The organism is Puniceicoccus vermicola, from assembly GCF_014230055.1.
Classification (GTDB): domain Bacteria; phylum Verrucomicrobiota; class Verrucomicrobiia; order Opitutales; family Puniceicoccaceae; genus Puniceicoccus; species Puniceicoccus vermicola.
The window spans coordinates 1-57,347 of record NZ_JACHVA010000083.1 but is presented as its reverse complement, the minus strand read 5'-3'; the positions used below and the strand labels follow the sequence as shown (position 1 = coordinate 57,347).

Annotated in this window: 49 protein-coding genes and 1 tRNA gene (1 of these 50 running past the window's edge); 18 read left to right on the top strand and 32 right to left on the bottom strand. The window is 56.4% G+C overall.

Features of this window, described 5'->3' with window-relative positions; translation table 11 throughout:
* Positions 1-415, bottom strand: the beginning of a protein-coding gene (locus H5P30_RS10905; protein WP_185692983.1) for a sugar ABC transporter ATP-binding protein. It extends 1,076 nt beyond the left edge of the window; only the first 415 of its 1,491 coding nucleotides appear in the window; the start codon lies at positions 413-415; its stop codon lies off the left edge, out of view.
* Positions 416-667: 252 nt separating this feature from the next.
* Positions 668-1,660 (bottom strand): LacI family DNA-binding transcriptional regulator, encoded by a 993-nt coding sequence (locus tag H5P30_RS10900; RefSeq protein WP_185692982.1) that lies wholly within the window; start codon positions 1,658-1,660, stop codon positions 668-670.
* A gap of 342 nt (positions 1,661-2,002) precedes the next feature.
* On the opposite strand from H5P30_RS10900, the gene H5P30_RS10895 reads away from it, so the two are divergent.
* The 3 genes from H5P30_RS10895 (at position 2,003) to H5P30_RS10885 (ending at position 6,661) form a co-directional block, all read left to right on the top strand.
* The gene (locus H5P30_RS10895) at positions 2,003-3,049 is read left to right on the top strand and encodes an NAD(P)-dependent alcohol dehydrogenase (RefSeq protein WP_185692981.1); all 1,047 of its coding nucleotides are present in this window, start codon (positions 2,003-2,005) and stop codon (positions 3,047-3,049) included.
* 173 nt (positions 3,050-3,222) lie between these two features.
* Complete coding sequence (locus H5P30_RS10890) at positions 3,223-4,473, top strand: carbohydrate porin (RefSeq protein WP_185692980.1); 1,251 nt, start codon at positions 3,223-3,225, stop codon at positions 4,471-4,473.
* 559 nt (positions 4,474-5,032) lie between these two features.
* Complete coding sequence (locus H5P30_RS10885) at positions 5,033-6,661, top strand: phospholipase D family protein (protein ID WP_185692979.1); 1,629 nt, start codon at positions 5,033-5,035, stop codon at positions 6,659-6,661.
* Positions 6,662-6,775: 114 nt separating this feature from the next.
* Here the strand turns inward: H5P30_RS10885 and H5P30_RS10880 are convergent, their stop codons facing one another.
* On the bottom strand, positions 6,776-7,564 hold the full coding sequence (locus tag H5P30_RS10880; RefSeq protein ID WP_185692978.1) for an EAL domain-containing protein: 789 nt from the start codon (positions 7,562-7,564) through the stop codon (positions 6,776-6,778).
* A 167-nt stretch (positions 7,565-7,731) separates the two neighbouring features.
* Entirely contained in the window at positions 7,732-9,570 is a 1,839-nt protein-coding gene (gene mutL / locus H5P30_RS10875) for a DNA mismatch repair endonuclease MutL (RefSeq protein ID WP_185692977.1), read from the bottom strand.
* Between the two features lie 188 nt (positions 9,571-9,758).
* On the opposite strand from mutL, the gene H5P30_RS10870 reads away from it, so the two are divergent.
* Together H5P30_RS10870 and H5P30_RS10865 are read left to right on the top strand one after the other, a co-directional pair.
* Positions 9,759-9,953, top strand: coding sequence for a DUF4177 domain-containing protein (locus tag H5P30_RS10870; RefSeq protein ID WP_185692976.1), 195 nt, complete (start codon positions 9,759-9,761; stop codon positions 9,951-9,953).
* Positions 9,950-10,234, top strand: a complete 285-nt coding sequence (locus H5P30_RS10865; RefSeq protein ID WP_185692975.1) for a hypothetical protein — start codon at positions 9,950-9,952, stop codon at positions 10,232-10,234. The genes H5P30_RS10870 and H5P30_RS10865 overlap by 4 nt, the downstream gene beginning before the upstream one ends.
* A 187-nt stretch (positions 10,235-10,421) precedes the next feature.
* Here the strand turns inward: H5P30_RS10865 and H5P30_RS10860 are convergent, their stop codons facing one another.
* On the bottom strand, positions 10,422-11,408 hold the full coding sequence (locus H5P30_RS10860; protein WP_185692974.1) for a magnesium transporter CorA family protein: 987 nt from the start codon (positions 11,406-11,408) through the stop codon (positions 10,422-10,424).
* A gap of 62 nt (positions 11,409-11,470) precedes the next feature.
* On the opposite strand from H5P30_RS10860, the gene menB reads away from it, so the two are divergent.
* Positions 11,471-12,298 carry a 1,4-dihydroxy-2-naphthoyl-CoA synthase gene (gene menB, locus H5P30_RS10855; protein WP_185692973.1) on the top strand — a complete coding sequence of 276 codons (828 nt, stop codon included), beginning with the start codon at positions 11,471-11,473 and terminating at the stop codon, positions 12,296-12,298.
* Between the two features lie 445 nt (positions 12,299-12,743).
* On the opposite strand, the gene H5P30_RS10850 is transcribed toward menB, so the two are convergent.
* The 6 genes from H5P30_RS10850 to H5P30_RS10825 all read right to left on the bottom strand — a co-directional run bounded on the left by H5P30_RS10850 (position 12,744) and on the right by H5P30_RS10825 (position 19,083).
* Entirely contained in the window at positions 12,744-14,618 is a 1,875-nt protein-coding gene (locus H5P30_RS10850; RefSeq protein WP_185692972.1) for a GldG family protein, read from the bottom strand.
* Positions 14,615-15,331 carry an ABC transporter permease subunit gene (locus H5P30_RS10845; protein WP_185692971.1) on the bottom strand — a complete coding sequence of 239 codons (717 nt, stop codon included), beginning with the start codon at positions 15,329-15,331 and terminating at the stop codon, positions 14,615-14,617. The genes H5P30_RS10850 and H5P30_RS10845 overlap by 4 nt, the downstream gene beginning before the upstream one ends.
* A complete protein-coding gene (locus H5P30_RS10840) occupies positions 15,328-16,299 on the bottom strand; it encodes an ABC transporter ATP-binding protein (protein WP_185692970.1) in 972 nt (323 codons plus the stop codon). The genes H5P30_RS10845 and H5P30_RS10840 overlap by 4 nt, the downstream gene beginning before the upstream one ends.
* Positions 16,300-16,577: 278 nt before the next feature.
* Positions 16,578-18,083 (bottom strand): DUF7305 domain-containing protein, encoded by a 1,506-nt coding sequence (locus H5P30_RS10835; protein WP_185692969.1) that lies wholly within the window; start codon positions 18,081-18,083, stop codon positions 16,578-16,580.
* A gap of 3 nt (positions 18,084-18,086) precedes the next feature.
* Positions 18,087-18,668 (bottom strand): PulJ/GspJ family protein, encoded by a 582-nt coding sequence (locus tag H5P30_RS10830; RefSeq protein WP_185692968.1) that lies wholly within the window; start codon positions 18,666-18,668, stop codon positions 18,087-18,089.
* Positions 18,652-19,083 carry a type IV pilus modification PilV family protein gene (locus H5P30_RS10825; protein ID WP_185692967.1) on the bottom strand — a complete coding sequence of 144 codons (432 nt, stop codon included), beginning with the start codon at positions 19,081-19,083 and terminating at the stop codon, positions 18,652-18,654. Before H5P30_RS10825 ends, H5P30_RS10830 begins: the two co-directional genes overlap by 17 nt.
* A 111-nt stretch (positions 19,084-19,194) precedes the next feature.
* Here H5P30_RS10825 and H5P30_RS10820 point away from each other — a divergent pair, with 111 nt between their 5' ends.
* Positions 19,195-19,449: a hypothetical protein gene (locus H5P30_RS10820; RefSeq protein WP_185692966.1), complete on the top strand. Its 255-nt coding sequence runs from the start codon at positions 19,195-19,197 to the stop codon at positions 19,447-19,449.
* 117 nt (positions 19,450-19,566) lie between these two features.
* On the opposite strand, the gene H5P30_RS10815 is transcribed toward H5P30_RS10820, so the two are convergent.
* The 6 genes from H5P30_RS10815 to H5P30_RS10790 form a co-directional block, all read right to left on the bottom strand.
* Entirely contained in the window at positions 19,567-20,283 is a 717-nt protein-coding gene (locus H5P30_RS10815; RefSeq protein WP_185692965.1) for a hypothetical protein, read from the bottom strand.
* 4 nt (positions 20,284-20,287) lie between these two features.
* On the bottom strand, positions 20,288-20,977 hold the full coding sequence (locus H5P30_RS10810; RefSeq protein WP_185692964.1) for a YndJ family transporter: 690 nt from the start codon (positions 20,975-20,977) through the stop codon (positions 20,288-20,290).
* A 478-nt stretch (positions 20,978-21,455) separates the two neighbouring features.
* The gene (gene hemA, locus H5P30_RS10805) at positions 21,456-22,538 is read right to left on the bottom strand and encodes a glutamyl-tRNA reductase (RefSeq protein ID WP_185692963.1); all 1,083 of its coding nucleotides are present in this window, start codon (positions 22,536-22,538) and stop codon (positions 21,456-21,458) included.
* Positions 22,535-23,449 (bottom strand): cytochrome C assembly family protein, encoded by a 915-nt coding sequence (locus tag H5P30_RS10800; protein ID WP_185692962.1) that lies wholly within the window; start codon positions 23,447-23,449, stop codon positions 22,535-22,537. Before H5P30_RS10800 ends, hemA begins: the two co-directional genes overlap by 4 nt.
* Positions 23,407-24,453 carry a ferrochelatase gene (gene hemH / locus H5P30_RS10795; protein WP_185692961.1) on the bottom strand — a complete coding sequence of 349 codons (1,047 nt, stop codon included), beginning with the start codon at positions 24,451-24,453 and terminating at the stop codon, positions 23,407-23,409. The genes H5P30_RS10800 and hemH overlap by 43 nt, the downstream gene beginning before the upstream one ends.
* 29 nt (positions 24,454-24,482) lie before the next feature.
* On the bottom strand, positions 24,483-25,040 hold the full coding sequence (locus H5P30_RS10790; RefSeq protein WP_185692960.1) for a hypothetical protein: 558 nt from the start codon (positions 25,038-25,040) through the stop codon (positions 24,483-24,485).
* Between the two features lie 690 nt (positions 25,041-25,730).
* Between H5P30_RS10790 and H5P30_RS10785 the strand changes: the two genes are divergently transcribed.
* From H5P30_RS10785 to H5P30_RS10765, 5 genes are all read left to right on the top strand, one after another.
* Positions 25,731-27,125 carry a PEP-CTERM sorting domain-containing protein gene (locus H5P30_RS10785; protein WP_185692959.1) on the top strand — a complete coding sequence of 465 codons (1,395 nt, stop codon included), beginning with the start codon at positions 25,731-25,733 and terminating at the stop codon, positions 27,123-27,125.
* 649 nt (positions 27,126-27,774) lie between these two features.
* The gene (locus H5P30_RS10780) at positions 27,775-28,227 is read left to right on the top strand and encodes a hypothetical protein (RefSeq protein WP_185692958.1); all 453 of its coding nucleotides are present in this window, start codon (positions 27,775-27,777) and stop codon (positions 28,225-28,227) included.
* Between the two features lie 102 nt (positions 28,228-28,329).
* A complete protein-coding gene (locus H5P30_RS10775) occupies positions 28,330-29,610 on the top strand; it encodes a TolC family protein (RefSeq protein WP_185692957.1) in 1,281 nt (426 codons plus the stop codon).
* A 20-nt stretch (positions 29,611-29,630) separates the two neighbouring features.
* Positions 29,631-30,740, top strand: a complete 1,110-nt coding sequence (locus H5P30_RS10770; RefSeq protein ID WP_185692956.1) for an efflux RND transporter periplasmic adaptor subunit — start codon at positions 29,631-29,633, stop codon at positions 30,738-30,740.
* Between the two features lie 16 nt (positions 30,741-30,756).
* The gene (locus tag H5P30_RS10765) at positions 30,757-33,906 is read left to right on the top strand and encodes an efflux RND transporter permease subunit (RefSeq protein ID WP_185692955.1); all 3,150 of its coding nucleotides are present in this window, start codon (positions 30,757-30,759) and stop codon (positions 33,904-33,906) included.
* Positions 33,907-34,896: 990 nt separating this feature from the next.
* Here the strand turns inward: H5P30_RS10765 and H5P30_RS10760 are convergent.
* The 11 genes from H5P30_RS10760 to dapB form a co-directional block, all read right to left on the bottom strand.
* Positions 34,897-36,315, bottom strand: a complete 1,419-nt coding sequence (locus H5P30_RS10760; protein WP_185692954.1) for a di-heme oxidoreductase family protein — start codon at positions 36,313-36,315, stop codon at positions 34,897-34,899.
* Positions 36,316-36,434: 119 nt separating this feature from the next.
* Positions 36,435-37,586, bottom strand: coding sequence for an imelysin family protein (locus tag H5P30_RS10755; protein WP_185692953.1), 1,152 nt, complete (start codon positions 37,584-37,586; stop codon positions 36,435-36,437).
* A gap of 104 nt (positions 37,587-37,690) precedes the next feature.
* Positions 37,691-38,470 (bottom strand): porin family protein, encoded by a 780-nt coding sequence (locus tag H5P30_RS10750; RefSeq protein WP_185692952.1) that lies wholly within the window; start codon positions 38,468-38,470, stop codon positions 37,691-37,693.
* A gap of 370 nt (positions 38,471-38,840) precedes the next feature.
* A complete protein-coding gene (locus H5P30_RS10745) occupies positions 38,841-39,659 on the bottom strand; it encodes a TatD family hydrolase (RefSeq protein WP_185692951.1) in 819 nt (272 codons plus the stop codon).
* The gene (locus H5P30_RS10740) at positions 39,656-40,414 is read right to left on the bottom strand and encodes a hypothetical protein (RefSeq protein ID WP_185692950.1); all 759 of its coding nucleotides are present in this window, start codon (positions 40,412-40,414) and stop codon (positions 39,656-39,658) included. Before H5P30_RS10740 ends, H5P30_RS10745 begins: the two co-directional genes overlap by 4 nt.
* Positions 40,415-40,422: 8 nt before the next feature.
* On the bottom strand, positions 40,423-40,908 hold the full coding sequence (locus H5P30_RS10735) for an ExbD/TolR family protein (protein ID WP_185692949.1): 486 nt from the start codon (positions 40,906-40,908) through the stop codon (positions 40,423-40,425).
* Positions 40,905-41,567 carry a MotA/TolQ/ExbB proton channel family protein gene (locus tag H5P30_RS10730; RefSeq protein ID WP_185692948.1) on the bottom strand — a complete coding sequence of 221 codons (663 nt, stop codon included), beginning with the start codon at positions 41,565-41,567 and terminating at the stop codon, positions 40,905-40,907. The genes H5P30_RS10735 and H5P30_RS10730 overlap by 4 nt, the downstream gene beginning before the upstream one ends.
* Positions 41,568-41,585: 18 nt before the next feature.
* Positions 41,586-44,189: a tetratricopeptide repeat protein gene (locus H5P30_RS10725; protein ID WP_185692947.1), complete on the bottom strand. Its 2,604-nt coding sequence runs from the start codon at positions 44,187-44,189 to the stop codon at positions 41,586-41,588.
* A 6-nt stretch (positions 44,190-44,195) separates the two neighbouring features.
* Entirely contained in the window at positions 44,196-45,077 is an 882-nt protein-coding gene (locus H5P30_RS10720) for a fructosamine kinase family protein (protein WP_185692946.1), read from the bottom strand.
* A complete protein-coding gene (locus H5P30_RS10715; protein WP_185692945.1) occupies positions 45,061-45,543 on the bottom strand; it encodes a low molecular weight protein-tyrosine-phosphatase in 483 nt (160 codons plus the stop codon). The genes H5P30_RS10720 and H5P30_RS10715 overlap by 17 nt, the downstream gene beginning before the upstream one ends.
* Before the next feature lie 81 nt (positions 45,544-45,624).
* Complete coding sequence (gene dapB / locus H5P30_RS10710; protein ID WP_185692944.1) at positions 45,625-46,371, bottom strand: 4-hydroxy-tetrahydrodipicolinate reductase; 747 nt, start codon at positions 46,369-46,371, stop codon at positions 45,625-45,627.
* Between the two features lie 950 nt (positions 46,372-47,321).
* Between dapB and H5P30_RS10705 the strand changes: the two genes are divergently transcribed.
* The 3 genes from H5P30_RS10705 (at position 47,322) to H5P30_RS10695 (ending at position 50,836) form a co-directional block, all read left to right on the top strand.
* Positions 47,322-48,236 (top strand): tyrosine-type recombinase/integrase, encoded by a 915-nt coding sequence (locus tag H5P30_RS10705; protein WP_185692943.1) that lies wholly within the window; start codon positions 47,322-47,324, stop codon positions 48,234-48,236.
* Between the two features lie 210 nt (positions 48,237-48,446).
* Positions 48,447-50,168: a TrkH family potassium uptake protein gene (locus H5P30_RS10700; RefSeq protein WP_185692942.1), complete on the top strand. Its 1,722-nt coding sequence runs from the start codon at positions 48,447-48,449 to the stop codon at positions 50,166-50,168.
* A complete protein-coding gene (locus tag H5P30_RS10695) occupies positions 50,165-50,836 on the top strand; it encodes a potassium channel family protein (RefSeq protein WP_185692941.1) in 672 nt (223 codons plus the stop codon). The genes H5P30_RS10700 and H5P30_RS10695 overlap by 4 nt, the downstream gene beginning before the upstream one ends.
* A gap of 175 nt (positions 50,837-51,011) precedes the next feature.
* Here the strand turns inward: H5P30_RS10695 and dgt are convergent, their stop codons facing one another.
* The 3 genes from dgt to H5P30_RS10680 all read right to left on the bottom strand — a co-directional run bounded on the left by dgt (position 51,012) and on the right by H5P30_RS10680 (position 54,813).
* Complete coding sequence (gene dgt / locus H5P30_RS10690; protein ID WP_185692940.1) at positions 51,012-52,316, bottom strand: dGTP triphosphohydrolase; 1,305 nt, start codon at positions 52,314-52,316, stop codon at positions 51,012-51,014.
* A 33-nt stretch (positions 52,317-52,349) separates the two neighbouring features.
* Positions 52,350-53,333: a malate dehydrogenase gene (locus tag H5P30_RS10685; protein ID WP_185692939.1), complete on the bottom strand. Its 984-nt coding sequence runs from the start codon at positions 53,331-53,333 to the stop codon at positions 52,350-52,352.
* Between the two features lie 256 nt (positions 53,334-53,589).
* Positions 53,590-54,813 (bottom strand): MFS transporter, encoded by a 1,224-nt coding sequence (locus H5P30_RS10680; protein ID WP_185692938.1) that lies wholly within the window; start codon positions 54,811-54,813, stop codon positions 53,590-53,592.
* Positions 54,814-54,929: 116 nt separating this feature from the next.
* On the opposite strand from H5P30_RS10680, the gene tal reads away from it, so the two are divergent.
* The 3 genes from tal (at position 54,930) to H5P30_RS10665 (ending at position 56,595) form a co-directional block, all read left to right on the top strand.
* On the top strand, positions 54,930-55,886 hold the full coding sequence (gene tal, locus H5P30_RS10675; protein ID WP_185692937.1) for a transaldolase: 957 nt from the start codon (positions 54,930-54,932) through the stop codon (positions 55,884-55,886).
* Positions 55,887-55,891: 5 nt separating this feature from the next.
* Positions 55,892-56,422 carry a gamma carbonic anhydrase family protein gene (locus H5P30_RS10670; RefSeq protein WP_185692936.1) on the top strand — a complete coding sequence of 177 codons (531 nt, stop codon included), beginning with the start codon at positions 55,892-55,894 and terminating at the stop codon, positions 56,420-56,422.
* Positions 56,423-56,505: 83 nt separating this feature from the next.
* A tRNA-Ser gene (locus tag H5P30_RS10665) sits at positions 56,506-56,595 on the top strand.
* 280 nt (positions 56,596-56,875) lie between these two features.
* On the opposite strand, the gene H5P30_RS10660 is transcribed toward H5P30_RS10665, so the two are convergent.
* The coding region (locus H5P30_RS10660) for a transposase (RefSeq protein ID WP_185691582.1) at positions 56,876-57,347 on the bottom strand (472 nt) is incomplete at its 5' end.

Sequence of the window (57,347 nt, the reverse complement as noted above, 5' to 3'; positions counted from 1 at the left end):
TGGCCTTGATGTCGAAGTCGAGTTCGTCGAGAAGAGCCTGGGCTTTCTCATTGAGCTGTTTGAAATCGACGAATCCCAGCTTCTTGCGCGGTTCCTGCCCGAGGAAAATATTCTCCGCGACGCTGATGTCCGGGATCATGCTCAACTCCTGTTGTACGATCGTGATTCCGGCATTGAGAGCCTGCTTGGCATTGGAGAACTGGCAAATTCTGCCTTTGATGCGAATCTCTCCGCAATCGGGCTGGAGGAAGCCCATGACGATGCGGAGGAATGTGCTTTTGCCGGCGCCGTTTCCGCCGCAAAGTGCATGCACTTCTCCGGGCATCAGGGTGAAATCGACATGATCGATTGCGCAAACTTTTCCGAAGGTCTTTCGAATGCCTTTTACGCTCAGAAGTGGGGTGGGTGCTGACATGCTTTCAAGGAGTGGGGTGGGGAAATCGGTTCGAAGAGAGCTTTGAAGGTCGATCTAGTTTGGGGGAGGACGAAAATTCTCGGGGAGTGAGATCGTGAAGAAGCTTTGCGACTTTCCAGGGATGGGGTTCTGGGAAGTGATGAGGGCAATTAATTCCCAGTAGAAGCGCGAGTCAAATGGAATTTGAAATTTTGCGCAAATTTTTTCCTCCGGGCTGGGAGGTCCCCTTTGCGGGAGAGGCAGGTGGTAGGCTCAGCGTTCCTGGATGGAGAAATCCAGAAATATCTTCCTCTTAATCGTGGAGGGGCGTTCGATCCGGTCGACGGCGATGTCGACGGCTTCGCTGGCAATTTCGCTGGTCGGCTGGATGATGCTGGTAATTGGGGTTCGGAGGTAGTCGAACCACTTGTTGTCGTCGTAGGTGACGATGCGGACGTCCTTGGGGACCTTGCGGTTTAGGGCTTCCAGAACGCTAATGGCTTCGAAGCAAATGGAGGAAGTCCCGCAAATGACGCCGTCGAGATCGGTATTCTTCTTGAAGAAGTTTTTGAGTTCGCTCGTGCCGATGTTCTTGTTCGGCGCGCCTTGAAAATATTCGATTTGGAGGGTCTTGCCGCTGCTTTTGCTGGCGGCTTGGAGGGCGCTTTGGTAGCCCTGCTGGCGTTGGGCAATGGTGTAGATGTTTTCGTGGTGGCCGAGGAAGCAGATGTTCTGGCAGCCTTTTTCGAGTAGGTGGCGGGTGGCGTGAGCTCCGCTTTGGGCGTTGTCGATTCCCACGAAATCGGCTGGTAGATGTTCGTTGAAGCGATCGACCATGACCACCGGAATGGAAGAGTCGGAGAGGGTTTCGAAGGTGGCGCTCGTGTCGACCGGGGCGAGGATGATGGCGCTGACTTCTTTGCTCGTCATCGTATTCAGGTGGAACTGTTCTTTTTCGGCGCTTTCCTGAGAGTCGCAGAGGAGGAGGTTGTAGCCGTGCTCCATGGCTCGGGCTTGCAGGGCGGTCACGATCTCGGTGTAGAAGTCTTCCCGGATGTCGGCAATAATCGCCCCGATGGTCCGCACGGCGGTTTTATTGATGCTTCGGATGAGAGTATTGGGAACGTAGTTCAGATCCTTCATGGCTTTCAGGATCTTGCGCCGCGTATTGGTTTCGACGTTCCGGGTCTTGTTGATGACGTGGGATACGGTTGAGATGGAGAAGCCGGTGTGCTTCGCCACGTCCTTCATAGTTGTGCTCTTCATGGGGTCTGTTCTTTGCCGTGTTGCTAGGCTTTGGATGAAAGGGGGAAGGGTTTTTGCGGAAAGAAAATGTGCTGGCTTCGTCGTTTCTATAAACGTAGCCGGGCTTTTTGCACAAGTCTTTTGCGGATTGTTTTGCCTGATTTGTTGGAGGAGAGAAGGGATAAATTGAAAGTTTGTAAAATAATTTGCGCAAAAGTTTGATTTTAGATTTGACTTTCTGCCTGTGCAGGAGAATTTTTCGATCATTCAGTAATTCGCCGAGCGCGGCGAAAGCAGTCGGAAGAGTATTTCCCCTAGAATGATCTCCGGCAAACCCCCACCCCCTGAAAAGAAAGCAAAGCTATGAAGGCACTCGTCCTCGAAGAACCTCGTGATCTATCCCTTCGCGAAATCATTATTAACCAGGATCTCGGTCCCAACGATGTTCGAATCGCCCCGCGGCGAGTTGGCATCTGTGGCAGCGACGTCCATTACTACGAGCATGGCGCGATTGGCCAATTCGTGGTCAAAGAGCCCATGATCCTGGGTCATGAGGCATCGGGAGAGATCACGGAAATCGGTTCGGCGGTAAAATCCCTGAAAGTCGGCGACCGGGTTTGCATGGAGCCGGGAATTCCGCGGCAGTGGAGTCCCGCTGTGCTCGCGGGAAATTATAACCTCGATCCGGACGTTCGCTTCTGGGCGACTCCGCCAGTGCACGGTTGCACTTGCGAAAGCGTCGTTCATCCCGAATCGCTCACCTTTCGTTTGCCCGACAATGTGAGCTACGAGGAGGGGGCATTGGTTGAACCTTTGGCCGTTGGAGTATTTTCGGCAAAGAGGGCGCAAGTGGTTCCTGGAGACATTGCTCTTGTGTTTGGTGCCGGAACGATCGGAATCGTGACTGCGCTTGCGGCTCTGGCTGCCGGATGCTCTCAAGTCATCGTGGCCGACATTAAGCGGGCGAAACTGGACTTTATTCGGAATCAGCTGGACGTCCCGATTGTTCCCGTAAACTCAGCCGAGGAGGATTTGGCTGCAGAGGTGGATCGGGTAACCTCTGGAAAAGGAGTTAACCTCGTTTTCGAAGCCAGCGGGAGCGAGAAGGTGATCGCCGGAATGATTTCCTACCTAGCCCCGGCGGGAAGAGTCGTTCTGGTCGGGATGCCGCAAAAGCCGGCTCCGATCGATATTGTTTCGGCCCAGGTCAAGGGTATCGATTTCGTCACGGTGTTTCGCTATGCGAATATCTATGACCGGGTGATTAAGTACATTGCGTCGGGTCAGCTAACGGTCGCACCCCTGGTGACTCACCGCTTCGACGGTTTTCGCGCTGTCTCCGCCTACGAGTTTGCCGCGACCTATCCAGATGATGCGGTGAAAATCATGTTGGACATGGAAACCTTTTAGGAGCCGGCTCTGTCTGGCTCAGGTGACGGCATCTTTTCGGTCGTTCCGTTTTCTTTATCAATCTCCCTGATTTTTCGGGAGATACTCTTTCCGGAAATTCGCAGATCGGGCGAAGTGTGAAGACACTCCGCTCGCTCCGGATATCTCTGCAAAAACACTAACCCCAATAGAACATGAAAAGAATAATACTCCCAGTTACCTGCATGATTGCTTTCTGCAGTCAGTCGTTCAGTGAAGACGACCTGATGAATCGCCCTTATCTACTGGGCGATTGGAATGGAGCTCGCACCAGTCTCGAAGAGAAGGGCGTTACCTTCGACCTCAATAACACCTTTGACGTCTATGACGACATTTCGGGTGCATTGGATAGCGGCACGGAATATTTCGGCCGGGCTCGCGCTACGATGAATCTCGACTTGGAGAAATTGATCGGGATGGAGAATGCGACCTTTTCGGTCGGTGCGATTTCTCAGTATGGCCGAAACTACAATCGCAGTGTCTTCGGCGTTTTGACTAACCCCAGTTCAATCGAAGGGGTGGAGACGACCCGAATGGCCAATATCTGGTTGGAACAAACCCTCTTCGAAAATCTCCTGACCTACCGTGTCGGCAAAGTCGACGGTGTTGGGAATTTTGGCGCCCAAGAGTATGGGGGCACGTTTATGAACGATGAATTGGCCTACATCCCGAACCTTTTGTTTGCGGCCGGTTTGCCCTATGATCCAGCCCAACAGCTGGGGGCCGTAGTGACCGTTCGTCCCTTCGAGAATTCGGATATGAAGGGAACGTATCTCAAAGGCGGTATCTTCAATTCCAACAATTTGGACGCCATGAACTATGACGACGATGGTGTCGACTTTACTTGGGACGGGCCGACCGCTTTTGCTGGGGAAATCGGTTATATCTCGCCGGAAGCTCCCGTCGATCTGCCTTGGTATGCCAAGGGTGGAGTGCAGTTCAATTCGGGTTCGTTTACGGAAGTAAATGGTTCGGGTGAAACGAGCAAGCACAACACTCTTTATTATGCCAATGTCGGAAAGTCTCTCTATCTTCTCGGCGAAGAGGGTGATCGTCATATCGACGGCTCAATCTCCTTGAGCTATGCTCCCAAGGAAGAAGTGAATGTCTATCACTATGAAGTGACGGCTCTCCTCCGTGCCATTGGGCCATTTGCCAGCCGACCGACCGACGAGGCTGGAATCGGTTTGATTGCCGCTTGGTTGAGCGACGAGTATTCGGACAATACCGACGCCACTGGAAACGACCCTTCGGGAAATGAGTTCACGGTCGAACTGACCTATAAATTGAAGCTTACTCCTTGGATCTACATCCAGCCCGATTTTCAGGTCGTCTTGAACCCGAACGGAAATGGTAGCCGAGACCCTGTCTATCTCGGTGCATTGCGCACCGGTATCAACTTCTAAGACGGAAGTTGAACTCTCAGCTTCATCCTGACGAGGGCTGGAGCTTTTTCATTGGTTTGTGAGAGTTTTATCGTCCGCTTGCACTCAGTTCCCACTTTTGTGGAGGGAACTGTGCAGGCGGGCGATTTCTTTTTGGGATAGGGCGGCCTTGAGAGGGATTATTTCAGAGGGCATGGAGTTTTCATGCTGAGCTGCAGCGATGGAGCACGGCCCTCCCCGGAGAGTCAGACCTGGAGTGCGCACGACTGAAGTCATGCGCTTACGATTGGCGATGTCGGAAGCTCCTTGATCTAGCGTTTTGTGCAGAAACTTCGAATTCTAAAAGCCAGGGGATTCCGGAGCGCAGACCTTTAGGCTGCGTTCCGTCGGGTCGGTATGAGGATTTAAATCGGCATAGTCACTTACAAACGGCGCGGCAGTGCGGGTAGACCATGCGCACCTCGGAGAGCGAAGTAGGGAGCCCCGCCGTCCTCCACATTCGTCTCTGCGGTTTGACCGGAGTGCGTTTTCCTCACAGGATCTTGGAATTCCCTTTTAATGATCTCCACGAATTCCCGTTTTGTCTCACTTTGATCCTTCGTCTGATTCCCGCAAGATCGACGCTTGCCGAATGTTCTTGTTCTCGAAAAGCTCCGTTCTCCGGTCCATCGGGCTCTCGCTCTTTGCGACGTCGTTGGTGTTCCTTCTTTCGGCGTGCGCCCCGGTTCCGAAAAATTTGGGAGAGAATGAAAGTACGGTATGGGACTCTCCGGAGGAGACGGAGCTTGGTCGATTCTTCCAACCTCCGGAGGACGTTCCGGAGGGACTCACGGGGGTGTATTTGCTTTCGGATTCGCGGGAGGCCTTTCGCGCGCGGTATGCGCTGGCTGCGAGGGCGGAGCATACGATCGATCTGCAATACTATCTTTGGAAGAGCGATACGACGGGTCGTCTTCTCTTGAATCGCGTGATGGAGGAAGCGGATCGGGGCGTGCGCGTTCGGATTCTCATCGATGACATTTACCACACCGGCCGGGACGAGCTCTATGCGGACGTCGCCGCGCACCCCAACGTGGAAATTCGGATTTTCAATCCAATCGGAAATCGGGGATTTATGCGCAACTTTGGCTTTGTCATGGGGGCCAAGCGATACAACCACCGGATGCACAATAAGATATTTCTGATCGATGGAGCCGCCGCTATTCTTGGGGGACGGAATATCGGAGACGACTACTTCGCGATCGATCCCAAGCTGAATTTCGACGATATGGATGCACTGGTTGTCGGCGGGGCAGCGAAAGAGGCGGGCAAAGCCTTCGATCTGTTTTGGAATTCTGAGGCAGCTGTCCCAATTGACTCGTTCATCAAATATCAGGCTTCCGATGAAGACCATTGGAAGATGAGGGCCGGTCTTCTTTCGACTTTGCAGGATTCGATTGATGAGGTTCCATATCAGATTCCCGTCGATCATGATGAGGTGATGGCAGGCTTGAAAGAGGTTCGATCCCAGTTGGTGTGGACTAAGGCCGAGGTCGTGGTCGATGTCCCTGAGCGGTATGTGGAAAAGGGGGAGTCGGCAATCTTCGAGCTGCTTCAGGAAATCAATCCCTCCATTGATGACGAGTTGTACCTGCAGAGTGCTTACTTGTTGCCGGAGCCGGAGACGATCGAAGCGTTTGCGGGCTTGGTGGATCGGGGCGTCGAGGTCCACATCATGACGAATTCGCTCATGTCGAACAACCACCTCTCGGTTCACGGTCATTATGCCAAGTCGCGGAAGCCGATGCTCAATGCCGGCGTCAACCTCTACGAGCTCCGAGTCGACGGAGCGATGATGGACTACTACCGAAATCGAGAGAGCCGCTTGGCCAGTTCCAACTCCGGGCTCCACACGAAGGCTTTTGTCATTGATCGGGAGATCAGCATCATCGGCTCTTACAACATGGATCCTCGCTCGCGAGTCTGGAATTCGGAGATCGCATTGGTAGTCTATGATCCGATTATCGGCGCCCAACTACGAGCGATCATGGCCGAGGAAATGGGTCCCACGAACGCCTATAAGGTCGAGTTTAATGAAGCGGGGAAACTGCAATGGACCGCCGAGTACGAGGGCGAAGAGGTCATTTTCAAGACTGAGCCGAACGCTACGAGAACCAAGCGTTCACTCTCCCGGCTGAGCGGTTGGGTGCCCGTGCGCAGGCAGTTGTAGGAGGGTCGCCTTTCTCTGCTCGAGTGGGTCGAATGGGGTCCTTCGGACGAACCCGCCCCAGAATTCGGAAAATGTGGGCTGCGAGAGCCGCGAAAAAGTTATCGAGGGGGACCTCTACCTCGAAGTCAACTCGGTTGATATTGCCGCGAGGTTCACTTCCGGCAGTTTCTCGAATCCCGGTTCGGCAAAGTAGTAACCCTGCATCAAATCCACTCCCGCATTCAGGAGCCACGCCATCTCTTCCCGAGTTTCGATGCCTTCGGCGAGAGGAGTGACTCCGAGATCGTGAAAGAGGTTCAGGCAGTTTTTTACGATGGCTTGCCGTGGTTTGTGGCGATGGATGCCGCGGATCAGTCCCATGTCGAATTTTACGATGTTGGTCTGGAAGTCTGCCAAAAGGTTCAGTCCCGCATGGCCCGATCCAAAATCGTCGATGGCCGTGATAAATCCGGAACTCTCATAGAATTCCAGGATCCTCTTGAGGAAACCGATATCCTCAATTTTCTCGGACTCGGTAAACTCGAACATGATTTGCTCGGTTGCGAATCCGTATTCCTCGGCTGCCTGCAGGGTGGTGCGGATGCACCGTTCAGGCTTATAAACGGCTTTGGGGAGAAAGTTGATGCTCAGTTTCGATTTGAGCTTTAGCTTTGAGGCGAGAGCGATCGCCTTGACCCGGCACAATTGATCGAACAGGTATCGATTGTCGTTATTGAGCTGAGAGATGATCGAGTAGGCCGGTTCTCCGTTTAACCCGCGGGCTAGGGCCTCGTATCCGAAAATCTGACGATTTTTGCAATCAACGATGGGCTGGAAAGCCATGGTGAAGTCGAATTCGAGGTGTCTATTCTCGATGCAGCGTTCGCAGGCTTTTCGATCAGAAGTGACGTCTTCTTTGGGCATCTTACATTTTCCGGTTCAGGTCGGTAGGAGGCTTTTAACGGGAGAGCTGATCATTTCGGAAAAGAAGACGGGAGTCAAATTTCGGAGCCATGATTCCAGAATGGTGCCAGCCTTGGTCTGGATGATGGCTCTCTCTGCTTGTCGAGCGTCGGTATCCTCCGAGCCAATTAGATCGGCCGGCCGAATCGGCGTTCCAACTCGCCATCTTCATACTCTAGGAAAGTCGGCTTACCCGCAGGGCAGGTGTGTGGGGCCGAGGTCTGCATGAGGCGGCGGACGAGGCGCATGGCCTCCTCTTCGGAGAGACGTCGGTCGCGCCGGTGTGCCGTGCGCGCCGCTAGCTCAGCAATGCGTTCGCGGAAGGGGCCAGCCTTTTCCGGGCGGAGGGCACCTTCGCGAATCAGGGCGACGGCGTCGCTGAGAAAGCTCTCCGCTTGACCGGGCTCAAACCAGGCGGGCACCATCGAGACGCGGAAAAAGTTTTTCCCGAAGGATTCGACTTCAAAGCCGTGCTCGGCGAAGGCTTCGCGATTTTCCTCCAGGCATTGGGCGGGGAGGGGTTCCCACTCGAAGGTCTGGGGAATGAGAAGAGGCTGGGTATGCAGTTCGCCTTCTTCCGTCTCCTTCAGAAATTGTTCGTAGAGAACCCGCTCGGAAGCGGCACGGGGGTGAAAGACGATGAGCCCCCGCGGGGAGCGAAAGAGAAGGGTCGAGGTCCCGAGGGGGCCTATCCACTGCCAGGGAACGCGGTTCTCCCGCGGAGGCGGGGCCGGACGCGGAGTATCGGCTGGAGGATTGGAACGCGAACCAGGTGGGGGGGCTGGAAAGGATGGGCTCGGTCGAGGCGCGGGTGGAGGAACTGCGCTCGTCGGAGGCATGGAGGGAGAGGGGGCAGGCCGGGGATCACTGGGAACGGGACTCTGCGAGTTCTCGGGCTTCGGCGGAACTGGTTGGACGCGCTCAAAATTCGACCCGGGAAGCGGAAGATTTTCCGGTGGGGCGAAGCTCTCCTTCGCACCTTGGTCGAGGAGGAGGTCCATAACGGTTTCGACGACGATGCGGCGCACTTGGGGTTCATCGCGGAAGCGGATCTCCCGCTTCGTGGGGTGAACGTTGACGTCGATGGCCTCCGGTTGGATCTCAAGGCAGAAGAAGGCGACAGGATAGCGGCCTTTCGGGAGAAAGCCCGTGCAGGCTTCAAGAATCCCGTACTGGATCGTGCGGCTGTCGACGGGACGCCCGTTGACGATGCAGACGAGGTCTTGGCGGGAGGCGCGGCTCAGCGGAGGTTTCCCGAGGCGGCCATAGAGAAAAATGGATCCCGATCGTCTCTCGAAGGGAAGGGTGTCCTTGAGCATCTTTTTTCCCCAGATCTCGGCGATGCGTTCGGGGAGGCCCGGGCACGGAGGCGTGGAAATCGTTTCGCGCCCGTCAATCTTTAAGCTGAAGCCCACTGCCGGGTGAGCCAGGGCAAAAAGTCGAACCGTTTGCACGATGTGGGCCGCTTCAGTCTGGTCGGTCTTGAGAAACTTGCGGCGGGCTGGGACGGTGTTGAAGAGCCGGGCGACCTCGATGCTGGTGCCCACCGGGATCGCATCCTCCCGGCAGTCGGTGATTTCCCCGTTTTTCAATTGGATACGGGTCCCGGTTTCCGCGTCTTTGGGGCGGGTGAGTAGGGTAAAGTCGCAGACGCTGGCGATGGACGGCAAGGCCTCCCCTCGAAAGCCAAAAGAGGCAATCCGCAGAAGATCATCGGCAAGCCGGATTTTACTCGTCGCATGCCGCTTCAGGGAAAGCAATGCCTCCTCTTCTGTCATCCCGATCCCGTTGTCGGTGACCCGGATGTAGGACTTGCCCCCGCGTCGGGCCTCGATCTGAACGCGCGTAGCCCCGGCGTCGAGACTGTTCTCGAGAAGCTCCTTCACCACCGCCACAGGACGTTCCACCACCTCGCCGGCGGCGATCTGGTTGGCAACGTGGTCGGGCAATATTTCAATGCGGCTCATCGGTGGTGATCAAAGGAATATCGTCGGGCAGAGGCGGGCGCGGCGGCAATAAGAAACTGTGAGAGGGGCAATCGCAGGGGCGGAGGTTCATTTTCAGACTCAGGCCTTGCTCAATTTTGGAGCGATTGCTAGGGTTCCGTCCATGTTTCCTCGAGGTTACGAGGACTCCCACGAATAGATAAATACCCATGAAAGAATACAAAGTTCTCACCCTCAAAGATAAGTGGTTCTCCGGAAAGTTTGATCCGGAAAAGCTCGAGCAGGCCTTGAACGCCTACGCCGAGGAAGGCTGGCGGGTTGTGGCAACCGCAACGGCAGAAGTCGCCGCCATGTTTGGTTCGGACCGTGATGAGATGATCACGATTCTCGAGCGGGATCGATGAGATCGACCGAGTTGGACGGGGTGCTTTTCTTTGAGGGCACTCCAGATGGCTGGACAATGGGAGAGCCCATTTCGACCGAGATCGAAGGCCTGTTTTGCAGCGCGCAGCTCGCCAGCCTGAAGGATGTGAAACTTCAGATGGTTTCCGAATGCAAGAGGCGCGGTTACCATGCCATCGTCCAGTTTGAGTATGGTCAGCGGTCATCTGGATTTCTCGCCTCCCTCTTTTCGCGTGATGACGTGAAATGGTACGCGAAGGGAATTCTAGCCCGTAGAAACTGAAAGAGGATCCCCCCTCCGAGATTCCTCTCTTTGTTGCAGAGGAGAGTTCGTCTGCCGCAGCCTTGCGTGGAGGCCGGATGCTTCCATCGGAAGGGGAGTCGGCTAGTTTTTCCAGAATGGCAGCCTAGTTATTAGAAATCCGCAAAACCGATCCGCCGGGATCCTATTTTGCGTCTCTATCCGAGTTCTAAATCCAGCCTTTTCGGCGGAAGTAGACGAAGGGGAGGATGGCGCTGACGACCATGAGGCTCAGGGCAAAGGGATAGCCCCATTCTTGTCGTAGCTCCGGCATGATCGAGAAATTCATCCCGTAGATACTGGCGACGACGGTGGGTGGGAGGAAGATCACGGCCGCGATCGAAAAGATTTTGATGATTTGGTTCTGCTCGATGTTGATAAGGCCGAGAATGGCATCGAGAAGGAAGGCGACTTTGCCATCAAGGTAGTTGGCGTGATCGCTGAGGGATTGAACGTCGCGGCCGATCCCTTTGACGTGGGGGACGAGGCTGTCGAGGCCGAGATTTTTGATCGATTCGAGGAAGTAGACGATGATGCGGTTGATGGTCATCAGACTTTCCCGGGACTTCGCGATCGTTTCTCCGTTTTGGCCGGTGCGTCGGAGGAGTTCTTTCAGAAGCTCGCTCTGTTGGTTGGCCTTTCGCTTTTCAGTGTCGGATCGGAAAATTTCGCTGGAGAGACGGTCGCATTCGGTTCCGACACGTTCGAGAATGTCGGCGAGACGATCGACAATGCTGTCGAGGAGGGCACTGAGGGTATGGGCGGGAGTGGAGCGTGTGCCGGGTCGGCGCTCTAGGTTGCGAATGAACTGGCGAAACGGCTGGTTGTCGACAAAGCGCATGGTCACCAAGATTTTCTCTCCGAGGACGAAGGTGACCGGCGTGGTGCGGATCCCCCCGGGTTCATCGCTGTTGGAGAGGACGGTGGCGGTCATGAACAGGGCGTGGTCCTCGACGTAGAGTCGACTAGTGGACTCAATTTCCTCCATCTCCGGTCGGGTCGGTAGATCCAAGCCCAAGCGCTCGTTCCAGAGTTCGATCTCCGTTTCTGTAGGCTGAAAGAGGTCCACCCAAAGAGGTTCCTGGTCGTGGTCGCTCTCTTGGAATTTCTCGTTGGTGATAGTCTTCCCCGTCGAAAGTTCGTAGATCGTGAACATCGTTTGGGATGCAAAACGATACAGGGCGTTGCAACGAGACTAAAAATTGCTAAACCGGAGAGATGGAATGGAAGAATGCCCGCGAATTTGAAGATATCCTCTACCACAAGGGAGAAGGTATTGCCAAGGTGACCATCAATCGCCCCGAAAGGCGCAACGCGTTTCGCCCCAAGACGGTGCAGGAAATGTATGAGGCCTTTCTCGATGCCCGGGAAGATCCGACCATCGGTGTCATTCTTTTAACCGGAGCGGGCCCCCACACCGATGGGAAATACGCGTTTTGCTCCGGAGGAGACCAGAAAATCCGGGGTCAGGCCGGTTATGTCGACGAGGGTGGGGTGCCACGCCTGAACGTTCTCGATCTGCAAAAACTAATCCGTTCGATTCCCAAGGTGGTGATCGCTCTTGTCTCGGGCTATGCCATCGGCGGTGGCCACGTCCTCCATGTGGTCTGCGACCTCACCATTGCCGCTGACAACGCGATTTTCGGTCAAACGGGCCCCATGGTGGGAAGCTTCGACGGTGGACTCGGTGCGAGTTATCTCGCCCGGATCGTGGGCCAAAAGAAGGCACGGGAGATTTGGTATCTCTGCCGTCAGTATAATGCTGAGGAGGCGATGGAGATGGGGTTGGTGAACAAGGTGGTTCCCATCGATCAACTCGAGGCCGAAGGTTTTCAATGGGGCCGGGAGATCATGGAGAAAAGTCCTCTCGCCATCCGCAGTCTCAAGTCGGCCTTCAACGCCGAGCTCGACGGTCAGATGGGGATCCAAGAACTTTCCGGCAACGCAACTCTCCTCTACTACCTCAGTGAAGAGGGCTCGGAAGGCAAAAACGCCTTCATCGAAAAGCGGAAGCCCGATTTCTCCAAATATCCCTGGCTTCCATGAGGGAGAAGGGTCGGGGCCAAACCCGAGAGACGGGGTGAAATTCTCAGAGGCTCCGGTTTTCCTTTTAGGAGGAGGGGGCTGTCTATTGCGACGAAAGGCTCATCGTTGGCTTCCCTCTCTCAGACTCCTCCCCTGCTTGCAGGGGAGGTGCTTCCATAGGAAGCGGAGGGGTTCAGACTCGTTGGCGGGGGTGCCCCGTTTTGAATAGAGCTTCTCCGGAAATGCGAAGAGCCAGAACCTCCCCATCCCGCGTCCGCGGGATCCCCCATTCCTACGAGTAGGAGGGGAGTTTGATTCTCCGGACGTCCAATATTCTTCAGGTCTGTCTCAGACTCCTCTCCTGCTTGCAGGGGAGGTGCTTCCATAGGAAGCGGAGGGGTTCTGGCTCGTTGGCAGGGGTGCCTCAGTTCTCTATCAGCGAACCAGCGCCGAGTAATCACCTGCCTTACTTCCCCGGTCGGCGACGCAGAAAATACTGCAGCGCCAGCAGGGCGATGAGTCCGGGGACGACGAGGAGATTGATGAGAACGAGGGTGCGGTCGAGTCGGCGGATTTCTTCGCGCAGTTCTTTACGGATTTCCCGTTGCTCGCGGCGCAGCTGCACTTCCTTTTCCCGGAAATCCTGCAATCGCTGTTGAATCTCGGCTTCGGCCTCGGGAGAGATTTCCTTTTCTTCGTCGGTAGATTCTGATTCCAAGCCGCGGATGTCGTTGCGAACTGAGATGAGCTCCTCTTCCAATTGGCTGAGTTGTTTCTCATAGGCTACGCGGGCTTGGGCCGCTAGGTCTTCGACGCGGAGGAAGGGGCGAGCTACGGTGCCTTTGCCACGGAGCTCCACGAGTTCGTTGCCTCCGGCCAGAAGTTCGAAGAGGTTGACCGCTAAAGCCAGGTTGTCGTTGGAGCGACGGGTGGTTTGTTGGCTTAGGTAGCGGACGGTTTCCGTGCCGAAGCGGTCGGTAAAGAGATCGGTGTCGGTGACGATCACCAGATTGGATTCTCCGGTCGATTGCTTTAGGGACGGATCCTCTTCCTCCTCGAGTTGGCGAATCCAGTCGTCTTCTTTATTCTCGGAGGGTTCGCCGTCGGGGAAGGCTGTGGGGAAGACCCCTTGGAGGAGCGCGGCAATGAACTCACTGCGGCCGTCGGGAGAAATCTGCTGGGGAAGGTTCTCGACCCCGGTAATTGGCACCGAGGAAGCCATCATTTCACCGCTTTGAGCGGTGGTCTCGAGAATCGGGGTCACCCGGAGATTCGGATTCTCGACGGTGAAGGATCCGGCTTCGATGAGGAGGATCTCGTTCAACCCAGTGGTCGCTGGTGTCTCGCTCTCTGGGTCGCGAAAGGTGAGCCAAAGGGGATGGGGCAGCTCCGGTTCCTCTGCTGAGAGGCGAACGTTGGTTGCCAGCTCGAAGTCGCCGACGACGCGTCGCGAGTTGTATTGGATCCCCCAGCCGGAGAGGAGTTGGGGGATATCCGATTCGGTCGGACCCCCGAGCCCATTGAGTTGGTTGCGGTTGGGGTGGGTGCGTCGAACTTCGGCCGAGGAGGGATCGACGGCGATGAGTAGTGGACCTCCGGCGAGAAAATACTGGTCGAGGGCAAAGGCCATCTGGTCCGAGACGCCACGTGGATGAATGAGGGCAATCATATCCAGATCCTCGGGGATGTCTCCGCGTCGCCCGAGCGGGACGACTTCGAAGAGCCGCTGGAGTTCTTGGATGAGGATCGATGGCGGCTCGGCTCGCACGCCTTGGACCAGGTTAGCCTCCTTGCCCCAGAGGTTGAGGGAGGTCAGAATGCCAATCTTGGGCTTCTCGGGATGAATGAGGTCGAGGATCAGGCGGGAGAGGTCGTATTCGAGCGCGGGTTCGCGTGCCGGGAGGAGGAAGGGGATCACCCGTTCGCCTCCGTTTCCTTTCGCTACGAGCCCGAGATAAAGAACTTCCCCGTTCGCCATCCGCTGACCCGAAAGTCCTGCGCCGACAGCCTCTTCCTCGATCAAGGTATCGGGCGCCGGATTGGCGATGTCCACCGTGATCCGATTGGGGGCGGCCTTGGTGTATTCGTACAGCATCGTTTTCACGCGCTGGGCAAAGTTGCGAATACTGGCGGGGATGTCTTCTACATCCGGCGTGTAGTAGAGAGTAAATTCAATGGGCTCCTCGATTTGCTCGAGAATGTCCCGGCTGGGTTGGGAGAGAGAGTAGAGGCCCTCAGAGGTCCAATCCATGCGCCAGGAGACTCGCTGGGCGAGGTAGGTTACGACCAGGGGTGCGAGGATGCAGAGGACGGCGAGGAAGATCTTGCGGGCGAGGTTCATCGGCTGAGGACGACTCGGTTGAGGCAAAGGGCGAAAAAGGCGATTGAGAGAAAGTAGACGAGATCGGCGAGGGTGAGGATGCCGTCAATCAGAGGTTGAAAGCGCGGGAGGATGCCAAACCCACCGAGAAAGTCGACCGCGGCCACCGGGAGACTCAGCGAAAGGAGGAGATCTCCGAAGACGTTCCAACCCAAGAGGACGAGGAGGAGGCACGCCATCAATCCGAGAACGAAGCTGATGACCGAATTCGCGGTCAGTGACGAGCAGGCGGAGCAGATTCCCAGATAGGCCCCGGCCATGAGGAAGGCTCCGAGGTAGCCGCTGGCCATCACGCCCCAGTCGGGATTGCCGAGATAGGCGACCGTAAGGGGCATCGGAAACGTGAGGAGAAGGGCGAGACCGATGAACAGCCATCCGGCAAGGAACTTCCCGAAAATGGCCTGATTCAGAGAAACCGGATAGGTGAGAAGGAGCTCGATGGTCCCGGTCTTTTTCTCCTCCGACCAGAGGCGCATCCCGACCGCAGGGATCAGGAAGAGATAGATCCACGGGAGGAAACGAAAAACAATGCGGAGGCTGGCATCATTACTCTCGAAAAAGTCGCCGAGGAACCAGGGGAGACCCACGCTGGCGATCAGAAAAACTGAGAGAAAAACCCAGGCGACCGGAGTCCGGAAATAGCCATAAAATTCTCGTAGAAATACTGCTCTCATTCGTCCTCCTCCGTGAAATTGGATGTGGGCCGTGTCAGCTCCTGAAAAACGTCCTCGAGTCGGGGGATGACCGGGGCCACTTCCCGCAGATCCAGTCCCGAGTCCTTGATGACCGCCAGAACTGCTTCGGAGACGTTTCGCTTATCTCGGGAATAGAGCAGGAAGTCTTCGCCTTGGCGGTCGATCTTGCTGACGAACGGTTCCAGCTTCTTGAACACGGCCGGCGCACGTTCGGCGTCGCTTTCGGCCACCCGCACCTTCACGCTGCCGAAGAGGGGATGACGCTTCCGCATTGCCCCGATCGACTCGTCGAGGAGAACCGATCCCTTGTGGAGGAGGATGACCCGGTCACAGACTGCCTCCAGCTCCTCCAGAACATGGGTGGAGAGGAGGATGGCTTTCTCGCTTCCCATTTCGGTCACGAGATCGCGCACTTCCTGTTTCTGGTTGGGATCAAGACCATCGGTTGGCTCGTCGAGGATGAGGCAGGAAGGATCGTGAAGGATCGCTTGGGCCAGTCCGACGCGCTGCCGGTATCCTTTCGAAAGCGTCTCGATTGTTTGGTGCCACACTTTCTCCAAATGGCAGATCTTCCGGACTCGATTGAGGTCTCCATCAAGGGCGAGCCGGTCCATGCCCCGGGCTCCGGCGACAAAGTGAAGAAACTCGATTACCGTCATCTCTCCATAGAGTGGTCCGGTCTCGGGCAGGTACCCGAACTGACGCCGCGCCGCGCCCGGTTTGCGGAGGACATCGTGGCCACCGATCCGAGCCTTCCCCGTAGAGGGGCGGAGGAATCCGGTCAGCATCCGCAGGGTCGTCGATTTCCCCGCTCCATTTGGACCGATGAACCCGACGACCTCCCCCGGTTTGACCGTAAACGAGACCTCTTCAACCGCGGTGAGGTCGCCAAATGACTTGCCGAGGCCTTCGGCTTCAATACTGACAGTTTGAGGGGATTTGGGCATCAGAAGCTGAATAAATTGAGAAATTTTTCGGCGTTTGGCAATGGTTTGAATTCGGGCATGGGTGACCTGAGGTGTAACTGCAAGAAAGGGGAGTTTTGGGACGAAACGATCCTATTTTCCTCAGTCTTTCGGGGGTGCAGTGCTTCAGCCTGCGTGCATATGCAAAAGGAGATTCCGAAAACGCGGGCTGAAGCACCGCGCTCCCCTCAACTTTTTCAGGGCTTCCCAACTTCGGTAGGAGGCCGGGATGTCATCTTTCGCAGCTCCTAAATTCGGTATTACAAGCTCACCGCTTCAAACTTCTGGACGTAGGGGAGGCGTTCGCTTCCAGTCAGCTCTTCCAGAAAGTTAACTTCCGGCGGGCCAGGGGTGGAATGATGACCTATGTAGTCGGCGAGAGACTCGTCGTAGCGGAACGAACCGCTCCCGGTCATGGTAACGTCGTTGGCCACGATGGATCCATAGATATCCGAGTCGCCAGTGACGCGGACACTAGCTTTCGGGGCGTAGATGATCCCGCTAAACTGGCCATTGTTGAGAAAGTTAAAATGCTGGCTTTCGGGGGCGGTTCCCCAGAGTTGAAGTTGTTGCGGGGCGACTTGGCTGAAGAGCCCCGCCCCCGTGACGTCGACATCGCCAGCGGTGTAGACGGTCAAGGTCGCGTCAGGAGCGAGCTCGATCTCTCCTCCTTCAATGACTTTCATGGAGGTGACTTCCTCGGTCGGCAGGTAGACGGTGACATCGCCCTCGATTCGCAACGTCGCTCCCGCTTTTACCTCCAGATCCTGGAGTTCGAGGACCGAACTCTGGCCTGGCGAACCGAGAGTCTCCTCATCGATATAGACATTCTCTTTCCAGGTCGAATAGCCATTGCTGACCTCTTTCTCGTAGGTGTAGGGGAGGCGGTAACGGGCACGCGGATCGGTCAGATCGAAACGGGGAGTGGTGATTCCGACTGAGATATCTTCAAAGGACGCGGTAAATCCAGTGGTCAGAGCTCCGGTTTTAGTCGACACCTTCCATCCTGGGGGATCTTTGGCCCAGAGGTATTCTTTGTCCGACCAGTGCCATTTGTGAGGGTCTCGTGGACCGACTTGGCCGCCCCAGCCGACATCCAGACCGCGATAGCTTCCACTCCCGACCGCAGCGGTTCCGTAGACATCGGAGCTGCCCAACCGAATCGCTCCGTCTTCCGTGCTCACCGTGGCGATTGCAACCGAGTCGCGCGAAAGGTGGTCGGCGTAGAATTGGATGGGAGTATTTGGATCTCCGTCGGGATCAGAGATCCAGCTGTCGAACTCGACGCCTCCTTCCGCATGAATATAGTCTTTGACCAGCATGCCATAGGCGAAGAGGCCGCGGGTGCTGTTCGAGCGGACATCGGCATACATATATTTTTCGATAGGCGGTTGGTTTCCCAAGTGAATCGTTGCCTTGGACAGCACTTCCGGAGAATCCGAATCATAGCCGATGACGTAGACCGAGAGTTCTCCGTGGATGTTCCCAACGTAGTCTGTCTCAGGGAGCTTCTTGTAGGCGTCCCCGTCCACAGTTGTCCACCCACTCCATGCATTCCGAACTACAGATGTGTTTCGGATCGTGTGAACACCGTACTCAATACCGCCCTCGGCCAGATTAACGGCGACAGCATTATAGTGAGTGCGGTTGGCGAGCGTAAGGGTATTCCGGCTCAGGCTGAGATACGTGGGGATCGCGATGAGTCCTAAGATGCTCGTGAAAATCACGGTGACGAGGAGAGCACTGCCTGTTTTTGAGTTGTTCATGCCCTAGGGAATAAATTCGGTTTTGTTGCGCATCATGTAGACTGCAGACTGAATCTGGGTGGTCGAGTCCTCGATGCCACTGTGGATTTTTACGGCACTCCCCGAGAACCCGACCATCTTGGTTTTTGCATTCGCCGTCGTTAAGTTGTTGAACAGTTTGATACTATTGCCGAGGAGGTCGTACGCCGAGAATTCGAATTCTTCGATATCTTCAGCGATCACCTGCAGGGGTTCGCCCGTTTCTTGCCGAGTTAGAGTTTTCGCATCCGGGTCAAAGGTGTAAGTCGTTTGCTTCCCTTTGCTAATGAGGGTCAGGGTTTGGCTATCCGTCCACGATAGGCTTTCTGCATCTCGAATATCTTGAGAAAAATACTGATAGATTCGCTGGTTTTGGCGCTCGAGGTCAGAGTAGTATCCCATTCGCAGCCCCGCCTCGGTGAAGGAAAGAAAGAACGTGAGGACTCCGGTAACCACCATCAGAAGGATGACAGTCGAAATCATCATCTCAACGAGCGTAAATCCGTCGCTGCGCGAAGAATCCGCCGCAAGCGTCGGAGAAACCTGCGGCTCAGCTGTTGGATCCATAGAGATAGTCGAATGCGCCGTCTCTGGCGTAGTTGAAGGTGATCTTTAGCTGGTGTGGTTCTCCTTTAAGCCCTTTCCAATTGGCAATGAGCCAAATTCTCTTGATGTCATCAGATCCGTTGTAGTTCTCGAGGATCCGCTTGAACTGATATTTGTTATTGCTTCGATCAATGGGAGAAAATCGGGCAGCGCTCGGAAGATTTTCGATCTCAGACCAGCTGAGAAGCCTGATACGTTCGGCCTCATTTTGGAGAATCTGGGTTGCGTAGTTGGTCGAGCGGGCCGTGTCGTATTGCATCATCCCCATGCGAAGACAAATGGAGGCAGAGGCTAGCGCCATCGCCATGATGCCCAGGGCGATCATAACCTCCAAAAGCGTGAATGCTTGACGACCTTTATGTCCTGCGAGCTTCATGAGCAGTGTTGAAGGGGATGAACTGTTCTACTGTCGGAATCAAAATAGTGCAAGTGAATGCTGCTGAGGCCGTTGAGTCTGATTTCCTGATTCGGAGAGTCAAGGATGAGAATGAGAAACAGTTTGGATGGGCGTAACGACAAGGGCGGGGAATTTTGGCACGAAACGATCCAATTTGCCCCGGACTATCGGGAGCGCAGTGCTTCAGCCTGGGCACGCATCCACAAGAACGTAGGGAAAGCGCGAGCTAAAGCACCGCGCTCCGATGGAGTGGACATCCATGTTCCCCAGCGTCCCTGCTGGATTCTGGATTTCTATCAACGACCGGGGCGTGCTGGCCAGCATACATCGGTAGTTCAGTCATAGGACGTTCGGCGGTTGAGAATAGAAGCAGTAGAAAAAGGAGTTAGGTGGCGACTTTGAATATTGTATTTTGGGGCGTTCGAGGAGCCTCACGTGCGGTAGTGCGTTGGTTCCTCCGAATTAATTGATAGGCGTTTCTATTTTCGGAACAAAGTTACTCTTCTCTTTCCATGTCCCGTGCTCAGCAATCGCTCGGAAGCGAAACGTGGTGAATTCATAATGGAAGTCTTTTCGATTACGTTCAGACATTGCTTTCGAGTGCCGATCTGCCCTGGGAAAGGAGTCCCTGCCGTGAACCATATCAGTCATCTCACGTTGTGAGTTCCATATCGAAAACGTGCTGAATGTGCGAGGGGGACGTATCGCAGCCATGGCCAACGTCGTTCCCGGGTGATCTCGCACTTGTTCTTCCACTGGCTTCCCCCAGTGGATAAATCTCCTGAGCTGAGGAATCTTCAATCGCGCGAGCGTTACTGCTACTATCGGTTGGGCTGGATCAGCATCAGTAACTTTCTCGGGGAGATCTCCAAATTTAGAGAACTGCCCCCATTGGCGCAGGAATTTTAAACGCACATGCCAACCCTCAGACAATTTTCTACCAAGTTTGGTGGCCTTCAGAAAGTCGTCCAAAGCCTCCTCATTCTCCCAATATGCAAACACTGCGAGATTTCGCAATTGCATGCGCGCAGAGGACAGTATGGGAGATCCAAGCGTCATTGCAGTCATGGATTCCGCATGACGTAAACCAATGATTCTGCGCCTCGTGGGTGGCCTGAAAATGGCTCCAAGAGTGGTTGATGGAGTGGTCTCTATGAGGTGATAGCTAAAGATCTTCATCGAATTATTTGACGTCCGGTATTGGTGAATGTGAGGGTGGGCGCCCCCAAGCAAAGGCCACGAGTCCGAGTCCAACATGGCCAATTGCATTCACGATGCCATGGTAACGAACCATTCCTGATATGTCGAAGACTGGGCTGCCCCATGCCCAAGCTAACGCTGGTACCATGGTTACTACTGGCACACTCAAAGCCACAAGAGCTAGTAACCTGGGAGCAGGGGCGATACGATCAGGTTGTCCGAGAGCAACCGCGCCCAGTTGCACAGCAAATATGCTCGCGTAACTCGTTGCCGCAATCTCGTCACAGTAGCGAAAACCAAGAATGCCGGCTGCTGTTACGAAATAGGTTACTGGCTGTGCAATCAGGAGTACGCGAAGGACTTTCAGCGCTTGCTCGTTGGATACGATGCGGCAGGAGAGAGAGGTGACGGTTAGTGCTCCATAGCCAGCAAATGCAAAATGGGCGGCTGTTATCCATGTCCACGGTGCGCCAAAGCCTAGAAGCGTCGTTCCTCTGAGGAATACTCCCAACCAAATCAGACTGCCAACGATGAAGCCCCACGCTGCAGCCAAAGCAAGCTCTTCAGGCAGGACCTCGGATCTCATGAACGCTCTCCACAGTAGGATTGAACCCACAGTAATTGCCAGCATAAATGGCAATATGAGTATGGAGATGATGGCGGTGTAACTCACTACGAACGATGGGAGGGCTTTCTTTTTGTCTAATGATGAGATCAGCTAATCCAATAGGTGGGGATCCCCGTCCTGTTGGATTTTAGAGTTTTCCGGGAGATCCTATCAGGTTTCCGAAACCGTCTTTTCTGCGTCTAGGTTTCTAGCGTTACTATTAAGAATGATACGAGTGTCGTTATTCCGGCAAAAATAAAGAACCCTGACCGGAGAAAGATCCTGTCCCCTTCAAGGTAACCCTTCCACTTGTTCGGATTAAAATCATCATTGCCGCGATCAACCACGATATTGCGGATACGGTAGCAATGGCAACGGGATAGGGAGGATTGATAAGAATCAAGCTGGAAAGGATTAAACTTGCGAGACACCGGAGGCACACGGTCATGAAGTCGTTCTTCCTTTTCCTTTCTCGTAGACCATAAACGATATGAAACGAGAATCAGTCTGTGGCTCAACTTCTTGAGTCCCCTCTCTCTTGTTGTCAGTTCCCGGAACCCTTGGGCTCTTGAACTTTCGGGGAGAGTTTGGTGAAAAGGGTTCTCCGTACGGACCGGAGCCAGGTGCGCCAAGCGCGTCGTTTGAGTTCAGCGAGGCAGTTTTCCACTTCTTGCTCGCGGAGGCGGAGGTTCTCGTTGGCGATGTCGGCCAGGTCATCCATGTTGTAGAGGAAGACTTGGTTGAGGGCGCCTACGGAGGGCTCGACGTCTCTGGGGACGGCGACGTCGACGAGGAGGATTGGGGCGTAACGACGTTTTCCGGAGATTTCGCGGACCGTTTCGGTGGTGAGAAGGGGTTCCGGTGAGGCTGTCGAGCAGATGATGATGTCGTAGAAATGAAGGTTGGCGCGGAAGGTTTCGAAGGGGACGACGGCCCCGCTAAAGGTTCGTGCCAGGGCTTCGGCCCGGTCGAAGGATCGACCGGTGACGGTGATGTCTCGGGCACCGCGACTGGCGAGGCTCTGCGCGGTCTTTTCGGCAACTTCTCCGCTGCCGACGAGAAGAATGCGGGGGCTGACGAGGTCACCGAAAACGCGTGTGACGAGGTCGACGACGACATTGCCAATCGTGACCTGTCCTTGGCCAATTCCGGTGTGGGTGCGGGCCCATTTTGCCGCCTGAAATGATCGTTCGAAGAGGGGGCCCATGGTCTTGCCTACCCATTTCTCCTTGCGGGCCCGGGTGAGCGATTCTTTCACTTGGCCCAGAATCTCAGTTTCGCCGATCATCTGGGAATCCAGTCCGGAAGCCACAGAGAAGAGGTGCACGAGCATGTCACTGTTGCCGGAGGAGTAGTGCAGTTTGCGGAGGAGGTCGAGAGGCTGTCCGGTTACCTCGGCCATGGCCCCGAGGACTTTTTCTGGGTCGGGTTCCGATTCTCCCGAAAGGTAGGCTTCTACGCGGTTGCAAGTGTTGAGAAGAACGACTTCGTCGATCTCCTCGGTTGCCAGTAATCGTTCCGCGAGATTGCGCACGTCGTCCTGCGAGAGCGAAAAAAGCTCTCGAATGTCCAGCGGAGTGCGATGGTGGGAAACTCCGAGGACGAGCAATCGTCTCGGCAGACTCATTTGCTGGTGGGAGGAGTCAGATGTTCAGTCGAGGGCGGGGACTCTTGATCTTTAGAATCGTGCGATCGACTGACGGGCCAGAGACTGAAGAGGGCGAATAGGTAAAGAGTGAGGAAACAGATCGCTGCGCGGTGGGGTGAAAAACGCTGCCGGAGCCGCATGATCCAAACGACACCGTAACCGAGCCAGAGGATGGCCACGGTGAGAAGTTTCCAGTGAAGTGCTTCCCACGCTTCGTCGAACCAAACCATCAGCCCGGAAAGGAAAGCGAGGGTGAGAACGAGAATGCCGGCGGAAAGGAGTCGGCGGGCGAGGTTGTCCAGTTTGACGATAGAGGGCAGGAGAGCGAAGATCCGCGAGCGCCATTTACGTTCCAGAGCATTGTACTGGATCAGGTAGAGAATGGCGACGGTCGAGAGCAGACCGAAAATTCCATAGCTGAAGATGGAGACGGCGGCGTGGAATTCGATGAGGGGATCGCCCCCGAAGAGCGTCGAAGTGTGCGGATAGTCCCAATTGGGAACCAAGAGGGATATCAACCCTGTCGCAGTCACCAGAGCCGCGGTAGCGGTCCCGAGTAGATGAACCTGGAAGACGGGCCCGATGACCAGAAAGAGAAAGGTCGTCGACCAGACAATGAATTGGACGACCTCGAAGGTGTTGCCCAGAGGGCAGGCACCGTACTGCATGCCGCGCAGGTAAAGTCCCGCGGTCTGCAGCAGGAACCCGACGAAGATGAGGGGGTAGGTTACGGTGCGAGTGCCCGGTTTCCGGCGGAGTAGGCGCACAATTCCGTAAAGGGCGGCGAGCCCGTATGCGGCCATCGAAAGCCAGACGAGGAATCGGTCCGGATCGCTCACGGGAAAAATCAGGCCGAAGGAGTGGCGGATGCCACCGTTTGATTGCGCCAAGAATCGATGCGATTACGAAGGACATCGATCCAGGCAGGATGGTCGTTGAGACAGGGGATTTGTACAAAGAACTCTCCCCCGGATTCGAGGAAGGAGTCCTTTCCTTCCATGGAAATTTCCTCAAGCGTCTCGAGGCAGTCGGTAACGAAAGCCGGGCAGATGACTAAGAGCCGTTTCACCCCTTTCCCAGGGAGCTCTTCCAGGGTCTTATCCGTGTACGGCGTGAGCCAAGGATCGCGACCCAAGCGGGATTGGAAGGAGATATGATACTGGTCTCGAGCGAGGCCGAGGCGAGCCGCCGTCTTGTGGGCCGTGGTGAAACACTGGTGTCGGTAGCAGGTCGCATGGGCCGGGTGGCAGTTTTCGCAGCAGTCCCCGCTTTCCAGGCAGTGGGCGTGAGAGGGATCCGTCTTGCGCAGGTGGCGCTCGGGAATTCCGTGAAAAGAGAAGAGAACGAGGTCCGGCTTTTTCTCCAGATAGGGACGGATGACCGTCTCCAAAGCACCCAGATAGTCCTCGTCTTGATAAAAGGGTTGGAGAAGCTTGGTTTGAATCTCAGGTGCCTTTTCCCGCAGCGTTTCCATGGTTTTGGCGACGACCGTCTCGTAGCTCGACATGGCGTAGTGCGGGTATTGCGGCATCAAGAACAAGTCGGTGATTCCTTGTTTCTTGATTTTCTCAATCTCTTGGTCGATCGAAGGTTCGCCGTAGTTCATTGCGAGAAAAGTGGGGCAGTCTTCGCAGTCGAGAAGTTCACGCACTTTTTCGCTTTTAACGATCAGCGGAGATCCTTCGTCGGTCCACACTCGCTTGTAGGCAGCTGCGGAATTTTTGGGTCTGAAGGGGAGGATGAAGCCGTTGACCACAATCCATCGAATGGGTTTGGGCGCATCCAGAACCCGCCCGTCCATTAGGAATTCCCCGAGATACTTCCGCACATCCGATACATCCGTGGATGCGGGAGAACCCAAGTTGAGAAGAAGAACGCCTGGTTTTCTGGCCATGATTTACCTTGTTCTGTCCGTGCGGGGTGTCAATTCGGCGGGGGCAGAATCCAACCTCCCGAGTTCTGCGGAGTGGAATTCGCCGCGGGCGCGGCTGGCGCAGATTTCGGTGTGGGTTGGGGGCTTGGGCTGGGAGAAGGCGCGGGCGCGGGCTGGGGTAGGGCTGGCGGTTGAACGGCTTCTGCAGCCAGTTGCTCGGTCTTCATTTGGACAACCTTGGAGAGCGCCGAACTGTATTCTGCCCGGAGGCGTTGGATTTCGTTCTCCGCTTCTCGGTTTTCCAGTTTCAATTGTTCCAGAGAATCCTGCAGCTCATCCAGATCTGTCTGGGAGATGATCGGATCCGCGCCATTCTGGGCTTGGGCGAGGGAGTCCTCCAACTCGAGGATTTTCTCTTTTTGGGTGGAGATCACCGCCTCCATCTCGTCGGCATCCTCTTGACTCACGCCCGAATTTTCCGCGGCCAGTCCGTCCAGACCCAGCAATTTCGCCCCGTCTTCGGACTGAAGCAGAACAAACAGGAAGCCCCAGGGCAGAAGCGCGAGGATCAGGATAATGACGAGAAGGAAGTTCTTCGATCCATTCATAGGAAGGTACTACTCGTTCCAAGGGGCTCAGGTCGAGGCGCGAAATGAGGAAAGCCACCGGACCTCTAGCTGATCCCCTATTCAAAGTAGTGAGAGCTTCCAGCTCTCTCAATCGCGGTTGCAGAGAGGTGGAACCGGATGAACAAGAATCCGTGGCCATCTAAAATCCGTTTCCAAGAAAGGGAACAAAAGTACCACAGGCTGCCTGCCTGTGTTTCAAAAGCTGTTTCCCCGGGAGAACACTAAGCCAACCGAGATTGCTGAGAGAAAGGTTGAAGCAGGGGATTCGATGAGAATTGGATATTTCCGTTGTCCTAGCGAGAGTAGCGAGAGCTTCCAGCTCTCGTGCGTAGGATCGGCATTCCGAGGGTTGCTGCTCAACGTTTCGGTCGAAAATACGCTGTGATCTCGATATTCTTGGCGAGAGATATTTAATTGGAGCGGGCCCCCTTTTCGATGAGAGCCTAACATCTGGCCGCAATGCGTCTGCTGAGCCTCGACCAAATCGATACCGCAAGTGCTGGGAGGTTCCTCCCGAAGATGGCAGGTCTTTTTTCAAGAGAGAGTAACCTGACGGGAGACGTGAGCTGTTGCGGTCCGGGCCGAGTCCTACGGCGTAGACGAATCATATCTGCTGCGTCCGAGATTTTGATTGAAATATAGCGACGTTCTTTTTATGAATTCATTCTCATGACTTATCTCTCCCGCTCTCTAGGTGCTGGTTGTCTGGCCCTTTCTCTCCAACTCCTACCAGCCTCCGCAGCCGATCAGTATAAGTTGGATATTGTCAATAACAACACTGGGCTTTCCGATCTGTGGGTGACTTTTCTCGGCGCTGAATTTTCTTCGGCCCCGAGCTGGTCGGGAGGGCAAAGCATTTCGACCGGAACCTCTTACAAGGTCTCCAATAGCATGATCGGCACGGCCATCAACAACATGCCGACGGACTGGTCCGGGAATATGTATCTGAGTAATTCCAGTATTGGCTCCACGGCTCCCAACCCTACTAACTTCAATACAGACCAGTATCAGATTCTGGAATTTTCCGGTTCCGCTACCTCAGCTGCACCGGATATCACCTACATCAATTACTATTCTTTTCCGGTGGAACTTCACAGCACCGATGCGGCCAACACGAGTTCGACACGGGGGACGCCGAAGGCAGGGGTCAACCTATCCCAGCTCCGAAACGATCTCGCGGGTCTGACGAGCTCAACGAATAGCACCAGTAGCAACACCACAGTGGTGCGTAATAGCACGAGCTATACGGCTGCGGGCCCGATTACTCGGGTGATTAGTCCCGCGAACGGATCCGGCGCGAACGGATCGGTTGTCGATAAATACCCGTCCTTTGCAGCTTACTTGAGCGATACGTTCCCAAGCGCTTCTCCGGTCACATCGATCAAAATCGATAATACCTACAGCGGTGAAGCAAGTCCACCGAACGTTCGTTTCGAGGCTCAAACATATACCGTTTCCTCGATTTCCTACGATGCAACTACCGGCGATTTAAAGATCGAAGGGAGTAGCACTGACGTCAACACTTCGACTACGAAAATTGATTCATTCACGTTGACTTCGAATGTGGATGTGGAGGCATTTTCTGAGAGCATTTACCAGGCGGTCCTCGACTACGATTATAGTTTTAAGAAGACAAGTGGGGAGACGGCCACGACAGGGAGTGGCAATACGGGCAGTAATGATGTCTTCGCCACAGTTACGCGAGATCTCTTGGCCGGTTTTTCCTTCGGCTTTATCGGTAGTGATCTTTACGGTGACGACACCAGCGAGGAATGGCAGAAAATGACCTCTGAGTATTATGGTGACCTATGGTCGTCGGATAAGGAATTTTACAATCAGTGGGCCAACGTCTTTCAGAACTATTTCGACGATGTTTATACCCAGCAGTTTTCGGACTTTCTCGCCAATTCAGACTTTACTCCCACCATCCAGGTCGGGGGCGGCGAGACTTTGACCGTCACTCTGTTGGACGAGAGTTCGTTCATTCCTGAGCCAGCCAGTGCAGGGTTGCTGTTGGGCGGTGTTGGAATACTTTTGACCCTACGCCGCCGCCAGCGCCGTTGATCCTTTTCGAATCGGGATTTGGCAGACGCTGAGAGCATCTGCGATATCTCGTTCACAAAGCCAACATGTAGATAGTTCGGTCATTCGAATCGAGGAAGATTTTGGAACAGAAGCGATGCCCTATGTCTACGCCAAAGCCAGACCGAAAGTAGTGAGAGCTTCCAGCTCTCTCAATCGCGGTCTGTCAAACGCTCAACTTTGAAACTAAGCTGACTTAGCGGGTTTAAGTCTGATCCGCACTCGCACGGAAACCGAACGGCTGATGCGAGCAGTAAAAGCAGCCTCAGGCTGCCAGCCTGTGTCCCGAACGCCATGCCCCTCAAGATAGCGCGGGTTGGCCCAACCCGGATTCTGCGAATGTAAGGGGATCAGAGTCGATTGCTTTATACTCACCGAGGTGCGCCATTGTGCGTTGCCTAACTGACCATTGGCGGAATCACTGTGACGTAAATAGGTAGGGGAGCAGCTTCAGCTGCCCCCATCGCGTATTTTCCGAGCGGCACCCGAGCAAGACCTTCCGAAACCGCAGGACCGCGGAGCTAAAGCTGAGCGGCTACTCCTTGTAGCGGCGCAGCTGCCCCCATCTCACGGTGCCTCGAATCCTCTCCTGAACCTCTCAGTTTTCAAGAACCCTTGACATCCGTCCGGGATGTCGATTGGCCTTTGCGCTGTGCAAGTTTTTCAATCAGCAGTGCTTCTCATGCTTTTCACTCTGAACTCGGTTCTGGGTGGAACGGAGACATTGTTGCTCTGCCTGCATGACGAGGGTGAGACTCATCTGAAGTTGGCGGATAGCCGCGATCATGAGCATTCCGATGTAGATCATGCAAACTCCCCGAAGACGGAGGAGGATTGTGATGTGGAGGAATCCGATTGCGACGACATCGTGCTGAACACTTTGGATTTCTCCCCGGTTCCCGGAGAGCGGTTTTGGGTGGAAGGTCCTCGAGAGTCGATTTTGCCCGATCATCTTTTCGCGGATTCAAAGCGTGACTTGGCATCTTCCCTCTTGGGTGCGGCCTCCAAAGCTCGTGAGGGGATCCATGCTTATGAGTTCGTTGTGGCTGTCGAGGTAATGCCGTCGGTGCAGCTTCGGCTCTGATCAATCCTGATTCGATATTCGCTGGGACGGTTCATCGTGAGCCGTCAGATCGCTCCCCCGATGTGCGGGGTGAGTGCAGTGTCTTTTCAATCAGGATGATTCATGCATCGACCCAAACTTTTTTCCAAGAACACACGATTTCTTCTACATTTACTTTTTGCCCTCGGCGCAAGCCCGGCAAGCACCTTCGGGCAGATCGGGGCTGAACCCGTTGATTTCGAACAAGCCCTCCAATTGGCGCTGGATAACGATCCACGCTACGACCTAGTCGCCGAGAGGCGCGATGCCGCGGATGGGCAGGTAGAGCAGGCAGGGGTCCGTCCGAATCCGGTGATCGGTGCGGAGGCCGAGAATTTTCTCGGCACCGGTCCGGTGAGCGGCGTTCAAGCCCTAGAGGTCACTCTGGGAGTGACCCAAGTTCTTGAGACAGCCGACAAGCGCCGACTCCGAACGGAGCTCGAGCGCCAGCGGTTGGCATCCTTTGTCTGGGAGGCCGAACAATTGGAGTCCGACATCGAGGCGGAGGTTCGAAAGGCTTTCGTTGAGGTTCTCCTCTCTCAGCAGTCTGTGGCGTTGCGGGAGAAGCAGCTTGAGCTGGCGGAGCGAAGCCTGAGTGAGACTCAGGGATTGGTCCAGAATGCTCGTTCTCCTCAAGTGGAGGAGACGCGGGCCACTCTCGCCGTGAGGCGCCAGGAGTTTCTTTTACGCCAATCCGAGAGGGACTATGAGTCGGCGCGGGCGGATTTAGCTTCGCTGTGGGGGATGGTCCCCGCGCCGGAGTTTGAAGTGCAGGGTGAGATCGTTTTGGAGGAGGAGATTCCTTCGATCGAGGAGCTGGCGGCGGTATTGCCGGAAACGGTCATTCTCAAGCGTTTCGAATCAGATCGGCAGCAGCGGCAGGCCGCACTGGAGCTGGAAGAGGCGAGGGCAACGCCGGACATTGAGGTGTATGGGGGCGCCCGCTACTACAATGAAGACGATGGGAATCTCGGGTTTGTCGCCGGAGTGGCGGTACCCTGGCCGCTTTTTGACCGGAATCAGGGCAACATTCGGTCTGCCCGCGCCGCGTTGCGATCCGTAGAATACGAGCGGGAGTCCCGTCGCAGGGAATTGCTCCTCGCGTTGAACGACAGCTGGCGGCAATTGCATGCGGCCTATGCCGATGCCCGCAGTATTGAGGCGGATCTTCTTCCCGCAGCTCGGGAAACCCTGGAAGCCGCTGAAGAGGGATATCGCCGAGGACAGTTTACACAGGTGGCCGTGATCGATAGCCGCCAAGAGCTGTTTGCGCTCCGGGAATCCTACTTAGAAGCCTTGGGCCGGTATGCCGAGGCCCTAACTGCGATCGAGAACCTGACCCGTCCCGCGACCCTGAATCAATGAAACCATTTAGAACTTTCACCATGAAGATTTTGACCCACCCACTGTTTTCGCTTTTGAACCGCCGTCTCCAGACGCTGCTATTGGCTGGACTTCTCGTCGCATCTCCCAGTTTCGGGCACGAAGGTGGCCACGATCACGCCGAACCGGAGCACCATAAATCGGAGGCCGGGGAAAGCCAGCACCATGCCGAAGGAGAGGAGGCTGAGCATGATGACCACGGCGACCATTCAGACCATGAGCACGGAGGGCATGGTACTGGGGAGAATAAAGAGGAGCATGCCCACGGGGAAGAAGGGCATGACGACCATGAGGAGATGGTTTCGCTTTCTCCCGAGGTGCAGGAAGAATTCGGAATTCGACTGGCGGAGGCGTCTAAGGGGGTTCTTCATCGCTACATCACTCTGCCGGGAGAAATCGGCTTCAATGGGGAGAAGATTGCCTACGTGACGCCCCAATATGCGGGAACGATCCTCTCGATTTCCGTGCGTCTTGCTGACGAGGTGAAGAAGGGACAGGTACTGGCGCGTCTCGAAAGTGCAGAGACGTTGGTATCGTTCGACGTGAAGGCTCCGATTGACGGAATGATTGTCGAGTATGACCTGACCCCCGGTCAGACTGTCGGATCCGGGGTTCCACTGTTCACCGTGGCGGATCTGTCAACGGTCTGGGCCGATCTTCGAGTCTATCAACGTTATCTGGGAGAGGTGCGCAAGGGGTTGCCCGTAGAAGTTCAGGGGAATCACAACGGAACCAACTTTAGGGGTGAGATTGCCTATCTCGCCCCGACCGTGGATGAGCACACGCGAACCGGGTTGGCTCGAGTCGTGGTGGACAATGAAGAAGGCGTATGGAGGCCCGGTGAGTTTGTCAAAGGACGGATCGAGGTGGCTGAAATTCAGGTCGACTTGATCGTGCCTCGCTCTGCCGTCTTGACGATGGAGGAGGGGAACGTGGTCTTTGTTCAGGGTGAGGAAGGGTTTGAGTCTCGACCGGTTCAGCTTGGCCGGAGTGACGCGGATTCCTGGGAGATCCTCGCGGGCTTGCAGGCCGGCGAATCCATTGTCGTCGACAATGCGATCTCCCTGAAAGCGGAAATGGGCAAAGGCTCATTCGGCGGTCACCATCATTGATCGGAGGGGGGCAATCATGTTGAATCATTGGATTGAATCCGTTCTGCGGAATAAACTCGTCGTCGTCCTTCTTACCCTGGCGGTGATGGGCGCGGGATATTTGAGCTATAAGAAGCTTCCGGTGGATGCATTTCCGGACGTGTCGCCAGCACTCGTGCAGGTCTTTACCGTCACTTCGGGATTGGGCCCGGAGGAAGTGGAAAAGTTTGTCACCTTCCCGGTCGAGGCCTCCATGAGCGGCTTACCCAAGGTTACCGAGATTCGATCGGTCTCCAACTTTGGGCTCTCGGTGGTGAGCATCTATTTTGAAGAGGGCACGGACATCTACTTTGCCCGGCAAGTGGTGGGGGAGCGGCTCGGCGAGGCTCGAGAAGCGATCCCCGATGGTTTTGGCGAACCAGAAATGGGACCGATTTCGACAGGGCAGGGGCTGGTGCTCTATTACAACCTGATCGATACCACGGGTGAATATTCTCTGGAGGATTTACGGTCGCTGCAGGACTGGGTCGTGAAGTTCAACTTGCAGACGGTGCCTGGTGTGACCGAGGTCCTGGGCATCGGCGGCTTCGTGAAGCAGTTCCAGGTCAATGTCGATCCCGATGCGCTTCTTCGTTATAACGTATCGCTTCATGATCTGATCGAGCGGATTGAGGAGAATAACGAAAATGTCGGAGGGCAGTTCCTTGAGCGAAACGGGGAAATGTTCATTCTCCGCTCCGAGGGACTGGCCGACGGGATGGATGATCTGAAGAGCATCATCGTGAGCCACGAGGACGGGACACCGGTCTATCTGGAGGAAGTCGCCGACGTTGAGATCGGTGGAGAGATTCGCCAAGGGCTGCAGACAAGAAACGGAATTGAAGAGGTTGTTTCCGGGATGGTGATCAAGCTCTATGGCACCAACTCTTCGACGGTGATTGAGGCCGTAGAGAACAAGTTGGGAGAGATTCAAGAAGCCTTGCCGGAGGGGATTGTCATAGACCCTTACTACGAACAGAAAACGTTGGTGGAAGGAGCGGTGAACACCGTCACCAGTGCTTTGCTTCAAGGGATCATTCTGGTCGTCCTGGTGCTATTGTTGTTCATCGGAGGATTTCGACCGAGCTTGGTGGTCGCCTTGGCGATTCCATTCTCGGTGCTCATTGCCACGACGGCTATGTACTACTTTGGCATCTCGGCGAACTTGATGTCCCTGGGGGGATTGGCCATCGCGATCGGGATGATGGTCGACGGGACGATTGTCATGGTGGAGAATACGGATCGCCTGATGAGAACATCGGCAGGCAGCGAGAGTAAGATTCGGATCATTGCCCGGGCCTGCCAGGAGGTGGCGAAGCCGATTACTTTTGCCACCCTGATCGTGGTCCTGGTCTTCATCCCTCTCTTTACCCTGCAGGGAGTCGAGGGGAAGATGTTCCGCCCTCTGGCCTACACCGTCTCTTTGGCGATGTTTGGCTCGCTGATTTACGCACTCTTCGGGGCCCCGGTATTCGCGGCGTTGTTCCTGCCTAATCTTTCGCGGAGAAACAAGGAAACGGAAGAAAAACCTCAGGAGATCTGGGTCGTCCGTGCGCTCGTTGCCGTTTATCGTCCCGTCGTCTCGTTCTTCGTGCGGCTTCGCTGGTTGGCAGTGGGATTGGCGGCGGCTTTGCTGCTCGTCGGTCTATGGGTCTTTCCGAAACTTGGCTCGGAGTTCACGCCGCGACTTATGGAGGGCGACATCATTGCAAATTTGACGATGGCCCCTTCGGTATCCCTTGCGGAGACTCAGCGGAACACGATGATTGCCGAAAGGCGATTATTGGAGATCCCGGAAATCGAACAGGCGATCTCAAGAATCGGCCGTGGGGAAGTGGGAGCGCATGGGGATCCCGTCAACACCGTACATATGATGGTGGTGCTCAAGGATCCGTCCGAGTGGCGCGATGGCTTCACTCAAGCCGACGTCGAGAATGCGATGCGCGAGAAGCTTGAAGGGATGCCGGGCGTGCAGGCCAACATGACCCAGCCAATTCAGCTTTCGGTGGACGAATTGATTGGTGGAACCAAAGCGCAGCTGGCGATCAAGCTATTCGGGCCCGACCTCGATATCCTCAAGGAAAAAGGGGAGGACATCGCGAATGTCGTCCGCGAGGTCGACGGAGCGGCCGACGTGCAGGCTGGCCAGATTACCGGAGCGCCTCAGATTGTCATCCGTCCGGATCGTGAGGCCGTGTCGCGCTACGGGTTTAACCTCTCGGAGGTCCAAGCGTTGATCGAAGCCGCAGTAGGCGGTGTCGAAGCAGGTCAGATCTACGAAGGGGTACGCCGTTTCGACATCTATGTTCGTTACCAGAAGGATGCTCGGGATACGGTGGAAGACCTTGGGGCGCTGATCATTCGAACTCCTGAAGGAGCGATGATTCCCCTAGGCGAGATTGCTCTTATCGAGGAAATTACCGGGCCTCTTTCCATCGTCAGAGAGAACACCCAGCGATACCTGCAGATTCAGTCGAACGTTGTCGGGCGGGATATCGGGAGTTTTGTTGAGGAGGCCCAAAAGGCCATTGATGCAGAAGTCGACCTGCCTCCCGGTTATCTCGTGACTTGGGGAGGCCAGTACGAACTGCAAAAGGAGGCCAATCAGCGACTGCTAGTGGTAGTGCCCATTACCTTAGCGCTTATCGCGCTGCTAATTTATCTCTCGTTTACTTCCTTGAAGAATACGGCGTTGATTCTACTCAACATTCCTCTGGCATTGGTGGGAGGAGTTGTGGCCCTTTGGATCGCCGGAGAAAACCTGTCGGTTCCCTCGAGCATTGGCTTCATCGCTCTCTTCGGTATCGCCTTGGGGAATGGAATGGTGCTGGTGACCTATCTCAATCAACTCTTCCGGGAGGGGATGGATATTCATGTGGTGAGTGTGAAGGCCGCCTGTCTTCGGGTGCGTCCGGTCCTCATGACCGCGGGCACCACAGCTTTGGGGCTCGTTCCGCTTCTCCTGGCAACCGGACCGGGGAGCGAAGTACAACGGCCATTGGCAATCGTGGTCATCGGCGGATTGGTCTCTTCCACCATTCTCACTCTCCTCGTGCTGCCCGCGCTCTACAAATGGTTTGCGGTGAGCTTGCCACGGGAGCCAAGCACAAGTGCCGGATCGCAACCAATTCGCACGAAAACTTTCTAGTAAACCGTAGTCATTTCCGCCTTTCGGACGAGAACGAGGTCATAGACGTTCGAGTCCCCTGGCCGCTAAGCTTCGACGAGACTCATCAGCTTCATAGAGACTCCCGAAGGGTCAGGACGGCGGCCCGCACAATTGCGGGTCGCCGTGAAGGAGGGCGGAACGAACAGCGTACGGGTAGTAGAACGTCACTTCAGCGTCCCAATGGCAGAGGTCTCGATAGCTCAGCTAATCGGGACCGAAAGTAGTGAGAGCTTCCAGCTCTCTCGATCGCGGTCTGTCAAGCGCTCAACTTTGAAACTAAGCTGACTGAGCGGTTTTAAGTCTGATCCGCACTCGCACGGAAACCGAACGGCTTATGCGATCAGTAAAAGTGCTACAGGCTGCTAGCCTGTGTCCCGAATGTCGTGCCGCCAAAGGTAGCGAGGGTTGGCCCAACCCGCATTCTGCGAATTTAAGAAGGATCAGAGTTGATCGCTTTATACTCACCGAGGTGCGCCATTGTGGGTTACCTAGCTGACCATTGACGGAATCGCGGTGATGTAAATAGGCAGAGAAGTAGGGGAGCAGCTTCAGCTGCCCCATCGCGTATTTTCCGAACGGCACCTGAGCAAGACCTCTCGAAACCGCAGGACCGCGCAGCTAAAGCTGAGCGGCTACGGGAAGTAGGGGAGTAGCTTCAGCTGCCCCCATCGCGTATTTTCCGAACGGCACCCGAGCAAGACCTTCCGAAACCGCAGGACCGCGCAGCTAAAGCTGAGCGGCTACGGGGAGTAGCTTCAGCTGCCCCCATCTCAGGGTCGCTCGATTGAACTGGTTGTCGTCTGGAAAAAGGGGCTTCCAGCCTGTGTGCCGAACGTCGTGCCGCCAAAGGTAGCGCGGGTTGGCCCAACCCGCATTCTGCGAATGTATGGGGATCAGAGTCGATTGCTTTATACCCACTGGGGTGCGCCATGGGCCATGGCGCGCTACCTGAGTTGATCTGTTGGGATCCTACAACGACTCGAGAAACGCGATCACGGCTTGGCGGTCTTCGGCGGAGAGATGGGTGAAGTCTTCCTTGCTCTGCTCGGCTTCTCCGCCGTGCCAGAGGATGGCTTCTTCCATGGTGGAGGCGCGGCCGTCGTGGAGGTAGGCTGTTTCTCCGTAGACGGTGTCGAGGGTGCCGATCCCCCAGAGAGGAGGAGTGCGCCATTCGCGGCCGGAGGCGTTGAAGATGGGACGCTCGTCCGAAAGGCCTTCGCCCATGTCGTGGAGAAGCAGGTCGGTGTAGGGCCGAATCGTTTGATGAGACACTTCCGGGATCCCCTCGACTTCTCCCGTTTCCATTTTCGGAATGTGACAGGAGGCGCATCCGATTTCATGGAACAGACGTTGTCCGCGGCGGACTTCCAAGTCTTCCGTATTTCGGCGACCGGGAACGCCGAGGAGCATGGTATAGCGACTGACGTGGTCGAGGATCTTGTCTTCCACTTCAGGCTCTCCACCAGTCGGATAGCGTTCACGGTCGTAGGGTGCCTGATCGTGGTCGTCGGTGAAGAGAGAGGTCGAGAGCCCCATATCTCCGAGGAAGGCGGCGGCACTTTGATGGCGCACGGTCGGCTGCTCGGCCTTCCAACCAAAGCGTCCGATCAACGGGTCGCCTTCGGAATCGGTTCCGACGATGGAGAGTTTGCCCGAAATGCCGTCTCCATCGCTATCGTCTGGATCGGCGAAGGAATGAAGAGTTTCGGCGGAAATCGCTTCGAGGAGGCCGACTCCGGGAATTTGAGGGGCTAGGCGCGGTCCGGTGAGCAGGCCTTCTTCGGGAGGCCCGTCCTTCCATTCCGAATAGGTCAGAATGGGTTTCTGCAGGGTGTAGGGAGTGCCGTCGGGGTAGGTGCCTTCGATGGTTTCCCAATCGAGCGAAATGTTGACCTCGGGCTGGAGGCCGGGGAGCGAGAAATTTTGTAGCTGAAGCCCGTATTGGGGATCCGGAATGGGGGCTCCCGTTTCGGGATCGATTCCCCGGCTAATGCGGATCAGCAAGGCGATGGGAGCCTCTTCGGCATTTTCCGGCATGCGTCCACGGGAATCGAAGGTGTGGCAGCCAGTGCAGGAGCGGGCGTTGAAATAGGGGCCGACACCGTCGCGGGCGACTGCGGAGCCTGGGGCGGCGATCCAGTTCTGCTTAAAGAATGAGTTGCCGACAAAAAAGGAGGTACGGTTCTTGAGGGTGAGATTGGGGGTGGGGCGATTGAAGGCGTCGCGTCCCTGCTCGAAACGCGTGGTTTCCCCACCACTATCGGGGCTGGTATCATATTCAAATACTTCGACAGAATTGGGAAGAGATTCCCGGTTCACGGCACCGAGTAGCAACAGTCCGAGACTCGCGATGGGGACGAATAGGATTTTGGTGCGGAGAGAATTCATGGAGAATTTTGAAATGATGGGTAAACAGATCATCCCTTCCTCAATCACGAGGAAGGGATGGCTGTTCAACCAATCCCCCTTTATTCGAGGGGGATTACTGATATGGTCAATGTGCTAGGCTATTCTACAATCGCGATCGAGAGGCCCATTTCGGAAGCCAGCTCTTGAATCATCGCGGCTTGGGTGAAGAGAGAATCGACCAAGATTTGGAGAGACGCGCGTCCGTTCTCTTGGAGGATCGCTTGGTCGAAAGGAGCGGGAACGGTTGCGGCGAGGGCCACGGAAGTCTCGATCTGAGCTCCGATTTCTTCAGCGACTTCGGGATCCATTGCGGCCGCGAGGTCGCGGATGCCAGGACCATCTGTGAGAGAGCGATCGAGTCGGCTGAAGTAACGGCCTTCATAGACGTTGAGCGCACCTTGGGCGTTCGCGAGAACGTCTTTGTGGGTGTTGTCGCTAAAGCAGGAGTGCTCGTCTTCTTGCGCCTGAGTTTCCAAGGCCACGAGAATGCGTTCACCGGAAAGCTCGAAACCACTCATCATTCCAATTCCTTGAAGGATGTTGCGGATGGATTCGTCAGCGGGTGCTGCGATGAATTCGGCGCGGTAGTTGTCGGCGTCGGGCTGCCAAGCGGCTTCGAGGTCCGATAGGTGTTGGACCAGGAGATCGGCGGCGGCTTGAAGGTAAGCGAGGCGGCGACCCGCAAAATCGTCGGAGGTGAAGTCGCTCAGGGGACGTTCGCCCGCTCCGCCGTCGGTAAAGTCCTGTCCCCAGAGGAGGAACTCAATCGCGTGCCAGCCGGAGCTGATGTTCGTTTCCCCATCTTTCTCGTTCAATTCGGCGAGAAGTTCGGGGGTGATTTCCGGAAAGTCGGATTCGTTGTGAATGATTCCGCTCTCGGGCAGGCCTTCTACTGAGTCGATGTAAGATTCGTCCATCGGCCATGCGTTGAGAAGGCCTTCGGGACCGTCTTCTTCGGAGTCAATGGGACCTTCGTAGAAACGGTAGACTTCAGATTCTCCGTAGGAGTTACGGGCGAAAAGCCATAGTGCTTTGGCTTGGGAAAGAGATTCTTCGGTTGGATTCTCGGCCAGATTGGCGATGGCTCCTTGGAGGAGTTCCGCGGAGGCGAGAGAGTCCGCGTAATTGGCGTGGACGATGTCTGCGTAGTTTTCGACGACGCTTTTCTTCAGCTCTTCAGAGGGCTGGTCAGCCATCGCGGGAGTCGCGAAGGCCAGAAGGAGCGAGATTTTGGTGAGAGAGAGTTTCATGGTGTGGATGTTTGTTTTTCGAGAAAGTCAGGGAGTCTGGGCTTTACCCTGACGGCCCCCTTGCCATCGGCAAGGGGGCTCAGTGGTAAATTGGGTCGCAGGGATTAGAATCCGACCGAGGCGTAAACGCCGAAGGCAGGCTGGTCACCGATCTCTTGTCCGGTGGTGTCCTCTTCCTTCTCGATATCACGCAACGCAAAGGCGTAAGCGGCATATCCACCGACAGCGAAGCGCTCGCTGATCAGGTATTCCGCATCGAGGCCGACTTGGAGGTGGTTCCAACCGTCGTATTCTTCGGTACGGTAACCGAAGTCAATTCCGAGGAGAGCGTAGGGAGCGACCGAAAATCCTTCAGAAATTTCATAGGGCGCCGCGATAGCGACTTCCACAAAGGAACCTTCCGCTTCGAAGGAGTAGACGTAGTCGGCACTGGCTTCCAGGTAGTCGGTGATCGCGTACGAAACGCCAACGCCAACTTCGCTGTCGTCCGACTTTTCGCCGTCCTCGAAAAAGGCCAGGTAGGTGTAGCCAACATAGGCTTCCAGACCTTCGGTCAATTCGAAGGCAATCTCACCAAAAAGGTTCCATTCGTTGTAGTCGACATCGGTAGCGTCTGCATACCAAGTGCCGAGGGCGACTGGGCCCGCTGAGCCAGTAAATTCTGAGTAGACCAGTCCGCCGTCACCGAGGTCGTCACGACCTTCTGCGAGGTAGATGCTGTCCCAACCAAAAGTTGCGGAGGCGTCCGTTTCCATTTCGTTGAGGAATGCGAGGGGAGAACCCTTTTCCAACTCCTCGATTTCGTCGACCGCTTGCGCGGAGAGGGCAGCCGGAATCGCCAGACTGGCGGCTCCGATAATATTGAGACTCGATTTCAGCTTCATAGGGTTATGAGACATGTTCTCAGAAAGGAAGCTCGGCAAGAATAATTTGACACTTTTCTTGCCGGATTTTGACTCAAAGTGGGCGAGAGGGATTAGTGTGAATTTGTAAGATTTTGGATATGAATGTCCTATGAAAATTTATTCCCTTCGAATTTTCGATTTTGGTCCGACGTGGTGATTGAATTTTGAATCCTATTCACTGATTTGTATTAATAGGACTTATCAATCATGGCCGATGCGGATCCCCGGTGAGGTGACGAAGTCATTCAAGATCACCAAATCCTTCCCTCAAACCTTCCTCCCAGGCTCACGAATCGGTCCCGGGTGGACGGTCGGTCAGCTTTGCGCCGCTGGGGACGAACGGCAGCCCCTATTCGGATGGGGGAAGCCGGAAGAAGTCCCGGGTGTTGCGTCGGCTGATCTCAGCGATCTTTTCGGGAGTCGTTGCGAAGAATTCTGCACAATACTCGGCGAGGCGGGCGACCCGTGCCGGCTCGTTTTTCTTGCCCCGGTAGGGTTCGGGCGAGAGGTAGGGACTGTCGGTTTCGAGGATAAGGTTCTCGAGTCCATTGGCTTCGAGAGCTTCGCGGACTTCCCGGGCATTCTTGAAAGTGATGATGCCCGTGAACGAGCAACGGGCTCCGGTAGCGCGAATGGTTTCGAGAGTTTCTTCGCCCTCGGAGAAACAGTGGAAGATGGCGCGCTCGCACGGGAATTTCGTCTCGGAAAGAATTTCCAAGCTTTCTGAGACGGTTCCGCGCGAATGAATGACCACGGGGAGGTCGTGTTCTTTCGCCATCTCCAGCTGCTGGACGAAGGCGTTGCGCTGGCTGGCCATCCGCACCTCTTTCCTGTCTTTGGGGAGCCGGGTGAAATCGAGTCCGATTTCGCCGAGTGCGCATGGGGGGACTGCTTGGTCGCGACGGAGAAGCGGAGGCAGTTGAGCGAGGACCTCTTCGTAGTTTTCTTCGACATGACAGGGGTGGAGGCCGGCGGTCCAGTGGACGATCCCTGGAAAGCGTTTGGCCAAGCCTTGATAGCGGCTCCAGTCGTCGAGGTCGGTGCCGATCGCAATGCACTCCCGGACTCCGGCTTCTTGGGACCGCTGAAGCCATTCTGGCGTGGAGAGTTCCGTCTCGCCGGATTCCTCCGGAGGGTGGCAATGGCTGTCGATTAAATGAAGGCTCATGGTGAAGGCTGGGAGGACGGAGGCGGAAGGTAGTAGGTCACGAGAGAATAGCCATCCTGACGCGGGATCCCGTTTTTAGTGCTGGAGAGAATTTTACGAATTGCGCGGTCGACCGTAACATCGCCGCTGGACTCGACGAGGAGTGCTGGCGGGCGGCTCCAGTAGTGGGTGCGGTCGAGAAGGAAGGTAGCCGGGTTGAGGAAGGTGGCTCCCTGAGAGGTTTCCTGAATGGCTTCGGGGAGGGGGAGGGATAGGTAGGAGGTGTCTCCTTCCAAGAGGTCCAGCACGCGGAGGGTCATCCGATCGGCGGGTAGTTGGAGGTCGGCCAGGCCCTCGCGACCGAAATTCTGGAGCGAGCTTTTCGACTGCTCTAGGAGCCAGACGCCAGGGTTTTCCTGATTGGTCTGCTGGGGGATCCACGACGACCAGTCCCGGTTGTTCTCAATGAGGAAGAATGGTGGGAAGCTACTGATCTCGCGAGAGATGGAGAGCGCCCGAAAATCCTCAAGACCGGGACCCGGTCGCTGGCGTCCCGATTCGACAAGAAGGGTGAGGGGGTCGATGAGGGCGACGGTCTCCGGATCGGCCCGCCCTAGGTAGGTAAGCTGTTCACCGCTCTCGGTGACCTCCTCCGGGGTTTTTACTTTAATTTCGATTAAGAAGAAAACGGCGGCATGGAGAGCGAGCCCGAGCAAGGCGGCCAGCACCGCGATCAGGGTGGGCTTGGGGAAAAGCTTGTTCTTTTTCCTGACCATGCTCGGATTTAAGGAGCAGTGGATTGGGTTTTGGCGGCCATCTGCACTTGGACAAAGCCGGCCTGTCGGGCACTTTCGAAGATCTCGGCGATCGATTCGAAAGGAGTGGTCCGATTGCTGAGGAGAAGCAGAGTCCCTTCTTCCTTCTTGGTGTTGTCCATCAGGTCACGAAAGGCGGTATCCATCCGTTCCAGCGGATAAGACCCGAGGTTCGTCACGATCTTTCCGTCCCAGACCGTGGCCACCGCATCCGCCTGGACCCCGATGACGCTCTCGCTGCTCTGGAGAACTGGTAGGTCAACGGTGACCCCAGGGCTGAAGATAAAACTCTGGCAGAGGAGAAGAGTGATCAGGCAGATGAGGGCCAGATCCGCAAAGGCGATGGTATCGACTCGGAAGCGGGGCGGGCTCAAGCGCTCGGCCAGGCCGAATGGACTGGTGAGGAGGTTCGTGGAGTCGAGGTTCCGCTCGGAATCCGATTCGTAGGACTTCATGCCTTCTCCTCGCGTTCAGGTGACTCTTCGGGCGGCGTGTTTTTCATGTTCTCAATCCACTGAAGCAGGTCGTGCCCGACCGACTCCATGTCGTGGACGACGGCTCGCAAACGACCGTGGAGAAAATGATGGGCAAGGTGGGCCATTGCGGCAATGGCCAGGCCGGCGATGGTGGTCAGAAGTGCTTGCGAGATCGCCCCCGCAAAGTCGGAGGGGTTGGCGTAGGCACCCTCATTTTGAAAGATGAAAAAGGCGTCGTATCCGGCGAGGATGGTGCCGAGAAGTCCGAGGATGGGAGCGATACGGGCGATTGCGGCAATGGTCCCGATCCGGCGCTCGAGGATCGGAATCTCAATGAGGGCTGCGGATTGGATCGCCCCACGGATGCGGCTAATCGGCGCGTCGTAGTTGAGCAGTGCGGCTTTGACGACGTTGGGGATCGGCCCCGGTGTCTCTTCACACACCGCAAGCGCCTCGGCGAGACGGCCTTTGCGCAGGAGGTTTTGGATCCCATCCACGAAGGTGCGGACTTGGATCTGACCCTGATGGAGAAAAAGGGTGCGCTCGACGAAGAAGATGAAGCCGAAGACACTAATGATCAGGAGCGGCCACATAACGGGGCCACCTTGTTGGAAGAGCGTGAAGTTTAGGAATTCCATGGTTGGGAAAAGAGGATCTCAGGATTCGGAGGCACGAAGTTCGCGGGCACGGAGTTTTGCCCGGGCGATGTTACGGCCGGGAAGGTTCTGGTTGTCGATGATCTCAAGGAAGCGGGTGGCTTCGTTGGGCATGCCGTCGGCATCACTCCAAGAGGAGAGTTCGAGGAGGGATTTTGAAAGCCAGAAGGCGAGGGAGGCGTTGTCTGGATCGCGTTGATCGAGGAGGGGAGAGACACTCTGCCAAAGAGAGTCACGGGCTTGTTCGAGCTCGCCGGCTCGCCGGAGTGCTTCGGCTCGTTTGAGTTGGCTCTCGAGGAGAACCGCACTCGGGATCTCGGGCACGCTGCCCACTTTGGCCAGGGCCGCTGCCGCGTCGAGGAGGTCCTCGTTCGAGGCGTCAGGATTCGCGAGGATGGTCTCCGCGCTGCCGATATCGGCCAGGTAGTGGAGTGGATGGTTGGAGTAGCGATTCGCCGTATTCTGGAAGAGGAGACGTGCGCTGCTGAAGTCGCCGACCGAGCGGAGGATTTCGCCTTCCTTGAGTCGGGCGTGGATCGCCAATTGGTGGTTGGGGAAGCGGTTGACGATGCTCTCCAGGAAGCGAATGGACTCGCTGACGGACTCCGGGGTGCCGCGGGATTCGGCGATGATCGCGGCCTCAAATAGGGCGAGCGGGGCGTAGTCGCTGTCGGGGAAGCGGTCTGCCAGGTTGACGAGCCGCTGCTGCGCTTGGCCCGTCAGATCCCGGCCAGCGAAATAGCGGGCTTCGAAGAGGTAGCTTAGGACGGCGGCTCGGCGATTGGGGAAGCGGGAGCGTAGGTCGTTCATGACCTCGGTGCCGCGCTCGGTTTCCCCGTTTTTGAAGAGGATTTCCCCTTTGAGAAGGAGGGTCTGGGCGAGGATGGAGTCTACGGCCTGACCATCAATCGGAGCGCTCTCGGCTGTGGCCGGTTTCGATAGGGTTGCCAGCAGAGAATCGATCTCGGCAAGGGCGTCGGCATCGCGACCGAGCAAGGAGAGGGTATAGGCTTCGAGCCAGGCAAAATTGTGGCGCGTGCTCAAGGGCAGGTCTTCCTGGGAGAGGACACTGCGTATCTCGACCAAGGCCTCATCGGTCAGGCCATCGCGAATCATGGTGCGGGCGAGATTCCAATCGATCCGCCAGCGAACCTCGGCGCTGATGACCGGGTTATCCACGATGTTCTCGTTTCTCCAGTCGAGCACTTGGCGGGTGAGCCCGGTCTCGAGCATGGCGAGGGTATACTGGAAGGCGGTCCCCTCCGTCGGCTCGAGGTTCCAAGCTTGGCGGTAGGCGAAGGTGGCTGAGGAGTAGTCGCCATTTTGGAAATACAGATCACCAACGAGCTGCAGGTAGAAAGGTCGCTCGTCCTTGGGCAGCTGGGGAATCACTTCCAGCAAGCGGGCGGCAGCGGTGCGGTATTGGGGTGGGTCTTGCTGCCAAGCGAGGAATGCGGAGGAGAGGCGGGCTGCCTGACGGATTTGCGAGCCGGGATATTCCTTGAGGAGTTCTTCCACGAGCTCCATCGCCTCCGCTTGGTTCCCGAGGCGGGAGAGGAGTTCGGCGCGGGCAAAGAGAAGTCGGTCGCGGATCGGATGGTCCTGACGGGAGTCGATGATAGCGGCCATAGTGCTGGCCTGACTCGGCTTGGCCTCGCCGATGTCGCGGAGAAGCAGGTTGAGGGCGATCCGCAGGTTGTCCCGATCATTCCCCGTGCGGAGGATTTCCCAGAGGGTCGCTTTTCCTTCGGGGGTAGAGAGTCCTCGGAATACGGCGAGGGGAAGGAGGATTTCGTCGGCGATGGTCGAATCATCCGCTTCCGTGGTGTTGGCGAATTCTTCGAGGAAAGTGATGGCCTCTTCGGTGCGGCCCAGCCCCATGAGCACGAGAGCGTACTCCCGGGCGAGTTGGAGGCGCATCGGCAGGGCGACCGCCGATTCGTACTGGTTCTTCAGGGAGATGACCGTGGCCTCATCCACTTGGCCACGAAGGATGTCGAGCCGGGCTCGGATCGAGTCGAAGGTATCCAGAAGAAACGGCGACTGGGTCGAACGGTTCGCGAGGCCAAAATACTCGTTCGCGCGGGCGAGGTCGTTCTGGCGATCCGCGAGGAGACCCAGCATGAAATAGTACCAGGGAAGATCCTGAGGGGTTAGCTGGTCGGGCGAGATTGTTCGCAAGCGATTGCGGGTCTGCACAGAATTCCCGAGAAGGAAGTCCGCCATCGCCCAGCGGAGTCGGATCGAAGGGCTATCGGTGTCCCCGCTGTCGCGCAGGAGTTGGATCACCACTCCGGGGCGGTCCATCTGAATGAGTGCGGTGAGGAGATTGAGCGAGGCTTCGTTTTGCTCCTCCGGGGTGAGAAGCTCATTCTTCGTGAGAGGGAGGAGGAGTTCGATCCCGAGACCGGAGAGACCGGTGCGGACGGCCCGGACGCCGCCTTCCAAATTGCGGAGAGCTTCTGCCCGCTCCTCAATGGGGTTCTCGTCGAGAGGGAAGTCCTCCAGATCCTCGAACTGAGCGGACAGGGGAGAGAGGATCCCGATCAGCAGAAAGATCGGGAAATAACGAAGGAAATAGGCCAAGGTCGGACGGAGTCGCATCGGGAGTCAGGAAGCGCCTTTTGCAGCGGCGTTGAGTTCTTCGATCATCCGGACGGCTCCGGTCTGGTAGCTCGAGCCGAAAAGGTTCAGGTGGTTAAGCACGTGATAGAGGTTGTACAGGGGTTGCCGGGTTTTCCAGCCTGGACGTTCCGAAATTTGTTCCTGATAGGAACGGTAAAACGAGGTCGGGAATCCACCGAAGAAATGGGAAAAGGCGAGATCGGTTTCCGGATCTCCGAAATAAAAGGCTGGATCGAAGAGGACTGGGTTGCCCGCCCCATCGCTGCCCGCATTTCCTCCCCAGAGGTCCCCGTGGAGAGGAGCGGGGATAGGTTCCGCTCCGTCGGGGAAAAAAGATTCGATGCCGGAGAGGAGCGGCTCGGCATCCGGTAGGGAATGGCCTTGTTTTTGAGCCAGAGAGATTTGCGGAAGAAGACGGCGTTCGCGGAAAAACTCCGGCCAAGAGGTGTTGGGAGCATTTGGCTGAGGCGTCGCTCCGATAAAATTGTCCTGTTCCCAGCCGAAGGTCTCGCTTCCGCCCGCTCGATGGAGGGCGGCCAATTGTTCGCCAAGGATCGCGCCGGAACGGTTTTCGAGGGGACCCAGATCCATCCATTCAAGGAGGAGGACGAACTGCTGGCCCACTTTGCCGCTCCCGACGAGGGCCGGAGTTCGTACTGTCTTGGTTCGGGCCAGTGCGGTGAGGCCGGCGGCTTCCGTCTCCAAGAGTGCGCGGTCTCCCCACGAAGATTGTTTGAGGAAAAAGGTATCGCCGGAAGTCTTCAGGCGGCGGCTGTCGTGAATACAGCCTCCCCCGACGGGCTCGGAGGATAGGATCTCGATCGGATGACCGAGGAGATCCTCCAGAAATTCAGCCAGAGACTCCATCGTTGTTCGTTACCCAAGTGAGAAGCGATTTCGATCCGTTTTCGAGAATATCGAGGACATTCTCGAAACCTTTGTCCCCGCCGTAGTAGGGGTCCGGAACTTCTGTGACGTTGGGGAGACTCACCCAGTCGCAGAATCGGCGGACCTGGTTGCGGGCATTCTCGTCCGGAGCCAGGGCCTGGATGTTGCGATAATTTTCATCGTCCATGGTGACGATCCAGTCGAAGCGGTCAAAGTCTTCGACTCGGAAGCCGCGGGCAATGCTGCTGAGCTCATACCCGCGCGTGCGCGCGGCCCGACGCATACGCGAGTCGGCGGGATCGCCAGCATGAAAATCGATCGTGCCGGCAGAGTCACAGGTGATTTCGTCGCCCATCTCGGCATCATGGACGTTTTTGCGGAAAATCCCCTCGGCCGCAGGCGACCGGCAGATATTTCCCATGCAAACAAAGAGAACACGGATCATGGATGAATGGTCTTTCTTGGGGTAGGGAGGTGGGGAGTTGCCCTTCGCCAAGGAGTGGCGAAGGGCTGGAGGAAAAATCGATCAGTCTTCAGTGCCGTCGGTCAGACCGAGCACTTCGCCCATGCGGTAGATGCCGGGCTTCTTGCCAGCGACCCATTTGGCGGCCGTCAGGGCGCCCCGGGCAAAAATGGAACGGTCTCCGGCGCTGTGGGAAAACTCGATGCGCTCGGATGGGCCGGCGAAGACCACCGTGTGCTCGCCGACGACGCTGCCGCCGCGCAGAGCATGCACGCCGACCTCTTGGTCCGGGCGCTCTCCGGTCAGGCCCGAGCGGCTGCGCAAGGCGGCTTCCGGTTCCCACTGGCGTCCTTCGAGAACGGCCTCCAGCAGGTTTTCCGCCGTTCCGCTGGGAGCGTCCTTCTTGTGGCGGTGGTGCATTTCGACGATTTCCGGGTGATAGCTCTCCGGGAGGAGCTTGGCTGCCTGACGGGTCAAATGGATGAGCAAATTCACCCCAATCGAATAATTTCCGGCCCAGACCATCGGAATCTTCTCGGCGCAGGCCTTGATCCGCTCCGTCTCTTCCGGAGTATGTCCGGTCGTCCCGATGACCAAAGGCTTGCCCTGCGCGGCGCACTCTTCCGCCAGGTCGGGAGTGCTCTCATGCGAGCTGAAATCGACCACTACGCCGCAATTGGGAAGATGTTCGACGGGGTTGGAGCCGATGTCGCACTCGGCAACGATGCGGCAACCTTCTTCTTCGGCCACCGCCGCAATCGCTTGTCCCATGCGCCCACGAGCGCCGTTGAGGAGAATAGGCATAGTCATACCTCTCACCGTACCGTCGCGGGTTGGGCATTCAACCCCAAATAGAAGAACGATGGCATCTCGAAAGGGCGATCGCCCTTCCGTTCCACCTTTCTTTCGCATTGTAGAGGAACGGCGAGAGCCGTTTCTTCCTCGTTGGTTGGTGGAGTAGGAGTTCTACAGTGGACACTCGAAATGGCGATCGCCATTCCGCTCCACCTTTCTTTCGCATTGGAGAGGAACGGCGAGAGCCGTTTCTTCCTCGTTGGTTGGTGGGGTAGGAGTTCTACAGTGGGCACTCGAAATGGCGATCGCCATTCCGCTTCACCTTTCCCTTCGCATTGGAGAGGAACGGCGAGAGCCGTTTCTTCCTCGTTGGTTGGCGGGGTAGGAGTTCTGCAGTGAGCACTCGAAATGGCGATCGCCATTCCGCTCCACCTTTCCTTCGCATTGGAGAGGAACGGCGAGAGCCGTTTCTTCCTCGTTGGCTGGCGCCGCAGGAGTTCTACAGCGGACACTCGAAATGGCGATCGCCCTTCGGTTCCGCGTTTCCTTCACATTGTAGAGGAACGGCGAGAGCCGTTTCTTCATCGTTGGCTGGCGGGTCAGGAATTCTGCAGTGAGCACTCGAAATGGCGATCGCCCTTCGGTTCCGCGTTTCCTTCACATTGGAGAGGAACGGCGAGAGCCGTTTCTTCCTCGTTGGTTGGTGGGGTAGGAGTTCTGCAGCGGACACTCGAAATGGCGATCGCCCTTCCGTTCCACCTTTCTTTCGCATTGTAGAGGAACGGCGAGAGCCGTTTCTTCCTCGTTGGTTGGTGGAGTAGGAGTTCTACAGTGGACACTCGAAATGGCGATCGCCCTTCGGTTCCGCGTTTCCTTCACATTGGAGAGGAACGGCGAGAGCCGTTTCTTCCGGAGCAAAATCTCAAATCGACACCGGCCATGCATTCTGGATGATAAGCGAAAACATGAGCGAAGAACTGGCAGAAAAGAAGATCCCGGAACTGGAGTCCTTTCTGTCTCATTTGGCTGGGGAGCGGCGGATGTCGCCAGCGACGATCCGCAATTATCGGCTGGCGGTCGGGCGATATCTCGAATGGTTGGGCGAGTCGAAATCCTGGAGTGAAGTCGAACCCCGGACGGCCCGCAGCTACGCGATTGAACTACAGCGCTCCTATTCGCGTCGCACGTTGCACAATCGGGTGGCCGGAATTCGGGCCTTTTATCGCTATCACCGTGAGCGGCAGGCGGTGCCCCGCAATCCGTTTTCCTCACTGTCGCTCCCCAAGCTGGAGAAAAATTTGCCCCGATTCCTGACCGAGACCCAGATCCGGCTCTTTCTCGAGGGGCCGATGCGCTTGCTCAAGGAGGAGTCGATTTCCGATTTCGAGGCCTGGCGGGATCGGGCTGCACTGGAGCTTCTCTACGGAGCGGGGCTGCGTATCAGTGAACTCGTGGGGGCCGATGTTGGTAAACTGGAACTGGGCCGCGGGTTAATTCGGGTTTTGGGAAAGGGGAATAAGGAACGAATTGTCCCCATCGGTAAAGTCGCTTCTCACTGTGTGAAACAGCACCTGCACCTCAGCCATCGTGAGGGAGCACGCTCTGGGCCCGTAGTCATCCATGCCTCGGGCAAAGGCGTTTCGACGAGGTGGCTGCAGCTCCGGATGAAAAAATACCTCGCTCTCGCCGAGCTTCCGCAGGATTTGTCTCCTCACAAGTTGCGTCACTCGTTTGCGACCCACCTTCTCGACGGCGGGGCCGACATCCGCAGTGTCCAGGAGCTTCTGGGCCATGCCAGTCTTTCCACGACCCAGATCTACACCCATACGAGTATCGGCCGTTTGCAGGAGGTTTACCGGCAAGCCCATCCGCGGGCGTAGGTCCGGCCAATGGTCACAATATGGACGAGAAGAACGGGATGGTACGGCTATGGTCGGTTATTCGGTTGACCTGGATCTGGAATCGTTTCGGTTTTGAGGACCACATTGAACGCAACTGATCCAGATCTCGAGGAGCCCCAAGCTGTTCCGACGAAAAGGTGGACCCGACGGGCGTCCGGATCGCCTCTCGATCGTGGTTTTGGGGCGGTTTTGACTTTCCTTCCTCTGGTGGGAGTCGGATTGATTCTGGCCCTAATCGGCTGGCCGCTTTCTGCGGATTCGGAAACGCTTCTCATCGCTGTTTCCCGGATCGTCGCCGGGGTCTATGGAGCTGCGGTTTGGTTGCGATGGATCCTGATTGAGGGACCGCATTGGCAGAGCTGGCGGGGTTATGTCTTCGGGCTCGGATTCGCGCTGATCATCTTGCTGAGTGCCATCTTCGAGAACTCGATCGGGAGTCTTCTTTCCGGACAGGCCGAGGGGGGGCAGTTTCATACTTGGCTCATCGCGCTGGCGGCCCTGCAACAAATTCTGGCCTTGATGAGTCGGTTCAGTGACTGGATTCCGGTGTTTGAGAACAGTTTTCTCAGCCGAGCGAGTCCAGGACTGGTTCTCGTCTCGACTTTCCTCCTTCTCATTGGAATGGGGACGGCCCTGCTGAAAATGCCGAATGCGACCGTCGATTCGGTCTCTTGGGTCGATGCCCTCTTTACGAGCACCAGTGCGGTGTGTGTGACGGGCCTGATCGTGGTCGATACGGCGACGGCCTTCACTCCGCTGGGGCAGGGGATCATTCTCCTACTCATTCAGCTCGGAGCCTTCGGGTTTGTGACCCTGACCTTCTTTCTTGCCGTTCTCTCGGGGCAAGGCTTTAGCGTGAGCAGTCGCGTCTTCCTCGGGGATCTTTTGAGCGTGGAAAATATGCGAACGCTTTCGACGACCTTGATTACGATCGTCGGTCTGACCGTTGGCTTCGAGATTCTTGGGGCGATCGGGTTGTATTTTCTCTGGGGTCCCGCACTGGGCGGGGGTGAAGGGGCTTTGTGGGACTCGGTTTTTCACTCCATCTCGGCGTTCTGCAACGCGGGATTCTCCACCTTTTCCGATGGGCTTGCCGACGAGAGGGCCGTCTACGCGCTCGATGTCCAAGCTATTCTTATGGCGTTGATCGTTTTGGGCGGGATTGGGTTCCCGGTCCTGCTCGAGGTCATTCGGCTCTTGCGCCGAATGATGCGTCCTTCCGAGCGTCACCGTCGCGGGCATATGATCACCCTGCATACCCGGCTGGTCCTCATGCTCACTCTTTTGCTGATCGGCGGCGGTGCCTTGCTCCTGTGGGCCGGCGGGGGCGCCCGCTCTCCGAGTGACCCGACTGGGGGTGCCTGGGAGGCCTTGTTCAATTCGATCACAGCCCGGACGGCTGGGTTCAATATCAGCGACATGAGCGCTCTTCCTGCCTCGTCGACTGCGATCATGATCCTCCTCATGTTCATCGGCGGTAGTCCGGGTGGGATCGCCGGAGGCATCAAGACCACGACCTTTGCCATGGCGATCCTCAATCTTGGGCGGATCCTTCTCGGGCGGCGTGATGTGCAGATGTTTGGTCGGCGTATCGAAGATATTGTGACGAATCGAGCCTTTGCGGTCGTGCTGATTTCGATTCTCTGGGTCTTCTTTGCCACAACTCTAATTCTCTTCCTTCAGCCGGAGCTGACGATGATGGACACTCTCTTTGAGTGCGTGAGCGCCTTCGCCACGGTGGGACTTTCCCGCGGGCTCACGGGCGAATTGACCGGTCTCTCGAAGTTTGTCATCATCCTCACTATGTTTGTCGGACGCATCGGGGTCCTCAATTTCTTCTTCTCCATGCTGCTGGTGAAGCCGCAACCGGTTTGCCTGCGCTATCCTCGTGAACGCATCATCATTGAATGACCATGAAATTTGCTGTCATCGGACTCGGCCAATTTGGCTACCACCTCGCAATCGAACTGGCCTCGGAAGGTCATGAAGTCATCGCGGTCGACATCCTCGAACGTCAGATCGACGCCATCCGGGATCAAGTGGCCCACGCGGTCATCGCGGACGCCACCGACTCCAAAGCCATGGAGCAGCTCTCGCTCCACGACTTGGATGGAGTCTGCGTGACGACGGGGGAGAATCTGGCCACTTCGCTCGAGATCACCGGGATTCTTCAGGAAATGGGAATCGGGAAACTCTACTGCCGGGTCCTGAGCCCGATGCACGAGCGAATCCTGCGCCTGATGAAGGTGGAGCATATCGTCCAGGCCGAGGCCTTGGCGGCGAGCCAGCTTGCCAAACGCATGGGCATTCGCGGTGCGACGCGTCACTTCTCCCTGACCGAAGAATTTTCCATTGTCGAATTGGAGGTGCCTCCATTTTTCGTGGGGAAAAAACTCTCCGAGGCCGATCTGCGGGGGAAATACGGGATTAATCTCGTCACCGTCAAACGCCCGGTGCCGGATAAGGATCACGAGATGCTCGGAATCCCCAGTCCCGACCACGTCTTTCAGGAAAACGAGGCTCTGGTCGTCTTCGGGCTGGAGGAGGCGATCAAGGCCTTTTCCGGCCGGAAGCGTTAAGTCTCTCTGGAGCGCATGCCTTCAGGCTGCGTCGCGTGTGGCTCTCAACCACGCACTTGTCGTCAGGCAATTCACCGGAGCGCTCGCCTTTAGGCAGCGCCGCATGTGGCTCTCCGCCGTCGAGACCAAGGCTTAAGCCTTCGCACTACTTTGGATTCGGGGTGAGTGTCCCTGCTCAGTTAATATCCAGAATCGAGGCGAAGTCCGGGTCGAACCACTTCTTGTAGTAGCGCACGGCTTGACCGTCGGTCAGTCCTGAGAGGAAGTCAGAGACGAGGCGGGCGCGTTCGGCGTCTCCTCCAGCGTTGCGGAAGAGTTCATGCTCGTGGTCCGAGACCAGCTTGAGGCAGCGTCCAGTGGTCTTCGCCGAGTAGTTGTCCATAACCGCTTCGAAGAGATCGCCGAGGAGCCGGCTTCCCTTGAACTCGATTTGCTGGATGGTCGTCGATTGGAAAATGAGGTCGTTCGCGATCCGCTTGTAAAGGTTGGCTTCGCGGCGGGAGGCGGGGTCGATGTCGAGGCGGAACCGGTAACGATTCGTCCGGTCAGAGAAGGGGCCTTCGGATTCAACAATGCGGGTTGCGTTGATGAAGGCACCAACCTTCGATCCGAACTTGCGCTCGTAATAGCCTTCCCGGATCGAACGCTTGAGTTCGTCCAGAAGCTTGAAATCACTTTCGGAGAGGTCGTCGACTTTTTCCGCCCACTTGTCGACGGTGTGCTGGGTGATGTAACGCGCTTCGATCCCATCGACAATGTCGTTGAGAGAGTAGGCGGCATCGTCGGCCCAATCCATAACCTGACACTCGATGCTGCGCACCTTGTTCAGATTCGGGAAGGAGTCGAGTTCACCGGGAACGAGGCCGGAGCCTAGGGCGAAATCGCGGACCTGTTCCTGGTCGTCGTAGATGAAATGGTTTTCCGGATGGGTGCCGGATTCACGGAAGCGCTCTCGATAGAGCTGCTTGTATTTAAGAACCCCGTCGAGGAAGGCCCGGGTCGGGTTCATTCCTTCGCTGCCCTTTTCGCGGGCGTAAATGAGGCGGGTCAAAATGCGGAGGGTCTGGCCATTGCCTTCAAATCCACCAAAGCCGGACATCAGTTCATTCAGCTTGCGCTCGCCGATGTGGCCGAAGGGTGGATGACCCAAATCGTGGGAGAGACAGATCCCTTCGGTCAGGTCCTGATCGAGGAAGAAGTCCTTCTGGAGAACCGGGGAGCTGTAGGTGAGATAATCGCAGATGGAGCGACCGATACGGGCCACTTCCATAGAGTGGGTCAGGCGGGTGCGATAAAAGTCGAACTCGCCGGACTGGAAGACCTGAGTCTTCGATTGAAGACGCCGAAAGGCGTACGAAAAGACCACGCGGTCGCGGTCGATGGCGAAAGGGGACCGGTGGTCTTCCGGGGGACGTTTGCCCCCCGGAAGAGTTTCCCGGTCAAAATCGCCATAGAAGCGGTTTTCCTGCCAGCTATGCATAGATGAAATGTTGGGTTGGCAGGTGCCTGTCTCTTAGAGGAGGCCCTTGACGAGATCGTGTTCGGTGGCGAGTTCGTCCACGGAAGCGTCGATCTTGGCACGGCTGAATTCGTTCACGGGCACGTTCTCGGCCACGCTCCAGTTTGTTCCGTCGGAGACGATCGGAAGGGAGGTGATGAGGCCGGGCTTCGTGTCGTATTCACCCTTCGAGCAGACGGCGACGCTGTTCCAGTTACCCGGAGCGGTCGGCGTGGTCAAGGAGCGGACGGTGTCCACGACGGCGTTGGCTGCCGATGCAGCTGAGGAAGATCCGCGAGCCTTAATGATGGCGGCGCCGCGTTGTTGGACGACGGGGATAAAGGTGTCCTTGAGCCAGCCTTCGTCATTGATGACTTCAGCGGCTGGCTTGCCGCCGATCTTCGCGTTGTAGAAATCCGGATACTGGGTAGCGGAGTGGTTGCCCCAGATGGTCATGTTGGTGACCTCGGTGGAGTGGACGCCGGCCTTCGAAGCGAGCTGGGTGATCGCCCGGTTCTCGTCGAGGCGGGTCATGGCGAACCAGCGGTCCTGCGGAATGCTCTTCGCGTTGTTCATGGCGATGAGGCAGTTCGTGTTGCAGGGGTTCCCCACGACTACGGTGCGAACGTCGGAGGCGGCGTTTTTCTCAATTGCCTGGCCTTGTCCGGTGAAGATCTTCCCGTTGATGTTGAGGAGATCTCCGCGTTCCATGCCGGCTTTCCGGGGAACGCTGCCCACGAGGAGAGCCCAGTTTACGTCCTTGAAACCTTCGTTGAGGTCGCAAGAGCCGCGCACGTCGGCGAGTAGGGGAAAGGCGCAGTCGTCGAGCTCCATCATGACACCTTCGAGGGCGCCCATGGCTGGTTCGATTTCGATGAGGTTCAGCGCGACCGGTTGGTCGGGGCCAAACATGCTACCGGAAGCGATCCGAAAGAGAAGGGAGTAGCCGATTTGACCGGCGGCTCCAGTGACTGCGACGCGGATGGGTTTTTTGCTCATTTTTCTAGTATTCTGATGTTTGACAAAAAGAGGCAACCTTTCTCCTCCGATTTACTCCTGAGATCAATACTAATACTGGGTATTCGAAAAGTTAGAGATACTTCTCAAGGGTGATTGTCCGCTCAGAGGCCAATGGCCTGCCATCACGGAGGGGCCGACTCATTGTTGCCGGCTGCAGTTTTTTGAGATACCGTCCAAACGAGTGGCATCCGTGCGATTAAATGACTTCGGACCGCATCGGTCCGGCTAGCCGCTACTACGCCCGGACGTCCCGGCCGGAAAAGATTGCGGCGATCTCCGGTTTGCGCAGGAGGCTGAAAAACATCAGGCCCGAGAGCGTCAGAAGGCTGAGGCTGAACCAGCTCAGAGTCTGCGGGCTAGCGATGGGGAGGAGTGAATAGGCGAGGATCGGCGAGAGGACGCCGCGCATCCCAGTGAGGCTCATGTGCACGCTCATGTATTCGGAGACCCGGTCGTCGGGGGCGATGCGGGTGACCCAGAGGTTCCAGGCAAGGTTACCGCCGCCCATTCCGAGTCCGAAGAAGACCGAGCCCAGCCCAACGCTCCAGACCGAGGAGAAGTTGAAGTAGCAGAGAATGGCCAGGAAGAGGAGTCCGTTGATGAGGATACGGTAGGCGAGGAAGTTCATCCGCTCGAAGATGAGGCCGAAAACCTTGAGACCCACGATGCGGGCGAGCGCGAAGAGGACGACGGTGATGAAAATGACCTGGCTGTTCGGCAGGTCGAAGCCGTATTTGGGATTGGCCAGAATCTCGACACGCAGCGGGAGAAGGGAAAGGTTGGCGAAGCCGAGGATCATCCAGGCGAAGAGCATTTTCGCGAAAATTGGGTCCTCGCCGATCAGCGAATAATTGCCCCACCGCTTAGGGCTGCGGATCTGAATCGGTTCGCTCGGAATCCGGAGAACCGCGAGGGAGCAGACCAGAGCCGCCCCCGCCATGAGGAGGAAAATGGATCCAAAGGATTCGGGGTGGTAGTCGAGATATTCCCCGCCAAAGTAGCTGAGAATCGCCCCGACGATGGCCGCGACGATAAAGGTGTTGGAGACCAGTCGTCCCCGGTCCCGGTGACTGTAGTTCTTGGCGTAAACCGCGACGAAAAGGCTGGGGATCTGGGCCAGCAGGGCGTTGGCCCCGAGAAAGGTGAGGGTGAAGATCCAAAGCTCGCTGGCTTGGGAGGCGACCGCATAGCCCACGGCGGCTGCGAAAAAACAGAGAGCCCCGGATCGGCTCGCCGAAAGGCGGGTGCGGGCGAAGACCAATTGCCCAAAAGGGGCGAAGAAGAGCCCGAAGGCGATCCCGGCGCTGAGGAGCCCCTTGACCATATCCGGCGCGTCGAAGTAGCGAATCGCCGCGAGAAGTCCGAAGGAAAGCGCGCCGACTTCGAGGATGCCGCCAAACGCTCCCCGAATCAGGTCATAGCGATACGTCAGTTTTTTGAGGGCCTCTTGTTGATACACCGAATTACCCTGAACTTCTCCCGCATCCAGGGCAACTGTGGAGGAAACGTTTCAAATTCCGATTTTCCGCTCTCCAGTGTTGTCAACCTGCGGAGGTCACTCCATGCTAAGCATTCATGAACTCTCTCGAACAGCTCAAGCAATTCACCACCGTTGTTGCCGATACCGGCGATTTTCAAACCATTCAGGCTTATGAGCCCCAGGATGCGACGACGAATCCCAGCCTGATCCTCAAAGCGATTGGTAAGCCCGAATACGATTCGGTGGTCGAAGAAGCGATCAAGGATGCCGCCGAAGAGCAAAACGGAAATGGTCCGGACGTGGAAGCGGTCATCGATCACCTCCTCGTGCGTTTCGGAATGGAGATTTTGAAGATCGTCCCCGGCCGGGTTTCGACCGAGGTGGACGCTCGTCTTTCCTTCAACGTGACCGGCAGCATCGAGAAGGCGAAGGAATTGATCCGCCTTTATGAATCCAATGGCATCAGCCGCGACCGGATTCTCATCAAGCTCGCTTCCACTTGGGAAGGTATCGAAGCCGCCCGTCATCTCCAGAAGGAAGGCATCCACTGCAACATGACGCTCCTCTTTTCGTTGGCCCAGGCCATCGCCGCTGCCGATGCCGGAGCGCAGCTGATCTCCCCCTTTGTCGGACGCATCCTCGACTGGTACAAGGCCGCCGAGGGCAAGGACTTCAGCCCCGAAGAAGATCCGGGCGTGAAGAGCGTGCAGGAAATTTACACATATTATAAGAAGTTCGGTTACGAAACCGAAGTGATGGGCGCCAGCTTCCGCAACACGGGGGAAATTCTCCAGCTTGCCGGTTGTGACCTGCTCACCATCTCCCCGGATCTCCTCGAAAAGTTGAAGGACTCCGACGAGAAAGTGGAGCAGAAGCTCTCCGAAGAGGCCTCACTCAACGAACCGATCGAAAAGATCGAAGTCGATGAAGAGACTTTCCGCTGGATGCTCAACGAAGAACCCATGGCTACCGAAAAACTCAGCGAAGGCATTCGCAAGTTCGGTGCGGACATGAACAAGGTCCGCGAAGAGATCCGGAAGCGGATCGGTTGAATTCAATGACAGTATCGGAACGACTCGCACGCCATTTAGACAAAACCCCGGTCATCCCGGATAGTTGCTGGGTAGCCGGCACCGCCAGCATCTACGGGGACGTCGTCCTCGGAGAGCGCTGTAGCGTCTGGCCCTCGGCCGTGATCCGCGGGGATATCAATGAGATTCGGATCGGGGACGATTCGAACATTCAGGACGGGGCGATCGTCCACCTGGCGGACGAGTTCGGGGCCTACCTCGGCAAGCGGGTGACCGTGGGCCATGGTGCCATCGTGCACGCCTGCGAGATCGGCGATGACTGCCTGATCGGCATGAATGCGACGGTCTTGGACGGCGCGAAGGTCGGCCCGGGCTGCATCATCGGCGCTCACGCTCTCGTCACTCAGGGCATGGTCGTGCCGCCGAACTCCATGGTTCTCGGCACTCCTGGGAAGGTCGTCAAAACCCTCCCTCCCGAGAATCAGGAGTATTTGGCCAAATGGGCGTTGAAATACGTCGACGTCTCCCGCGGCTTCAAAGAGCGGGGCTTGAGTTGATTTCCAGAATCAAGGGATAAAAATCTCCCGAAATTTTTATTGCTTCTCCCCCAGATAATGGAGAAGTTCATCGTTTTGGCCAAGGAGAGGTGACAGAGCGGCCGATTGTGCATCCCTGGAAAGGATGTGTACCGGAAACGGTACCGAGGGTTCGAATCCCTCCCTCTCCGCCAAAGGCGGCCATCGCGAAGCGATAATTTAACAACAACGATTCGGACCGAAGGTTCGTACCCGAGGAGCGTAGCGACGACGACCCGCGCAGCGTCAATCCCTCCCTCTCCGCCATCCGGCGGCCTTCGCGAAGCGAAAATTATCAAACCCGGATGAGAACCGCAGGTTCGTACCCGAGGAGCGTAGCGGGGTCTACCCGCGCAGCGTCAATCCGGGTCTACTCCAAAGTTTGGGGACCGGGCATAATTTGTGATTATTTTTCTTTAGGATTATTGTGTGTGTTCATTGGCACTGAGCGAGGACGCGCAGTCGGTAATTTTCAAAGTTTCTGAAGCCGAAGGCTCTTCTTTGGATGAGTTTCATTTTTCTGTGGAAGCCTTCGGTGATGGCATTGTTTTTGGTAAATCGCCACATGGTGGCGATGGGCTCGATCCATTGTTGGAGGGTCTTGGCGAGGGTTTTGAGTTGTGCAAAGCCCTGTTGTTGTAGTTCTTCGATATGTCGATAGAGCTCTTTGGCATTTGATCGACACTTCTTTGCTGTGCAGGACTTCTGGCAGAGAAGGGAGTGGATTTGCCATCGTTTGAGATAGAGGGGCTCGAGGGTTGGGTGCTTGTCGAAGAGTTCCTGACGGCGTCGGATCTGTTTTTGCGAGAGGCGCCCGGGTCGGGTTCGCAGGATCGCCAGGAGTCCGCTGTTGCGGGTAATCTCGGGAGCAATCTCACGGCAAAGGCCCGTGAAGTGATGAGCGAGT

Bases quoted from the DNA above. Each gene is read 5' to 3' on its own strand.
- H5P30_RS10900 (WP_185692982.1), bottom strand. From the start codon at position 1,660: ATGAAGAGCACAACTATGAAGGACGTGGCGAAGCACACCGGCTTCTCC.
- H5P30_RS10895 (WP_185692981.1), top strand. From the start codon at position 2,003: ATGAAGGCACTCGTCCTCGAAGAACCTCGTGATCTATCCCTTCGCGAA.
- H5P30_RS10890 (WP_185692980.1), top strand. From the start codon at position 3,223: ATGAAAAGAATAATACTCCCAGTTACCTGCATGATTGCTTTCTGCAGT.
- H5P30_RS10880 (WP_185692978.1), bottom strand. From the start codon at position 7,564: ATGCCCAAAGAAGACGTCACTTCTGATCGAAAAGCCTGCGAACGCTGC.
- mutL (WP_185692977.1), bottom strand. From the start codon at position 9,570: ATGAGCCGCATTGAAATATTGCCCGACCACGTTGCCAACCAGATCGCC.
- H5P30_RS10870 (WP_185692976.1), top strand. From the start codon at position 9,759: ATGAAAGAATACAAAGTTCTCACCCTCAAAGATAAGTGGTTCTCCGGA.
- H5P30_RS10865 (WP_185692975.1), top strand. From the start codon at position 9,950: ATGAGATCGACCGAGTTGGACGGGGTGCTTTTCTTTGAGGGCACTCCA.
- H5P30_RS10860 (WP_185692974.1), bottom strand. From the start codon at position 11,408: ATGTTCACGATCTACGAACTTTCGACGGGGAAGACTATCACCAACGAG.
- menB (WP_185692973.1), top strand. From the start codon at position 11,471: ATGGAATGGAAGAATGCCCGCGAATTTGAAGATATCCTCTACCACAAG.
- H5P30_RS10850 (WP_185692972.1), bottom strand. From the start codon at position 14,618: ATGAACCTCGCCCGCAAGATCTTCCTCGCCGTCCTCTGCATCCTCGCA.
- H5P30_RS10845 (WP_185692971.1), bottom strand. From the start codon at position 15,331: ATGAGAGCAGTATTTCTACGAGAATTTTATGGCTATTTCCGGACTCCG.
- H5P30_RS10840 (WP_185692970.1), bottom strand. From the start codon at position 16,299: ATGCCCAAATCCCCTCAAACTGTCAGTATTGAAGCCGAAGGCCTCGGC.
- H5P30_RS10835 (WP_185692969.1), bottom strand. From the start codon at position 18,083: ATGAACAACTCAAAAACAGGCAGTGCTCTCCTCGTCACCGTGATTTTC.
- H5P30_RS10830 (WP_185692968.1), bottom strand. From the start codon at position 18,668: ATGGATCCAACAGCTGAGCCGCAGGTTTCTCCGACGCTTGCGGCGGAT.
- H5P30_RS10825 (WP_185692967.1), bottom strand. From the start codon at position 19,083: ATGAAGCTCGCAGGACATAAAGGTCGTCAAGCATTCACGCTTTTGGAG.
- H5P30_RS10820 (WP_185692966.1), top strand. From the start codon at position 19,195: ATGAGAAACAGTTTGGATGGGCGTAACGACAAGGGCGGGGAATTTTGG.
- H5P30_RS10815 (WP_185692965.1), bottom strand. From the start codon at position 20,283: ATGAAGATCTTTAGCTATCACCTCATAGAGACCACTCCATCAACCACT.
- hemA (WP_185692963.1), bottom strand. From the start codon at position 22,538: ATGAGTCTGCCGAGACGATTGCTCGTCCTCGGAGTTTCCCACCATCGC.
- hemH (WP_185692961.1), bottom strand. From the start codon at position 24,453: ATGGCCAGAAAACCAGGCGTTCTTCTTCTCAACTTGGGTTCTCCCGCA.
- H5P30_RS10790 (WP_185692960.1), bottom strand. From the start codon at position 25,040: ATGAATGGATCGAAGAACTTCCTTCTCGTCATTATCCTGATCCTCGCG.
- H5P30_RS10785 (WP_185692959.1), top strand. From the start codon at position 25,731: ATGACTTATCTCTCCCGCTCTCTAGGTGCTGGTTGTCTGGCCCTTTCT.
- H5P30_RS10780 (WP_185692958.1), top strand. From the start codon at position 27,775: ATGTCGATTGGCCTTTGCGCTGTGCAAGTTTTTCAATCAGCAGTGCTT.
- H5P30_RS10775 (WP_185692957.1), top strand. From the start codon at position 28,330: ATGCATCGACCCAAACTTTTTTCCAAGAACACACGATTTCTTCTACAT.
- H5P30_RS10770 (WP_185692956.1), top strand. From the start codon at position 29,631: ATGAAGATTTTGACCCACCCACTGTTTTCGCTTTTGAACCGCCGTCTC.
- H5P30_RS10765 (WP_185692955.1), top strand. From the start codon at position 30,757: ATGTTGAATCATTGGATTGAATCCGTTCTGCGGAATAAACTCGTCGTC.
- H5P30_RS10760 (WP_185692954.1), bottom strand. From the start codon at position 36,315: ATGAATTCTCTCCGCACCAAAATCCTATTCGTCCCCATCGCGAGTCTC.
- H5P30_RS10755 (WP_185692953.1), bottom strand. From the start codon at position 37,586: ATGAAACTCTCTCTCACCAAAATCTCGCTCCTTCTGGCCTTCGCGACT.
- H5P30_RS10750 (WP_185692952.1), bottom strand. From the start codon at position 38,470: ATGAAGCTGAAATCGAGTCTCAATATTATCGGAGCCGCCAGTCTGGCG.
- H5P30_RS10745 (WP_185692951.1), bottom strand. From the start codon at position 39,659: ATGAGCCTTCATTTAATCGACAGCCATTGCCACCCTCCGGAGGAATCC.
- H5P30_RS10740 (WP_185692950.1), bottom strand. From the start codon at position 40,414: ATGGTCAGGAAAAAGAACAAGCTTTTCCCCAAGCCCACCCTGATCGCG.
- H5P30_RS10735 (WP_185692949.1), bottom strand. From the start codon at position 40,908: ATGAAGTCCTACGAATCGGATTCCGAGCGGAACCTCGACTCCACGAAC.
- H5P30_RS10730 (WP_185692948.1), bottom strand. From the start codon at position 41,567: ATGGAATTCCTAAACTTCACGCTCTTCCAACAAGGTGGCCCCGTTATG.
- H5P30_RS10725 (WP_185692947.1), bottom strand. From the start codon at position 44,189: ATGCGACTCCGTCCGACCTTGGCCTATTTCCTTCGTTATTTCCCGATC.
- H5P30_RS10720 (WP_185692946.1), bottom strand. From the start codon at position 45,077: ATGGAGTCTCTGGCTGAATTTCTGGAGGATCTCCTCGGTCATCCGATC.
- H5P30_RS10715 (WP_185692945.1), bottom strand. From the start codon at position 45,543: ATGATCCGTGTTCTCTTTGTTTGCATGGGAAATATCTGCCGGTCGCCT.
- dapB (WP_185692944.1), bottom strand. From the start codon at position 46,371: ATGACTATGCCTATTCTCCTCAACGGCGCTCGTGGGCGCATGGGACAA.
- H5P30_RS10705 (WP_185692943.1), top strand. From the start codon at position 47,322: ATGAGCGAAGAACTGGCAGAAAAGAAGATCCCGGAACTGGAGTCCTTT.
- H5P30_RS10695 (WP_185692941.1), top strand. From the start codon at position 50,165: ATGACCATGAAATTTGCTGTCATCGGACTCGGCCAATTTGGCTACCAC.
- dgt (WP_185692940.1), bottom strand. From the start codon at position 52,316: ATGCATAGCTGGCAGGAAAACCGCTTCTATGGCGATTTTGACCGGGAA.
- H5P30_RS10685 (WP_185692939.1), bottom strand. From the start codon at position 53,333: ATGAGCAAAAAACCCATCCGCGTCGCAGTCACTGGAGCCGCCGGTCAA.
- tal (WP_185692937.1), top strand. From the start codon at position 54,930: ATGAACTCTCTCGAACAGCTCAAGCAATTCACCACCGTTGTTGCCGAT.
- H5P30_RS10670 (WP_185692936.1), top strand. From the start codon at position 55,892: ATGACAGTATCGGAACGACTCGCACGCCATTTAGACAAAACCCCGGTC.